The organism is Streptomyces sp. NPDC048349 (genome assembly GCF_040651925.1).
GTDB lineage: Bacteria > Actinomycetota > Actinomycetes > Streptomycetales > Streptomycetaceae > Streptomyces.
Window position 1 is genome coordinate 112,899 of the sequence record NZ_JBEZLA010000001.1, and the last position, 56,074, is coordinate 168,972.

The following is a 56,074-nucleotide window of genomic DNA, read 5'->3' on the forward strand; positions in this document are numbered from 1 at the left end:
ACGGGTGATCATGGCGGCGTGACCACACGCATCCTGATAGCCGATGACCAAGAGGACATCCGCAGCGGTTTCCGGCTGATCCTCGACTCACAGCCGGACATGACCGTGGTGGGGGAGGCGGCGGACGGGGAGAGGGCGGTGGCGCTGGCCCGGGAGCTGCGACCCGACGTGGTGCTGGCGGACATCCGGATGCCGCGCCTGGACGGGCTGGAGGTGACCCGGCTGCTGGCACCGCAGACGAGGGTCGTGGTGGTGACCACCTTCGACCTTGACGAGTACGTGCACTCCGCGCTGCGCCATGGCGCCTGCGGATTTCTGCTGAAGCGGTCGGGGCTGGCGCTGCTCATCGAAGGCGTGCGGGCGGCGATGGCGGGGGACACGCTGATCAGTCCGCAGATCACGGTGCGGCTGCTGAGCAGGATCGCCGAGGGAGGTCAGGCCGCCACTGCATCGCGGGCGCCGGTGCCGCATCCCCTGACCGACCGGGAGCTGGACATCGTAGGGCTGGTGGCGCGGGGGCTCACCAATGCCGAGATCGGTGCGGAGCTGTTCATCAGTGCGGGGACGGCCAAGACCCACCTCGCGAACGTCCAGGCGAAGCTCGGGGCTCGCAACCGGGTGGGGATCGCCGCGTGGGCGTGGGAGCACGGCGTGGCGAAAGCGGACGGCGGTTAGTCACGTTTCACGTGAAACAGGGGCCGTGTTTCACGTGAAACAACGTGCCGGGTGAGCGGCCAGGCGAGCAGGCCGACGGACAGCGCGATGGCGTGGCCCAGGTCGGTGAAGGTGCCGCCGGTGAGGAGGGGGATCCCGAAGAAGGCGACGGCGCCCGAGAGATACAGCCATCGCCAAGGGCTGGGGAGCCGGTAGGTGAGGACTCCCACGGCCGCCGCGAGTCCGTAACTGACGCCGATGTCGACGACATGGGTCATGCTGCGCGAGGCGCGGTGCTCCTCGATGGCCGTCAGGAGGACCTTCTGGCTGACCAGCGTGGCGACGATGTGGGCGGTCGTGACGATCACGAGCCAGCGCAGGGTGCCGAGCCAGCGTTCGACGGGGGCGTGGAACACCTCGAAGAGCACGGCGTAGAGGGCGAGCGAGGCCGGGTTCTCGATCCAGAAGGCGCTGCTGAGGAGCGCCCGGACGGGGTGCTTGACCAACTGGTGGATATTGCTGCTGTTGCGGTGGAGCAGGATGTGCTCGAGCCGGTCGGGGGCGATGACCACGATGATGCTGGTGATCGCGATGATCAGCAGCCAGATGTGCGTTCCGGGCGACGAGCGTATCCAGGACCGCAGGGGCCTGGACGGCTCGGGCTCGGTGTGGTCGATCATGCACCGATGATGACGCGCGAGACCGTGCCCCGCCTGGCCGGTGGGCCGGGCGGGGCACGGTGTACGGCAGTGCGCCAGGACCTACTCCTCGCCCGCCAGGGTGAGGCGGCGCAGCTTCTGGCCCGCGTAGAGGGTGGCACCGATGGTGACCACGGTGAGCAGGACGGCTGCCGTGGGCAGGCCGACGGTGGCGTCGACGTACCCCTCGCCCGCGACCTTCTCGGCCAGGGACAGGGCCCACTGCTGGACGCTGAGGGTCTTGGCGCCCGAGACCAGGCTGCCGAACAGCGATTCCCAGATCAGGGCGTAGACCAGGCCGAAGACCACCGCGTGCCGGCTGACGGTGCCCAGGAGCAGGAACAGCGCGCTGTAGGCGATCGAGGCCACGAGGGCCGCAACGGTGTAGGCGACGGCGATCTGCTGCCCGTTGCCGTTGAGGATGAAGCCGGCGATCAGGGTGGGGATCGCGGAGAACGCCATGGTGACGGCAATCGCAACGATCAGCTTGGTCATGATGATCGTCGGCCGCTTCACCGGCTTGGAGAGCAGGTAGACGATCGATCCGTCGTCGATCTCGGGGCCGATGGCGCCCGTGCCGGCGATGACACCGATCAGCGGGACCATCGTCGCCAGGGCGAAGCCGCCGAGCAGGTCGGCGGCGACCTTGTCGTCCACACCCGTGAGGGCGCGGACGGCGATCGCGATCAGGATCAGCAGGGCGGGCAGCAGGAACAGGATCAGCGCCCGGCGCCGGCCGAGCAGGGCCCGGTAGGTGAGCCGGGCAACGGTGGGGTCATACATGTGTGCCAGCTCCTTCAGGCCGCGACGAGGTAGGAGAAGACCGACTCGAGGGACTCGTCGGAAGGCGAGACCGTCAGCAGCCGGATGCCGTGCGCGCGGGCGACCCGCGGCAGCAGCTCGGTGAAGCGCCCGAAGTCGACGGCCTGGATGCGCAGGGCGCCTTCCTTCAGGTCGACCTCGATGCCGGCCGTGGACGGGTCGGCGATCAGGGCCGCGGCGAGGGCCCGGTCGTCGGAGGAGCGGACGAGGTAGCGGTGCGGGCGGTCCGTCATCAGGCGGCGGATCTTGCGGAAGTCTCCGGAGGCGGCGTGCCGGCCGGCGACGACCACCTCGATGTGGGAGGCCAGCTGCTCGACCTCCTCCAGGATGTGGGAGGAGAACAGGACGGTGCGCCCGTCGTCGCCCATCCGCCGCAGCAGGTCCATCAACTGCATGCGCTGGCGCGGGTCCATGCCGTTGAACGGTTCGTCGAGGAGCAGCACCGACGGGTCGTGGACCAGGGCGGAGGCCATCTTCACGCGCTGGCGCATGCCCTTGGAGTACGTGGAGATCTTGCGGTCCTGGGCGTACTCCATCTCGACCGTGGCCAGCGCGCGCTGGGCGTCGGCGTCGCCGAGCCCGTGCAGCTCGGCATTGGCGACGACGAACTCGCGGCCGGTGAGGAAGTCGTACATGGCCTCGCGCTCGGGCACGACGCCGATCTGCTTGTAGACCTGCTCGTTGCACCAGATCTGCGTGCCGTCGAGGGTGACGGTGCCCGTGGAGGGGGCCAGGAAGCCGCCCATCATGTTGATGAGGGTGGACTTCCCCGCGCCGTTGGGGCCGAGGAGGCCGGTGACGCCGGGACCGATGCGCATGGTCACGTCGTTGACGGCGACGACGTTCCCGAACCAGCGGGAGGTGTGGTCGATGTCGATGATGGTCACAGCCCGGCCTTCCGGTAGCGGGCCATCAGGGCGGCGTAGGAGCCGGCGATGAGGCCGAGGACGACGAGCAGGTAGACGACGCCGGTGCCGGCCGAGGGGCCTTCACCACCGGGGAAGGCGGTGGTGGCGCCGAGGAAGGCCGTCTGGACCCCGTCGATCAGGGTGATGGGGGAGAACAGGCCCATCCACTCGATGGCCCCCGTGTTCCCGGTGCTGTAGGCGATGCCCTGGACGGCGGTCACCGCGCCGTACGGGATCAGGAGCACGGCGATGATCGCCGCGACGCCGAACCCGCGGCGGGGGGTGAGCGCGGCCATGACCAGGCCGAGGCCCGCGAACAACAGCGACAGCAGCAGTACCGACACCAGTCCCTGCCCGAATCCCTTGGTCTGGTCACCGAAGTCGAACTTCGCCAGCAGCGAGCCGATCCACATGATCAGCAGCGGGGTGGCGGTGAGGATGAACAGGGCCGAGGCCATGGCCGCGAACTTGCCCACCACGTAGTCGACCCGCTCGATGGGCCGCGAGAAGTAGAGCGGGACGGTCTTGAAGCGCAGGTCCCGGGAGACCGACTGGGGTGCCTGGGCGGCGAGGTAGAGGCCGATGACCACCTGGGTGGTCAGGGCGTACGTCGTGTACTTGATCGGCAGGTCGGTGGAGCCGGGGATGTTGATGGCCACCGCGACGAGGATCAGCGCGGGAACGCACATCACCGCGAAGAGGATCATCGGCAGGACCTTGGACTTGGCGGACCGGCCGAGCCCGTAGGCGCCGCGCAGGGACTGCGAGAACAGCGACTTGCGGGCGTAGCCGCGGCCGAGCCGGGGCCCCTCGTAGGACCGGTAGCCGATGTTGTGGATCTGGGTCGAGGTGTCAGGCGCCATCGGAACCGGCTCCCTTCTGGTGGATGGACCGCGCGGGCTGGTCGTTCTCGCGGAAGACCTCCGCGATGTGGTGGCGGCGCTGCTCCATGCGGACCAGGCCGATGCCGAGGTCGGCGACGGTGTCGCGGACGAGGTCGTACGTCTCCTCGCCGGTGGCCTCCACCAGGAGGATGTGGCCGGCGCCGGGCAGGCCCTGCTCCGCGCCGGCGTGCAGGGTCAGGCCCGCCCCGGTGAGCGCCTTGCGCAGGGCGGCGGTGCCGTCCGGGTGCGCGTCGGAGTCGGTGACCTCGACCGCGAGGGTCGTGGTGATCTGGGTGAAGTCGCTGGTGGAGCTGGAGCGCAGCAGCTTGCCGCCGTCGACGACCACGACGTGGTCGCAGGTCCGCTCCAGCTCGCCGAGGAGGTGGGAGGTGACCAGGACGGAGATGCCGAAGTCGGTGTAGACGCGGCGGATCAGGCCGAGCATCTCGTCGCGGCCGACCGGGTCGAGCCCGTTGGTGGGCTCGTCGAGGAGGACCAGCTGGGGGTCGTGGACGAGGGCCTGGGCCAGCTTGACGCGCTGCTTCATGCCCGTGGAGTAGCCGCCGATGGGGCGGTAGCGCTCCTCGTAGAGCCCCACGTGGCGCAGGGTGTCGGCGGTCCGCTCACGGGCCGCGGTGGGCGGGAGCCCAGACATGCGGGCCATGTGGACGACGAACTCGGTGGCCGAGACGTCGGGTGGCAGGCAGTCGTGCTCGGGCATGTAGCCGACGCGTTCACGGATGGCGCTGCCATGCGTGGCGACGTCGAGGCCGAGCACGGCGGCGCTGCCCTCGGTGGCGGGGGACAGTCCCAGCAGGATCTTGATCAGCGTGGACTTGCCGGCTCCGTTGGCACCCACGAGGCCGGTCACACCAGGCCCGATGTCCAGGGAGAGCCGGTCGAGGGCGGTCACTCGGGGGTACCGCTTGCTCAGGCTTTCGGTCGCGATGACAGTCACGGCTTCGACGTTAGTGGCGCAGCTCCCGCGAATCGTCAGACCTTGAGCTGGATCCGGTCTCAGCCTTCAGGCGTACACGCCCTTACGGGAGGCTGATGGGGAGCGGCCGACTTTGTCCACAGGTCTGTGCACGGCCCTTGACGTGATCTCCAGTCATTGTCACATTCATCAGTGTCAACTTACGGGTACGTACGGCGACCGAGACGGGTGCTGACCATGGCAGGGGACGATTTTCGCGGGTTCAGGGAAGTGCAGCGCCTCTCCTACGAGTGCGCGGAGACCGTCGCCGCACAGCTGCGCCCCGGGATGACCGAGCGCGAGGCCGCGCGGATGCAGCGGGAGTGGCTGCGCGAGCGTGGGGTGCGCGACTGGTTCCACCTGCCGTTCGCCTGGTTCGGGGACCGCACCGCCTTCGTGAACTTCCGGATCCCGCTGCAGTTCTTCCCGACGAACCGGAAGCTGGAGCCGGGGATGCCCTTCATCCTCGACATGGCGCCGGTCTACAAGGGGTACGCGGCGGACATCGGATACTCGGGCAGCCTCGGACTCAATCCGGTGCAGGACCGGCTCATGTCCGATCTGCAGGCACACCGCACCCTGATCCTGGAGCAGGTGCGGGAGCGCCGCTCCCTGCGCGAGATCTACGAGAACGTCGAGCGGCTGATGACCCGGCAGGGGTACGCCAACCGGCACCGCGCCTACCCCTTCGGCGTGATCGCGCACAAGATCGACCGGGTCAAGGAGCGGCGCTGGTCCCCGACGGCGTTCGGGTTCGGCACCCAGTCCCTGAAGGGGCTGGCCTCCGACGCCCTGCACGGGCACCGTGAGGGATGGTCCCCGCTGTGGAGCCCCTACCACTTCTCCGACCACCCGCCGCAGCCCGGTCTGTGGGCGGTGGAGCCGCATCTGGGCTTCCGGGGCACCGGAGCGAAGTTCGAGGAGATCCTGGTCGTCACCGACTCCCGGGACCCCGAGGAGAGCGCGTACTGGCTGGACGACGATCTGCCGCACGTGCGGCGCTGGGCTGAGGAGAAGACGGCATGAGCGGCACGAACCGCATGAACGGAACGGGTACGGCAGGACCGGCGGGCGCACGCGAGCGCTGGGTGAGCACCGGCGGCGTGGAGCTGTGCGTGGCCGAACTGGGCGACACCGCCCAGCCCACCGTGATCCTGGTGCACGGCTATCCGGACAGCAAGGAAGTGTGGTCGGAGGTCGCCGAACGGCTGGCCGCACGCTTCCACGTGGTGCTCTACGACGTGCGCGGCCACGGGCGCTCGACCGCGCCGCAGCCGCTGCGGGGCGGCTTCAGCCTGGAGAAGCTGACCGACGACTTCCTGGCGGTGGCCGAGGCGGTCAGCCCGGACCGGCCGGTCCACCTGGTCGGCCACGACTGGGGCTCCGTACAGGGCTGGGAGTTCGCCACGGTCGCCCGTACCGAGGGCCGGATCGCCTCCTTCACCTCGATGTCGGGCCCCTCCCTCGACCACTTCGGGCACTGGATCAAGAAGCGGATGACCCGGCCCACCCCGCGCCGGGCGGCGCAGCTGCTGGGCCAGGGTGTGAAGTCCTGGTACGTCTACATGCTGCACACGCCCGTGCTGCCGGAGCTCGCCTGGCGCGGGCCGCTCGGCAAGCGCTGGCCGGCGCTCCTCGAGCGGCTGGAGAAGGTTCCGGCCGGCTCCTACCCGACGGCCTCCCTGCCCTCGGACGCGGCGCACGGGGCCTGGCTCTACCGCGACAACGTGCGGCCCCGCCTGCGCCGGCCCCGTCCGGACGCGTTCGCCCACGTGCCGGTGCAGCTGATCACCCCGACGGGGGACGCCTTCCTGTCCGAGCGGCTCTACGACGACCTGGAGCTGTGGGCCCCGGACCTGGTGCGCCGCACGCTGCCCGCCAAGCACTGGGTGCCCCGGACCCGGCCCGACCAGCTGGCCGCGTGGATCACCGATTTCGTTACCGCCCGGGAAGAGCCCGCCGCGCGGGCACCCGAGCAGAAGGCTCCGGGGAAGTACGCCGACCGCTTCGGCGGCCAGCTGGTCCTGGTCACCGGCGCGGCCAGCGGCATCGGCCGGGCCACCGCCTTCGCCTTCGCGGAGGCCGGAGCCCGGGTGGTGGCCGTGGACCGGGACGCCGAGGGCGCGGCGCGTACGGCGGACATGGCCCGCCTGATCGGCGCGCCCGAGGCCTGGGGCGAGTGTGCGGACGTCAGCGACGAGCAGGCCATGGAGAAACTGGCGGCGAAGGTGGCCGCGGAGTACGGGATCGTGGACGTCCTGGTCAACAACGCCGGAATCGGCCTGTCTGGGGCCTTCCTGGACACCAGCGCCGAGGACTGGAAGAAGGTCCTCGACGTCAACCTGTGGGGCGTCATCCACGGCTGCCGGATCTTCGGCAGGCAGATGGCCGAGCGCGGCCAGGGAGGGCACATCGTCAACACCGCCTCCGCCGCCGCCTACCTGCCCTCCAGAACCCTGCCCGCCTACAGCACCTCCAAGGCCGCGGTCCTGATGCTGTCGCAGTGCCTGCGCGCGGAACTCGCATCGAAGTCGATCGGTGTCTCCGCCATCTGCCCCGGCATCGTGAACACCAACATCACCACCACCTCGCGCTTCGCCGGAGTGGACGAAGCCGAGGAGAAGCGCCGTCAGGAACGCTCCTCGCGGCTGTACGGGCTGCGCAACTTCCCGCCGGAGAAGGTAGCCGACGCGATCCTTCGGGCCGTCGTCCGCAACGAGGCCGTGGTGCCGGTGACTCCCGAGTCCAAGGGGGCCCTGTGGATGTCCCGCTTCGCCCCGCGCGCCCTCAGGCGCCTCGCGAGGCTGGAGCCCAAGCTGTGACTGCCGGCTCGTACGTGATCAGCCCGCGCCGGGTGGCCTTCGACCGGAGGGCCACACCGCTGCACCGGACATCCGATGAGCCCACCGCCGACCCCGAGCCGGGCGGTCTGCTGCGCCATTCGCTCCGCGGACACAACCGGGTGGTTGCCAAGGTTCTGCTGCCCACGTGGAGAGAGCTCGGCACGGCCATATGCCGCTCCTTCCGGCGGTCGTACCATCCCTCGCAGGAGGGCTCGCTGCGCAGGGCGGTCGAGTACCCGGCGGCGTCACCCGCCGCCCGGGCCGCGGCGGGCGCGGTGGGCCGAGCCGCGATGTCGTAGGGAGCCGGGATTGTCCGATCAGGCGGTAGCCGAGTACCGGATCGAGGATCTGGCGCACCACAGCGGGGCGACGGTGCGCACGATCCGTGCGTACCAGGACCGGGGTCTGCTGCCGAAGCCGGAGCGCAGGGGCCGCTCCAACGTCTACCGGGCCACGCATCTGGCGCGGCTGCGCCAGATCGCGGACCTGCTCGACCGCGGCTACACCCTGGCCTCCATCAAGGAACTGCTGGAGGCCTGGGACGCCGGGCGCGGGCTGGGCGGCGTACTCGGCCTGGTCGCCGAAGTGCAGGGGCCGTGGACCGACGAGGAGGCGGCCCGCATCAGCCGGGAGGAGCTGAACGAGCGCTTCGGCGGCAAGCCCGACGACGCCGCGGTGGACGAGGCCTGCGAACTGGGGGTGCTGGAGCGGATCCCGGGGCGCCCGGACCAGTTCCTGGTGCCCTCGCCCCAGGAGCTGGCGGTGGCGGCCGAGCTGTACGCGGCCGGAGTACCGCTGTCGGCGATCACCGGGCACCTGCGGGAGCTGCGCGGGCAGGTGGAGCACATCGCCTCGCGGTTCCTGGAGTTCACCACCGAGCACGTCTTCGCCCGCTACCTCGGGCAGGTGCCCCCGACGGACACGGACGCGGCGGAGGCCGCGACGATGGTGCGGCGGCTGCGGCCGCTGGCTCAGCAGACCGTGGACGCGGAGCTGGCGCGGGCGATGCGGCTGTTCGCGACCCGGCACCTGCAACGGCACCTGGGAGCGGGCGGGCCCCCGCAGCCGTCGGGCCCCTCACCGGTGGCGCTCCCGGCCGGGACGGTACGGGCGGTGCAGGACCTCGTCGGTCCCGAACACGTGGCGGAGTTCGTCCGGGCCGCGACGGAGCGGGAGCTCCAGGCCCGGACGATGAACGATCTGGCGCGCCGGGCGAAGCCCGGTCGGTAGTCCACAGGGCGGATCACTCGTTTGCCGTCAAAACCAGCCCAAACGGCTGTGGACAAGTGCCGTTTTCCTGTGGGCAACAGGGGCTGTCAGCTCAGCCGATGGCCTCGTACGCGGCCTTGGCGGAGGTCGTCCCCTCCACCGGGCCGGGCCCGGCCAGGGTCTCCACCGGCAGGGGCTTCACCGACCGGGAGGTCCCGTACAGCAGCCCGGCCAGGGCCACTCCGAGGATCCCGCCGATCAGCTGGGCCGCGACGAAGCCGGGCAGCGACTGCGGGGCGATGCCGGTGAAGGAGTCGGTGAAACTGCGCCCGATGGTGCCGGCCGGGTTGGCGAAGGAGCCGGAGGAGGTGAACCAGATCGCGGCGGCGATGTACGCGGCGACGGCGGCCGGGACGAGCCTGGGGCGCCCGATGCGGCCGAGGCCCTGGATGACGAGGACGAGTCCGGCGGTGGCGACGACCTCGCCGACGAGCAGGTGGCCGCCGTCGCGCACCTGGGTGGCGAACGTGCCGGGGGTCCGGCCGAACATGGCTTCCGCGAGGACCGCCCCGCCGATGGCCCCGGCCGTCTGGGCCACGGCGTAGACCAGCGCCTCCCGGCCGTCGACCCCCTCCCCGCCGGTACGGCGGGACCACCAGGCGGTGAGGGTGACCACCGGGTTGAGGTGGGCACCGGACAGCGGCCCGAAGAGGGTGATGATCAGGCCGAGGCCGATGGCGGAGGCGGCCGAGTTGGCGATCAGGGCGACACCGGTGTCGCGGCTGAGCGCGGCGGCCTGGATCCCGGATCCGATCACGACCACCAAAAGACCGGCCGTGCCGATCAGCTCGGCAGCCGCACGGCGTGGCAGAGAGGTATGGGCTGTCATGGTTTCTCCCCCTGGGCAGAAGTGGCAGCGGAAAATGTATTCCGTATCTTGGAATAGTGGTAGAGGGTGTCCACCACCGTCGCCACCCCGAAAATCGCTGCCGGAAGGCCGCCCGACCGGGCACGCTGGGGCCATGGACGACAGACGCACCGTGAAAGTGTCCAAATACGTCTCGAAACACCTGCGGCATCAGCCGGAACGCATCGGACTGGTGCTCGACGCCCACGGCTGGGTGGAGATCGACGACCTGCTGCGCGCGGCCGCCACCCACGGTTTCGCCTTCAGCCGCGCCGAGCTCGACCACGTCGTGGCCGCCAACGACAAGCAGCGCTTCGCCGTCGACGGCACCCGGATCCGCGCCAGCCAGGGCCACACGGTGGCCGTGGACCTCGGTCTTCCGGAAGCCGATCCGCCCGCGTACCTCTACCACGGCACCGTCGCCGCCGCGCTGGACTCGATCCGCGCCGAGGGCCTGCGCCCGATGGCCCGCCACCACGTGCACCTGTCCCCCGACCGGGAGACCGCGACCCGGGTCGGCGCACGACGCGGCCGGCCCGTGGTGCTCAGCGTGGACGCAGGGGCGATGCGCGCCGCCGGGCACGTCTTCCGGATCAGCGCCAACGGGGTGTGGCTCGTGGACGCCGTACCGCCCCGGTTCCTGCGCTTCCCGTAGGACGTCGGGCCTGCCCTCCGGGCGGGAATTCGCACCGCGATTGTCGGACCATCCGCCTAATCTGTTGCCCACTCCGGGATCTGTGAGGGGGGGACCTCGCGATCGCCGAACCATCCCGTACGTACGCGAGGTGACGCCCCATGACGTCCACACCCCACACCTTCCAAGTCGATCTGCGCGGCCTGGTCGACCTGCTCTCCCACCACCTCTACTCGAGCCCCCGCGTCTACGTCCGCGAGCTCCTGCAGAACGCCGTGGACGCCGTCACCGCCCGTCAGACCCTCGACCCGCAGGCCGTGGTCCGCATCAGGCTGACCGCTTCCGGCGGCCGCGTGACCATCGAGGACAGCGGCATCGGCCTCACCGCCGCCGAGGCCCACTCGCTCCTCGCCACCATCGGCCGCAGCTCCAAGCGGGGCGGCGAGCACGGGCTGGAGGCGGCCCGTCGGGAGTTCCTCGGCCAGTTCGGGATCGGCCTGCTCGCCTGCTTCGTCGTGGCCCGCCAGATCCGCGTCGTCACCCGCTCCGCCCGCGACCCCCTGGCCGCGCCCGTCGAATGGCTGGCCACGGACGACGGTTCGTACACCGTGCGCGAACTGCCGCACGAGGCCCGCCCGGAGCCCGGTACCACCGTCGTCCTCGAGGCCCGCCCGGGCGCCGACGAATGGACCGTTCCGGCCAAGGTCGAGCAACTGGCCCGCGACTACGGCTCCCTGCTGCCCTACGACGTCACCTTCCACGACGGCGAGGGCGGCGAACCCCGTTCCGTCACCGACCGACCCGCCGTGTGGGACCGGCCCTTCGCCACCCCCGCTGCGCGGCGCGTCGCCCTCGCCGGGCACTGCGCGGAGGTCTTCGGCTTCACCCCCCTCGACAGCATCGACCTCGACCTGCCGCTCGCCGGAGTGCGCGGCGTGGCGTACGTCCTGCCCGAGCCGACCAGCCCCGCCCACCGCGCCGGACACCGCGTCCACCTCAAGGGCATGCTGCTGACCGACCGGGCCGACAACCTGCTGCCGGACTGGGCGTTCTTCGTCCGGGCCGTCCTCGACACGGACACGCTGCGGCCGACCGCCTCCCGCGAGAACCTGTACGACGACGAGACCCTGGCCGCCGTACGGGACGCCCTCGGTGCCCGCGTCCGCAGCTGGCTCGCCGAGCTCGCGGCGAGCGACCCGGAGCGGCTGGCCGCCTTCCTGAGCGTCCACCACCTCGGTGTGAAGTCCATGGCCCGGCACGACCCCGAGCTGCTCGGCCTGATGCTGCCCTGGCTGCCGTTCGAGACCAGTGACGGACCGATGAACCTGGAGCAGTTCGCGGCCGCCCACACCGAGGTCCACTTCACGCGCACCGTGGAGGAGTTCCGCCAGATCGCCCCGATCGCCGCGGCCCACGGCCTCGGCATCATCAACGCCGGCTACACCTACGACGCGGACCTGCTGGCCCTGCTGCCGTCCGTACGGCCCGGTCTGAAGGTCAGCGAGCTGGACGCCGGAGCCGTCACCGAGCGGCTCGACCCGGTGCCCACCTCCGCCGAACTGGCACTCGCCCCCTTCCTCGCCACCGCACGCACCCGCCTGCAGCCGCAGGGCTGCGACGTGGTGCTGCGCGCCTTCCAGCCCGTCTCCGTCCCCGCGCTCTACCTCGACGACCGGCAGGCACGGCAGGAGCGGGACCGGACCGCCGCACTGGAGAGCGCCGACTCCCTGTGGACCGGCATCCTGGGCGCGCTGCGCGGCTCCGCGCCCCGCGCCCGCCTCGTCCTCAACCACAACAACCCGCTCGTCCGCCGGATCTCCGCGCTCCCCGACCAGGCGCTGACGGGCACCGCCGTCGAATCGCTCTACGGGCAGGCCCTCCTTATGTCCCAGCGGCCGCTGCGTCCCGCCGACTCCACCCTGCTCAACCGGGCCTTCCTCGGGCTCCTGGAATGGGCGACCCACTCCACCGGAGACCAGGGAGACCCGAAGTGACGAGGCTGACCCGCCAGGAGATCGAGCAGGGACTCGCGGAGAACCGCGAAGCCCCGGGCGGCACCGCCCGCAACGCGCACGCCGAGGCGCTGGTCGCCGCCGCCGAGGCGAACGGCGACCGCGCGCTGTTCCGGGAGACCCTGGACAACCTGATCAACGCCTATCTGTGGAGCTCCGAGTCCTCGAAGCTGCTGGTGCCCTTCGCCCGGCTGCTGCAGGAGTACGACAAGGAACCCGGCGCCTTCTCCGAATGGGACGCGCACTCGCTGTTCTGGCAGTTCAAGTGGGTGGCCTCGGCCATTGCGGATTCCCCCGGGGTTCCCCTGGCGTCGGCCGCCGGCTGGCTGGACGAGATGGAGCGGCGCTACCGGATCGCGGGCTACAGCGAGCGGCCCGTACGGGAAGCCGAGCTGTGGCTGGCCGACGCGAGCGGCGACGACGAGCGGGCGGAGCAGGCTTTCGAGCGCTGGCTGGCGGCCGAGCGCGACGACATGAGCGACTGCCGCGCCTGCGAGCTCAACGGCCAGGGCCAGTACGCCGTCCTGCGCGGCCACGACGACCGGGCCCTGGAGATCTGGGCGCCGGTACTGGCGGGTGAGAACTCCTGCGCCGAGGAGCCGCACCGGATCCTGGCCACCTCGCTGCTGCCGCTGCTGCGGCTCGGCCGGTCCGACGAGGCCCGCTCGCACCATCTGCGCGGCTACCGCCTGGCCCGCGGCAAGGAGAGCCTGCTGCCGTCGGTCGCCAAGCACATCGAGTTCTGCGCGCTGACCGGGAACGAATCGCGCGGCCTGGAGATCCTGGCCGAGCACGCCTCCCACGTCGGTCCGCTCGCCAATGCCGACGACCAGCTGGCCTTCCACGGCGGCATCCTCGTCCTGCTGCGGCGGCTCGTCGAGCTGGGACACGGGCAGAGCCCGGCCGTCCCGTACGCCGGCACGCCCCACACCGTCTCCGAGCTGTACGCGGTGCTGCACTCGGGCGCGCTCGGCATCGCCCTGCAGTTCGACGCCCGCAACGGGACCACCCGGGTCTCGGACCGGTTCCTGGCGCGGATCGGTCGGGAGCCCGTGGTCGGCCACCTCCCGCTCGGGGTGCGCAGTGCGCCGCTCGGGCAGCCCCTCGACGCCGCCGCTCCCGCCGCTCCCTCGCCGTCGGCCCCGGCGCCCGCCGGGTTCGCCGAGCTGGTGGAGCGTGCCCGACGGGCGCGTGACCTGGGGCATCCGGGCGCCGATGCGCTGTGGGACGAGGTGGCGGTACGAGCATCCGCGGAGCCGGACGCCGACCCGCTGGTCGCGGCCGACCTGGCCGACCACCGGGCACTGGCCGCGGCGAAGCGGGGTGCGGTGGAGGCGCCCGAGCTGCTGACGGCGGTGCGCGAGGGCTACCGGGCGCTCGGCCGGCCCGAGCGCGCGGCGCTGGCCGACCTGCGGCTGGCGAGCGTGGCCGCGCAGTCGGGCGCCGCACCCGCGGAGATCAGGAGGCTGCTCGCGGCGGCCCTGCGGGCGGCGCAGTCGCTGGATCCCACGGAGCCGCTGCGCGCCCGTCGGCTCGCGCTCGCCGAACTGACGGCGATCCGCGTGGAGTCGTACCTGCGCTCGCTCGAGACCCCGGGGGATGCGCCGCACGCGCACGGTCACGTCGAGCTGGCGGCCGAGCTGACCGCGTTCATCGTCGACCACGAGGCCGACGCGGCGGATCTCGCGGCGGAGGCCGAGGAGATGCTGGGACGGATCGCGCTGTCCCAGGGCGACCCGGAGCGGGCCGTCACCTTGCTGGCGGCTGCCGCGGTACGGGCGGTCGCGGCGGGCCGGTCGTGGCAGGCGGTGGACGCGCTGGTGCTCCGGGCCGGGGTACTGCTGCGGCTGGACCGGCCCGAGGAGGCCGAGCAGGCGGCGCGCTCCGCACTGGAGCACGCCGCCGAGGTGACCGACGCCGATGCGCAGGGCGTCGTACGGCTGACGCTCGCGGACATCCTGCTGCGGCGGGGGGAGGCGGCGCAGGCCGCGGAGCACGCGCTGACGGGAGCCCACTGGTTCGATCAGGCCGGGCTCACCGCCGACGGCGGGGCGCAGGTCCGGCTGGTCCTCGCCCGGGCGTATGCGCAGGACGGGCGGACCGCCGAGGCGGCGGAGGTGCTGCAGTCCGCCCTGCCCGATCTGCTCGAGCACGGCGAGGAGCAGGTCGTTTCCGCCCGGGAGTTCCTGGGGGATCTGCTGCGCCGGCTGAACGAGCTCCGGCCGGCGGCGGAACAGTTCCTGCTGGCGGCGGAGACGGCCAAGGGATGGGAGGATCCGCGGCCGCAGGCCCGCCTCGCCCAGTCGGCGGCCGACACCCTGTCCGACGCGGGGCTGACCACGGAGGCGGTCGCAGCCTACGAGCGGGCCCTCGAACTGCACCGTCTGACCGGGGAGGAGCCGGTCGCCGAGGTGCGTGTGCTGCGCTCCCTGGCCTGGCTGGGGCTGCGCGCGGCCGTCACCGACCCGGCCGTTTCGCGGGCCCGGACCTTGATGGACGAGGCGACCGGCGTCCTGGAGGCCGCCTTGGCGGAGGATCCCGGGGCTGCGCACCTGCGGGCCGAGCTGGCCCAGACCTGGCACCAACTGGCCCAGGTCCTCGATCGGCACGTCACCGCACAGACGGAACACTTCGACGAGGACGAGGACGAGGAGGAGGACAAGGGCGAGCAGGAGGGCGAGCGCGGGGGCGAAGGCGAGGGGGCGCCGGAACCGCTGGGCGAGGCGGAGATCGAGGCGCTGCGTCTTGAGGAGATCGACCTCTGGGACCGGGCTGCCTCCGCCTACGCGGAGCTCGGCCCGGACCACCTGCGGGACCGGTTGCAGTGCGTGAACAATGCTGCGTGGACGGAGCAGGAACGGGGCCAGGCGGATGCGGGAGCCGCACGGGTCGCCGCACTGATCGACGAGGTCAAGGCGATGCCCGAGAGCGAGGTGCCCGACTGGCTCCTGCCGGCCGCCGAGCGCCTGTACGCGCAGCTCACCGCCTGAACCGGGCTCGGCCGGTCGTCGCCGCCCCCGCCGAGGGGTGGCGGCGACGACCGCCGGAGCGGGGCATCAGCCGTTCAGCTGGGCCTGCGCCTCCAGGGCGATCTTCTCGAAGACGGACTCGTCCGCGGCGAAGTCGGAGTCCGGGATCGGCGCGTGGATCACGAGCTCGGTGAAGCCCAGCTCGAGGTGACGGCCCGCGAAGTCGACGAACGCGTCCACGGACTCGAGCACCGTGTTCCGCTCGGGCGTGAAGCCGGTCAGGAGGATCTTCTCCATCGGCCCGAACTCGCGCCCGGCCTCCGCGAAGGCCTTCTCCAGCCGTCCGACCTGCCCGCGCAGGGCCTCCAGCGACTGCTCGGGCGTGCCGTCCTCGAAGAGCTTCGGGTCACCCGTGGTCACCCAGGCCTGCCCGTGCCGGGCGGCGAGCCGCAGGCCGCGCGGGCCCGTGGCGGCCACCGCGAACGGCAGGCGCGGCCGCTGCACACAGCCGGGGAAGTTGCGGGCTTCCTCCGCGGAGTAGAAGGCGCCCTGCGAACTCACCGCGCCCTCGGTCAGCAGCGTGTCCAGCAACGGGACGAACTCGGCGAACCGGTCGGCCCGCTCGCGCGGGCTCCACGGCTCCTGGCCCAGCGCCGTCGCGTCGAAGCCGTTGCCGCCCGCGCCGATACCGAGGGTGACGCGGCCGCCGGAGACGTCGTCCAAGGTAATGAGCTCCTTGGCGAGGGTCACGGGGTGGCGGAAGTTCGGCGAGGTGACCAGCGTCCCCAGACGCACCCGATCGGTGGCCCCGGCCGCCGCGGTCAGGGTGGGCACGGCTCCGAACCACGGCCCGTCGCGGAAGCTCCGCCAGGACAGGTGGTCATAGGTGTAGGCGGTGTGGAACCCCAGCTGATCTGCCCGGACCCACTGATCGCGGCCCCCTTCGTGCCATCGCCGTACCGGGAGGATCACCGTGCTCAGACGCAAACTCATGCGTTCGAGACTACGTCGGTTCCGATGTTTCACGTGAAACACGAGCGGCCCCCGGGACGGGGCGACCCGTGTTTCACGTGAAACACGGGCGGACCGGAGACGAGACGACCCACCGTGGTCCGGCCGGTCGCGGGTGATGGGCGAAGATGGGGCGGTGACCTCGGCTCCCCAGTGCCCGGACGGGCCCCTCCCCACTCCCCGGCTCATCGCCACCGACCTCGACGGCACCCTGCTGCGCGACGACAAGTCCGTCTCGCTGCGCACCGTGGCCGCACTCGCCGCCGCCGAGGAGGCCGGCATCGAGGTCTTCTTCGTCACAGGACGGCCCGCGCGCTGGATGGATGTGGTCAGCGACCACGTCCACGGCCACGGCCTCGCGATCTGCGCGAACGGCGCGGCCGTCGTGGATCTGCACGCCGGGCGGGAATTCGTCCAGGTCAGAGCCCTTCCCCGAGCTGCTGCCCGAACCGTGGTGGACGCCCTGCGGAACGCGGCACCCGGCACCTCCTTCGCGGTCGAGCTGACCACCGGCATCAACTACGAGCCGGCGTACCCGCCCTTCTTCAAGGACCCCGGCGCCCATGTCGCGGTCGCCGAGAAGCTGCTCGCGCAGGACATGGACGAGAGCGCCGCCCCCGTACTCAAGCTGCTCGCGCACCACCCCGAACTGGCCCCGGACGAGTTCCTCGCCCTGGCCCGCTCGGCGGCCGGAGAGTACGCCTCGATCACCCGCTCCAGTCCGACCGCCCTGCTGGAGATCAGCGGACAGGGAGTCTCCAAGGCGAGCACGCTGGCGCTGTGCTGCGCGGAGCGGGGCATTTCCCCCGCCGAGGTCGTCGCCTTCGGGGACATGCCCAACGACGTGGAGATGCTCAGCTGGGCGGGCACCTCCTACGCGATGGGCAACGCCCACCCGGATGTGATCGCGGCCGCCTCCGGCCGTACGACCGCCAACAACGAGGACGGGGTCGCCGTCGTCATCGAGCGCATCCTGGCCGACCTGATCGCCCAGCGGCAGCACAAGCGCCCCGCGGGGCAGGCACCCCAGGACCCTCAGGACCGGAGCGACCCGCAGGACCGGAGCGACCCGCAGGCCTGGCGCGGTCCGCACGACCGGAGCGGCTCGCGGGACTGGAGCGGCTCGCGCGACTAGATCGGCTCGCGGGACTACAGCGGGGCCTCCCACACCAGGGTGGTCCCGCCGCCGTCCTCGCCGATACCGGGGCCGTACGAGCTCGTGCCCCCCAGGGACTCGGCCCGCCGGCGCAGATTGCGCAGCCCGCTGCGCCGCCCGCCCTCGGGGATGCCCACGCCGTCGTCGGCGACCTCCAGCCGGACGCCGGGGCGCCCGTCCGCCAGCGTGACGGTGGAGTCCAGGACCACCTCGATCCGGGAGGCGACGGCGTGGCGGAAGGCGTTGGACAGGGCCTCGCGCAGGGCGGCGATCAGGTTCTTGCCCACCAGTTCGCCGACGACCGCGTCGATCGGGCCGAGGAAGCGGTGCGCGGGCTTGAAGCCCAGCGGTACGGCAGCCATGTTGATCTCCCTCAGCACCCGGGTCCGCAGCCCTGAGGGAGCCTCGGCTGGGCCCTGCTGGAGCGCGAAGATCGCCGTACGGATCTCCTGGATCGTCACGTCCAGCTCGTCCACGGCCTTGCCGACCCCGTCGCGGACCTCGGGCACGATGGACCGGCGCTGGGCGCCCACCAGCATCATCCCGGTGGCGAACAGCCGCTGGATGACCAGGTCGTGCAGGTCCCGGGCGATCCGGTCGCGGTCCTCGAACACGGCGAGGCGTTCCCGGTCGCGCTGCGCCTCGGCCATCATCAGCGCGAGCGCGGCCTGCGAGGCGAACTGCGTGGCCAGGGTCCGCTCGGCCTCGCTGAACGGCCGGGTACCGCGTGCCCTCGGCGTGACCAGGGCCCCCAGCACCCGGCCGCCACTGTGCAGCGGCAGCATCATGCAGGGGCCGTACTGGCTGGTCATCTCGCTGGCCATGCGCGGGTCGGACGCCGCGTCGTCCACGAAGACCGGCTCGCCCTGGAGAAGCCTGTGCACGACCGGGCTCTCGGCCGGGATCACCACACCGAGCGAGGTGGCCGGGTTCTCGGCCGAGACGGCGACGATCTCCATCCCGCCTTCCTCGGCCGGCAGCATGACGATCCCTGCGGAGGAGTCGGCCAGGCGGCGGGCCTGCTCGGCCACCACCGTGAGGGCGTCGTCCGCGTCCCCGCCGGACAGCAGGGCCGTGGTGACGGCCACCGAGCCGTCGATCCAGCGCTCCCGCTGGGTGGCGGCCTCGTACAGCCGGGCGTTGCCGATGGCGATGCCCGCCTCGGTGGCCAGCACGCGGACCATGTGGACGTCGTAGTCGTTGAACGGGCCGCCGCCGTTCTTCTCGGCGAGGTACAGGTTCCCGAAGATCTCCCCCTGGACCCGGATCGGGACACCGAGGAACGTCTTCATGGTCGGGTGGTGCGCGGGGAAGCCCGCCGAGCGCGGATCCTTCGTCAGGTCCTCGAGCCGGACGGTGTCGGAGTGCGAGATCAGCGCCCCCAGCAGGCCCCGTTTCCCGTCCGGACGGTGACCGATCTTCTTGGCCAGCTCGGAGCTGACCCCGAACGTGACGAAGTCCGAAAGTCCGCGGCCCTCCATGTCGACGACGCCGATCGCCGCGTAGCGGGCGTCCGCGAGCTCGGCCGCGGTCTCACAGATCCGGTCGAGCGTGGAGTGCAGTTCAAGCCCGGTACCGACCGACCTCATGGCCTCCAGCAGCTGCGGGACGCGGGCCGTGAGCTCGGTGGACAGGCCCTGCAGACTCCGGGTGGCCTGGGTGGCGGCCTCCAGCGGGTCCGGTGTTCCCGGTGATGCGTCCGGCGGTTCCTTGGACTCCTGCACTGACATGCCCTTGAGACTAGTTAGTCCCGTTTAGCGGGGAAAGTCGGCACGGACAAGGCCGGCCGCGGTCGCGTCGGCCTCCCTCTCCCGCTCCAGCAGCCGCCGCAGCGGACCCTCGGCAGCGGCCAGCTCGGCGTACGCCCCGCGCTGGACGACCTCTCCGCCGTCGAGCACGAGCACCTCGTCGACCGCCTCCAGCCCGGCCAGCCGGTGCGTGATCAGCACGGTGGTACGGCCCTCGGTGGCCGCCAGCAGATCCGCCGTCAGCGCGTCCGCCGTGGCCAGGTCCAGGTGCTCGGCCGGCTCGTCCAGGACCAGCACGGGGAAGTCCGCGAGCAGCGCCCGGGCCAGCGTCAGGCGCTGGCGCTGGCCGCCGGAGATCCGCTCGCCGTGCTCGCCGACCAGGGTGTCGAGGCCGTCCGGGAGTCCGTCGGCCCATTCCAGGAGCCTCGCCGCGGCCAGCGCCTCCCGCAGCTCCTGCTCGCTCGCGCCGGTCCGCGCCAGCCGCAGGTTCTCCCGTACCGAGCTGTCGAAGAGGTGCGCGTCCTGGGCACAGAGCCCCACGAGCGCGCGGACGTCGTCGCCGTCGAGGGCGCACGCGTCGGTCCCGCCCACGGTGTACGTGCCGTCGCGCGGGTCCAGGAAGCGCAGCAGGACCTGCGCGAGGGTGGTCTTGCCGGAGCCCGAGGGGCCCACGACGGCGATGCGCCGGCCGGCTTCCAGGGCCAGGTCCACACCCCGCAGGGCGTCCCGCTCCTGTCCGGGGTGGCGTGCGGTGAGCCCCGTCAGCCGCAGCGGGAAGGGCGAGCCGGGCGCCTCTGCGGGCCGCTGCGGCTCGGCGACCGGAGCCGGGGCGTCGATGACCTCGTAGACCCGCTCCGCGCTGCGGCGCACCCGCTGGCGGTACTGGACGGCGAGCGGAAGACCGTTGACCGCCTCGAAGGCGGCGAGCGGTGTCAGTACGGCGACCGCCATGGCCACCCCGGAGAGCCGTCCGTCGTGTACCGCTGTCGCGGCCGCGGCCGCCGCGGCCACCACGGTCAGCCCGCACACCAGGGCGGCCAGCCCGCCGCCCAGCCCGGCGGCGGCCGCGCCGCGCGCGGCGATCCGCGTCAGCGCGCCGTCGCTCGCGCGGGCCCGGTCCTTGCGGTCCTCCAGCGCCCCGGCGACGGTCAGTTCCGCGGTGCCGGTGAGCAGATCGGCCACCCGCGTGGCGAGTTCACCCCGGGCGGGCGCCAGCCGGCGCTCCGCACGTCGCGCGCAGGCCCCGCTGACGAGCGGAACGCCCACGCCGGCGGCGAGCAGTCCGACGGCGAGGGCGGCTCCTGCCTCCGGCAGCAGCCAGGTGGTGAAGGCGACCGAGCCGGTGCCGACGAGCACCGCGGTCCCGACCGGCAGCAGCCAGCGCAGCCAGTAGTCCTGCAGTGCGTCGGCGTCGGCCACCAGCCGGGTCAGAAGGTCCCCGCGCCGGTGCTCGCGCAACCCGGCAGGGGCGATGCGCTCCAGCCTCCGGTACACGGTGACCCGCAGGTCGGCGAGCATCCTCAGCACGGCGTCGTGCGAGACGAGGCGCTCGGCGTACCGGAAGACCGCGCGGCCCATTCCGAAGGCGCGAGTGGCGGTCACGGCCACCATCAGATAGAGCACGGGAGGCTGCTCGGAGGCCCGCGAGATCAGCCAGCCGGACACGGCCATCAACCCGACGCTGCACCCCACGGCCAGCGCCCCGAGCAGCAGGCCGAGCCGGAAACGGCCCTGCCATGCCCTGGCCACGTCCCGTACCCGGCGCAGCGGATCGCTCCCGCCCGAGTCCGTCCCGCCCCCCGTGCGCGTCCGCTCGGGTGCGGCGCCGAGCATCCACTCCCCGGCGTCGGCCGAGGACGGGACGGGAGTCCCGGGCCGGGCGGCGGTGGGCCGGGGGAGCGGCGCGCGGGCCGTTCCCGCCCCGGCGATCGGGACCACGCGGTCGGCGATGGCGAGCAGCGCCGGCCGGTGCACGACCAGCAGGACGGTCCGGCCGACGGCCAGCCGCCGGACCGCGTCCACCACCGCTGCCTCGGTCTCGCCGTCCAGCGCCGCGGTCGGCTCGTCCAGCAGCAGCACGGGCCGGTCCGCCAGGAACGCCCGGGCGAGCGCCAGCCGCTGCCGCTGCCCCGCGGACAGTCCCACACCGCCCTCACCGAGGGGGGTGTCCACCCCGAGCGGCAGTGCTGCCACGAACTCCCACGCCCCCGCGTCCCGCAGGGCGCGGGTCACATCCGCCTCGCAGGCGTCCGGGCGGGCCAGCCGTACGTTCTCCCCGATCGTCCCGGCGAACAGGTGCGGGCGCTGCGGCACCCACGCCACCCGCTCCCGCCACTGCTCCTGCGACAGCTCGGAAAGATCGGTTCCCGCGATCCGAACCCGTCCCGCACTCGGGGCCACGAACCCCAACAGCACCTGGAGCAGGGTGGACTTCCCCACCCCGCTCGGGCCGGTCAGAGCCACGCACTCCCCCGGTCCGACGGTCAGCGAGACGGGTCCGGGCGAGTCCTCAGTGCGGCCTTCGTGGCGCACGGCCACCCCGTCGATCTCGATGCGCAGGGGAGTGCCGGTCGGGAGGGCGGCTCCGCCGGCCGGCCGCGGGACGGGGGTCTCGAGGACTTCGAAGATCTCCTCGGCGGCCGCGAGCCCCTCGGCGGCCGCATGGTACTGCGCGCCGACCTGCCGCAACGGCAGGTACGCCTCGGGCGCCAGGATCAGGATGACCAGTCCCGTATAGAGGTCCAGCTCGCCGTGGACCAGCCGCATGCCGATGGTCACCGCCACCAGCGCCACGGACAGGGTCGCGAGGAGTTCCAGCGCGAAGGAGGACAGGAAGGCGATGCGCAGGGTCCGCATCGTCGCGCGCCGGTAGTCGTCGGTGATCTTTCGGATCGACTCCGCCTGGGCCTTGGCCCGTCCGAACACCTTCAGGGTGGGAAGTCCGGCCACCACGTCGAGGAAGTGCCCCGACAGCCGCGACAGCAGCCGCCACTGGCGGTCCATCCGGGACTGGGTGGCCATGCCGATGAGGATCATGAACAGCGGGATCAGCGGCAGGGTGACGACGATGATGGCCGCCGACACCCAGTCCTCGGTGACGATCCGGGCGAGCACCGCCACCGGAACGACCACCGCGAGCCCCAGCTGGGGAAGGTAGCGGGAGAAGTAGTCGTCGAGCGCGTCGACGCCCCGGGTGGCCAGGGCGACCAGGGAACCGGTCCGTTGGCCGCCCAGCCAGCCGGGCCCCAGGTCCGCGGCCCGGTCCAGCAGCCGGCCCCGCAGCTCCGACTTGACCGCCGCGCCGGCCCGGTGCGCGGCCAGCTCCGTCAGCCAGGTGGTCAGGCCGCGGCCGAGCGCCACCGCCGCGAGCAGCAGCAGCGGCGTGCGGAGCGCGGCCCCGCCCAGACCTTCCTCGAAGGCGCCGACCACGATCTCGGCGATCAGCATCGCCTGACCGACGACCAGCCCCGCCCCGGCGAGGCCCAGGGCCACCACCGCGGCCAGGAAAAGGCGTGTGGAGCGGGCGTACCGAAGCAGGCGCGGGTCGATCGGTTTCACGTGAAACATCCCCCAGGCAGGGTCAGCCGGTCGGGCAGGAGGGTCGGGTGGCGGGGCCACCACACGTCGGTCGGTGCTCAGTGCGCGTCGACGATGTGCTGCGTCCCGATCCGCTTGCGGAACACCCAGTACGTCCATCCCTGGTAGAGCAGGACCAGCGGCGTGGCCACTCCCGCACACCAGGTCATGATCTTCAGGGTGTACGGGCTGGACGAGGCGTTGGTGACCGTGAGGCTCCAGGCGTCGTCCAGCGAGGACGGCATGACGTTCGGGAACAGCGTGAGGAAGAGCATCGCGACGGCCGCCGCGATGGTGACCCCGGACAGGGCGAACGCCCAGCCCTCGCGGCCCGCCCGGGTGGAGCCGAGGGCCCCGACCAGCGCGAGCACCGCGACGGCCATCGCGATCAGGCTCTTGGCATCGCCGCGCGTGAACTGGGTCCAGGTCAGGAAGACGAGGGCCAGTACCGCGGTGGCCGCGCCCAGCCGGTTCGCGAGCATCCGCGAGCGCTCCCGGATCTCGCCGACCGTCTTGAGCGAGGTGAAGACCGCGCCGTGGAAGGTGAACAGGGTGAGGGTGACCAGGCCGCCGAGGAGCGCGTAGCCGTTGAGGAGGTCGAGGAGGGTGCCCACGTACTCCTTGTTCTCATCGATCTTCACACCGCGGACGATGTTGGCGAAGGCCACGCCCCACAGGAAGGCGGGAATCAGCGAGGTCCAGAAGATCGCGTGCTCCCAGTTGGTCTGCCACTTGTCCTCGGGGCGCTTGTGCCGGTACTCGAATGCCACCCCCCGGACGATCAGGCAGACCAGGATGAGCAGCAGCGGCAGGTAGAACCCGGAGAAGAGGGTGGCGTACCAGTCGGGGAACGCGGCGAAGGTCGCCCCGCCCGCGGTGAGCAGCCAGACCTCGTTGCCGTCCCAGACGGGCCCGATCGTGTTGATCAGGACCCGCTTCTCCGTACGGTCGCGGGCGAGCAGCTTGGTCAGTACGCCGACTCCGAAGTCGAAGCCCTCCAGGAAGAAGTAGCCGATCCACAGAACGGCGATGAGCACGAACCAGACGTCGTGGAGTTGCATCGTTGGACTCCTCAGCCTCAGTACGAGAAGGCCATCGGCCGGTCGGGGTTCTTGTCGTCCCCGCCGATCTTGGTGGGCGGGTTGAGGTCGGCCTCGGTGAGCTCGGGGGGTCCGAGCTTGACGTATTTCACGAGCAGCTTGACCTCGATGACGGCGAGCACCGCGTACAGCAGCGTGAAGCCGATCATGGACGTGAGCACCTCGCCCTGGGAGACACCCGGCGAGACCGCATCACGGGTGCGCAGGACTCCGTAGACCACCCAGGGCTGACGGCCCATCTCGGTGAAGATCCAGCCCCAGGAGCTGGCGATGAGCGGGAAGCCCATGGTCCAGAGCGCGACGATCCAGTAGAGCCGTCCCCACTTGGGGCTCAGCGCCCGCTTGAAGAGGACCAGGTTCGGCACCTCGTCCTGCGAGGTCCGCAGACCCGGCGGCAGCATGAACTTCTTGCGGGTCAGCCACAGCCCCAGCACGCCGATGCCGAGCGAGGCCATGCCGAAGCCGATCATCCAGCGGAAGCCCCAGTAGGCGACGGGGATGTTGGGCCGGTAGTCGCCGGGCCCGAACCTCTCCTGCTCGGCCTTGTTGACGTCGTTGATGCCCGGGACGAAGGAGGTGAAGTCGTCGTTGGCCAGGAAGGACAGCAGGCCCGGGATCTCTATGGCGACCTTGTTGTGGCCCTTGTCCACATCGCCGTAGGCGAAGATCGAGAACGGAGCCGGCGCCTCGCCGTCCCACAGCGCCTCGGCGGCGGCCATCTTCATCGGCTGCTGCTTGAACATGACCTTGCCGAGCAGGTCACCGCTGACGGCGGTGCCCATCCCCGCGATGATCAGCGTGATCAGGCCGAGCCGCAGCGAGGTCCGCATCACGGGGATGTGCTTCTTGCGCGCCAGGTGGAAGGCGGCGATGCCGACCATGAACGCGCCGCCGACCAGGAAGGCCGCCGTGATGGTGTGGAAGAACTGGGTGAGCGCGGTGTTCTGGGTGAGCACCTGCCAGAAATCGGTGAGCTCGGCCCGGCCGCGCTCCTCGTTGATGCGGTACCCGACCGGGTGCTGCATCCAGGAATTGGCCGCCAGGATGAAGTAGGCGGACAGGACGGTGCCGAGGGACACCATCCAGATGCAGGCCAGGTGGATCTTCTTCGGCAGCTTGTCCCAGCCGAAGATCCACAGACCGATGAAGGTCGACTCGAAGAAGAAGGCGATCAGCGCTTCGAAGGCCAGCGGGGCCCCGAAGACGTCACCGACGAATCGCGAGTAGTCGGACCAGTTCATACCGAACTGGAACTCCTGGACGATGCCGGTGACGACACCCATCGCGATATTGATCAAGAAGAGCTTTCCCCAGAACTTCGTGGCCCTGAGGTACTTCTCCTTCTCGGTGCGCACCCAGGCGGTCTGCAGGCCGGCCGTGAGCGCGGCGAGCGAGATCGTCAGGGGGACGAAGAGGAAGTGATAGACGGTGGTAATGCCGAACTGCCATCGCGCCAGGGTCTCGGGCGCCAAAGCCAGGTCCACGTCGTCGTCTCCTTCGGTTCGCCGTGGTCGCTGCCGCAGTCTGCCTGTTGTGTCCCACTCAATTCAGGAGGAAGCAGGACGCGCTTGTGAACGCGTTCACATTCACAAGCATTATGGCGCACCGACTTTCGGACTGCTCAGGCGGGGTCCCTCTAGCCAACAGATTCAACAGATTGTTGAATGCGGCTCATGAAGATACGCATCTCCTGGCCTGCGGGTCAGCTCACCGCAACCCTCGACGAGACCCCGACCAGCAAGGCGCTGGCCGAGGCCCTTCCGATCTCCGCCTCCGCGAACACCTGGGGCGAGGAGGTCTACTTCGACACCGGCGTCTCCGTCGCCCTGGAGCACGACGCCCGGCAGGTCGTCGAGCCCGGCACGGTCGCCTTCTGGACCGAGGGCGACGCGCTCGCCCTGCCCTACGGGCCCACTCCCATCTCACGCGGAGGCGAGAGCCGCCTGGCGAGCCCGTGCAACGTGCTCGGCTCGTTCGACGGCGACCCCCGCCTGCTGTCCACCGTCCGCGACGGCGATCCCGTCCGCGTGGAACTGGCCTGACCAGGCCTACAGCTCCTTGAAGAAGGCCTCCGCCGTGTGCAGGAAGAGGTCGTTCGCCTCGGTCTCACCGATCGTGACCCGCAGGCCCTCGCCCGCGAAGGGCCGGACCACCACACCGGCCTTCTCGCAGGCCGCCGCGAAGTCCGCGGTCCGCTCCCCCAGCCGCATCCACACGAAGTTCGCCTGCGTGTCCGGCACGGTCCAGCCCTGCGCGAGGAGCGTCTCGTGGACCCGCTTGCGCTCGCACACCAGCGCCCCGACACGGCCCATCAGCTCGTCCTCGGCGCGCAGCGAGGCCACCGCGGCGTCCTGGGCGAGCTGGCTGACGCCGAAGGGGACCGCCGTCTTGCGCAGCGCCGCGGCCACCGGCTCGTGCGCCACCGCGAAACCGACGCGCAGGCCGGCGAGCCCGTACGCCTTGGAGAACGTGCGCAGCACACAGACGTTCGGGCGGTCGCGGTAGAGCTCGATGCCGTCCGGTACGTCGGCGTCACGCACGAACTCGCGGTAGGCCTCGTCCAGCACCACCAGGACGTCCGAGGGCACCCGGTCCAGGAAGCGCTCCAGCTCGGCACGCCGCACGGCGGTGCCGGTGGGGTTGTTGGGGTTGCAGACGAAGATCAGCCGGGTCCGCTCGGTGATCGCCTCCGCCATCGCGTCGAGGTCGTGCACGTCGCCCTCGGTCAGCGGCACCTGTACCGAGGTCGCACCCGAGATCTGCGTGATGATCGGGTACGCCTCGAAGGAACGCCAGGCGTAGATGACCTCGTCACCCGGTCCGGCCGTCGACTGGATCAGCGACTGGGCCACGCCGACGGAGCCGGTGCCGGTGGCGACGTGCTCGACCGGCACCCCGAACCGCTCCGCGATCTCGTTCACCAGGCCGGTGCAGGCCATGTCCGGGTACCGGTTGAAGTTCCCGGCCGCCGCGACCGCGCTCTCGAGCACCCCGGTCAGCGGCGGGTACGGGTTCTCGTTCGAGGACAGCTTGTACGCGACGGCCCCGCCCGCGGCAGCCGGCTTGCCCGGCTTGTACGTGGGAATGCCGTCCAGCTCGGCGCGCAGCTTCGGGCTCTTCTCGCTCACCGCAGGTCCTCCTCGACCATCCCGTCCGACGTCGCCGTCGACTCAATACTGCTCACCTTATGAGGATTCCGCTCTCCCGAGAATGGGGGCGCCTGGAATGCGGGGGAGCGCGCGCATATATGCGCGCGCTGGTGGCCTGCGCCGTGGCGCGCGTCCCTCGTGCAGGTGAGTTGAGACCGGCCCGAGACCACCCCGTTTTGGCATGCCCGTGGCCGCCGACAAGCTCCACCACAGAGCACATAGGCCAAATGCCTTCAGTTCCAAGGTCATTGGGGGTGGCGAACCATGCAGAAACGAGCCTGTCAACGCGTGCATATGCACACGGACCACCCACCCCCCCGAGCCCTACTATCGGCTCGCCATGACAGCAGCAGGGAAGCATCAGGTGAGCCGGACCGAGACCACCCGGCGGGCCGCCGGCCGACAGGGCCGGGCAGGCATCAGGGACGTGGCCGCCGCGGCGGGCGTCTCCATCACAACCGTCTCCGACGCGCTCAATGGCAAGGGACGGCTGCCGGACGCCACCCGCCGCCACGTTCGCGAGGTGGCCGACCGGCTGGGCTACCGCCCCTCCGCCGCCGCCCGCACCCTCCGTACCGGCAAGTCGGGCCTCATCGGCCTGACCGTGACGACGTACGGGGATGAACCTTTCACCTTCACCGAATTCGCCTACTTCGCCGAGATGGCCAGAGCCGCCACCTCCGCCGCGCTCGCCCGCGGCTACGCCCTCGTCATCCTCCCCGCCACCTCCCGACACGACGTGTGGTCCAACGTCGCCCTCGACGGCACCGTCGTCATCGACCCCTCCGACCACGATCCCGTCGTCACCGAACTGGTCCGCCAGGGCCTACCCGTGGTCTCCGACGGCCGCCCGGCAGGCTCGCTCCCCGTCACCGCCTGGGTCGACAACGACCACGAGGCCGCCGTACTGGGCCTGCTCGACCACCTCGCCGCCGCCGGCGCCCGCAGGATCGGGCTGCTGACCGGCACCACCACCGACACCTACACCCGGCTCTCCACCACCGCCTACCTCAACTGGTGCGAGCGCGTCGGCCAGGACCCGGTCTACGAGTCCTACCCCGCCCACGACCCCTGCGCGGGCGCCGTGGCCGCCGACCGGCTCCTCGCCCGACCCGACCGGCCCGACGCCGTGTACGGGCTCTTCGACCCCAACGGCACCGACCTGCTCGCCGCCGCCCGGCGCTACGGGCTGCGCGTCCCGGAGGACCTGTTGCTCGTGTGCTGCAGCGAGTCCACCGTGTACGCCAACACCGAGCCGCCCATCACCACCCTCTCCCTCAAACCGCGCCGCATCGGCACCGCCGTCGTGCAGCTGCTCATCGACGCGATCGAGGGAGTGGACACCGGGCGCCCCGTCGAACAGGTCGTCCCGACCGAGCTCATCATCCGTACCTCGTCGCAGCGCAGGCAGCCCCGGACGACCGTCAGCCCGCCGCGCTCCCCGGCACAGGACTGACCCGCCCCACCGCTCTACGGGCGGGCCCACCGGCCCCGCCCAGGATTTCCGGAACGCAGATATCGGCAGAAAACGGTAGGAACGATCGGCTCCGGTGAGGATTCACCACCCCTGGTGCGTCACACAGCGCGAGCCGCATTCCTATGATGGGCGCACGACATCACGGACCCTCCTCCCTGGAGGTCAGGAGGGTCCGCAGGTGTACGGCAGCGCGACGGTGGTGGAGGGGTCGATGACTCAGGGGGCCGGTCAGGGACCCGCGATGCGGACGGAAACGCTGCGGGACTTCCGGGTGCCGGTCACCGAACCCGCTCCGTACGCCGTATCCACCGGGCTGCCCGATGAGGCCCCCGTCTACGGCGAGTACCCGGCGTACTACGAGAACGGCGGCCGGAGCGTGCCCCCGCAGCCGGACTACACGCCGCAGACGGCCCCGCAGCCCGCCGCGCCAAGCGTCCCGCAGCAGCCCGCCGCACCGCCCGTCCCGCAGCACGAGGCGTACGGAGCACCCGAGGCGTACGAAGCGCACGAGGTGCACGACGCCACCGAGCCGGAACCCGAGGACGACGACCTCGGGGGCTACACCCCCACCCACCGCGACCTGCCCGTCATCGGGCGCGGCGCGCTCGGCGGCCCCGGCGACACCGTGCAGGTCCAGTACGTGCCCCAGGACCCCGCGGCCGGCGGTCCCGGACCGCTCTACGTCGTCGGCGACGTCCACGGCTACCTCGACGAGCTCGTCACCGAACTCCACGCCCAGGGCCTCATCGACGCGGAGCGCCGCTGGTCCGCCGGCAACGCCCGGCTCTGGTTCCTCGGAGACTTCACCGACCGGGGCCCCGACGGCATCGGCGTGATCGACCTCGTCATGCGGCTGTCCGCCGAGGCGGCGGCCGCCGGCGGCTACTGCAAGGCCCTCATGGGCAACCACGAGCTGCTGCTCATCGGCGCCAAGCGGTTCGGCGACACCCCCGTCTCCTCCGGCGCCGGCACCGCCACCTTCCAGGCCGCATGGCTGCTCAACGGCGGCCAGCGCACCGACATGGAGCGCCTGCAGGACGTCCACCTGCAGTGGATGTCCCGCCTGGACGCGGCCGTCCTGGAGGAAGGGCACCTGCTCCTGCACTCCGACACCACGGCCTACCTGGACTACGGCGACTCGATCGAGGACGTCAACGACACCATCCACGAGCTGCTCAACCGCAACGACGCCGACATCACCTGGGACCTCTTCCGCAAGTTCACCAAGCGGTTCGCCTTCCGCGACGAGGAGACCGGCCCCGGCGCGGTACGCGAACTGCTCGGGACGTACGGGGGCAGCCGCGTCGTGCACGGGCACAGCCCCATCCCCTACCTGCTCGGCGAAGTGGGCACCGAAGACGGTGACGGGTCCCGTGGACCGGAGGCCGTGGACGGCCCCCACGTGTACGCGGACGGACTCGCCATCGCGATGGACGGCGGCGTCACGATGGCGGGCAAGCTGCTGGTCGTGCAACTCCCCTTGAGCAACTGAGGCTTGTCACACAAGGGGTATTTCTGGAAAGCCCCTGTCAACCTGCGGTGTAGGGCCTCTACCATCGCTCTATCCGTAGCAGGCTCTCCTCCGTTTGTGCCGGCGCCCGGGTCTACGCGGGCAAACCGGCCTCCACGGAGCATCGGGGGATGCACATGACCAGCGCTCCGCACCTGCTGACCGAAGACCGGCCGGAGTTCGACCGACTCCTCGACGAGGCGCTGCGCACCGCACACGAACGGCCCGAGCTCGCCGCCCTCGGCGAACGTCTGAACGCCGAACAGCTGCGCACGATGGCCCTGGGGGCCAGCGCCCTGCTGACAGCAGCGGCCGCCACCGAGTACGACCACTACGTGAAGGTCCGCGAGGAACGGCGCGACGAGGTCCTCTCTGCTCCCGGGACGGCCGGGGAGGACACCGACGAACAGGACGGCGCGGGGCTCGGCGCCGTGATCGCGGTGCTCGCACCGGTCCTGGCGGGCGCGGCCATGCTGATCTTCCTGCTGGTGGGCTACATCCTGAAGATGATCGAACCCGAGCCGGCCTTCGCCGAGACCATGCTGACGGCGGGCTCGTTCTTCGGCGCGCTCACCGTCGCCTCCCTGGTCTTCGCGGTGATCGGCCTGCTGGTGACGGCCGTGCGCAACCGGTCGACCGAGGTGGCCGCGGACGGACCCGAGGCGATACCGGACGAGGTCGCACTGGCCCGCGAGGCATGGCGGCGCGCCCTGCTGGAGCGCGGGATCATGCCGTTCCTGCGTGACGCACTGGCCGACCCGAGCGCGGGGGCCGGTTTCCCGGCCCCCCGCAGACGCGGCAGCCGGATACCCCATCTGGGGTACACGGCTCCCGACTTCACCAGCCCGGGATCCCCCTCCGAAAGTCCCCGGCCCGGCTACACCCCGCCGGACTTCTCCAGTCCGGACTTCGGCGGCCCGGAACGCGAGCCGCAGTAGGCCTCGCCGACGGCAGGCGATGTTTCACGTGAAACAACGGCGCTGTTCCCCGGCCCGACGAACGGCCGGGGAGCGGCGCCCTCGTCCGTGCGTGGCGCGTCAGTCGGCCAGCGGCAGGTAGACGCGGTTGCCCGAGGCCGCGAACTCGGCGGACTTCTCGGCCATGCCCGCCTGGATCTCCTCGGCCTTCAGGTCGCCGCCGTGTTCACGGCGGATGTCCTGGGAGATCTTCATCGAGCAGAACTTCGGACCGCACATGGAGCAGAAGTGCGCGGTCTTGGCCGGCTCGGCGGGCAGGGTCTCGTCGTGGAACTCACGAGCGGTGTCCGGGTCGAGCGCCAGGTTGAACTGGTCCTCCCAGCGGAACTCGAAGCGGGCGTCCGACAGCGCGTCGTCCCACTCCTGGGCTCCGGGGTGCCCCTTCGCCAGGTCCGCGGCGTGCGCGGCGATCTTGTACGTGATGACGCCGGTCTTGACGTCGTCGCGGTTGGGCAGGCCCAGGTGCTCCTTGGGCGTGACGTAGCAGAGCATCGCGGTGCCCCACCAGGCGATCATCGCGGCGCCGATGCCCGAGGTGATGTGGTCGTACGCGGGCGCGACGTCCGTGGTCAGCGGGCCGAGCGTGTAGAACGGCGCCTCCTCGCAGATCTCCTGCTGGAGGTCGATGTTCTCCTTGATCTTGTGCATCGGGACGTGGCCCGGGCCCTCGATCATCGTCTGGACGTTGTGGCGCTTGGCGATCGTGTTGAGCTCGCCCAGCGTCTTCAGCTCCGCGAACTGCGCCGCGTCGTTGGCGTCCGCGATGGAGCCGGGGCGCAGGCCGTCGCCCAGCGAGTACGTGACGTCGTACGTCGCGAGGATCTCGCAGAGCTCCTCGAAGTTCGTGTAGAGGAAGTTCTCCTTGTGGTGCGCCAGGCACCACGCGGCCATGATCGATCCGCCGCGCGAGACGATGCCGGTCTTGCGGCGGGCCGTCAGCGGCACGTAGGGCAGCAGCACGCCAGCGTGGACCGTCATGTAGTCGACGCCCTGCTCGGCCTGCTCGATGACCGTGTCCTTGTAGATCTCCCAGGTCAGGTCCTCGGCACGGCCGTCGACCTTCTCCAGCGCCTGGTAGAGCGGGACGGTGCCGATCGGGACGGGGGAGTTGCGCAGCACCCACTCGCGCGTGGTGTGGATGTTGCGGCCCGTCGAGAGGTCCATGACCGTGTCGGCACCCCACTTGGTCGCCCAGGTCATCTTGTCGACCTCTTCCTCGATGGAGGAGGTGACCGCGGAGTTGCCGATGTTGGCGTTGACCTTCACCAGGAATCGCTTACCGATGATCATCGGCTCGATCTCGGGGTGGTTCACGTTCGCCGGAAGCACCGCACGACCTGCGGCGATCTCCTCGCGGACGACCTCGGGGGAGACGTTCTCGCGGATCGCGACGTACTCCATCTCCGGGGTGATCTCGCCCCGGCGGGCGTACGCGAGCTGCGTGACGGCGGCGCCGCCACGGCCCCGGCGGGGCTGGCGGGGGCGGCCCGGGAAAACGGCGTCGAGGTTCTTGAGCCCGCCCCGGGGCGAGGTGTGCTTGATGCCGTCGTCCTCGGGGCGCACGGGGCGTCCCGCGTACTCCTCGGTGTCCCCGCGGCCGATGATCCAGTTCTCGCGCAGCGGTGCGAGACCTCGGCGCACGTCGGTCTCGATCTGGGGGTCGGTGTACGGCCCGGACGTGTCGTAGAGCGTCACGTCCTTGCCGTTGGTGAGGTGGACCTGGCGGACCGGCACCCGGATGTCGGGGCGGGAGCCCCCCACGTAGCCCTTGTGCCAGCCCGGCTGGCGCTCGGTCTGACCGTCGTTGTCCTGGCTGACGGCAGGCGTGCGTGCGTCCTGAATGGTCATGAGACCTATCTCCCTACGCCGGCATTACCCGGTAACAGGTTCGGCGGTCGACGCAGCCTCTTCCCGTACGCATCCGTGATGCTCGTACGGTGATCAGCGCCCTCTCAGCCCGGTGCTCCGAGCTCCCGCGTTGTGCAAAGGTGCCCCCACGCTAGCGTCATCTAGGGCGTGCTGAACAGTGGGCCCCCTCATCTCTTGCGATGATCTGCCAGTGACGACCTCGCCGCAGCCCCCCACCGAGCCCACGGATCCCACTGGCCGCAGTGACCACACGGGCCACTCACACGCAGGCGCCGGGCACTCGGGTTCCGGCCATGCCGCCGGTCATGGCCACAGCCACGGCCACGGGCCGGCGGCGCCGGTCTCGAAGCACCTGCGCAAGGTCATCGCGGCCGTGTTGATCCCCTTCGCCGCCGCCGTCTTCATCGGCATGGCGGTGCTCTGGCCGGGCGGCGCCCCCGCGCACGAGCGCACGGGCGTCGGCTTCGACCGGCAGACCCAGCAGGGCACGGTCGTCTCGCTCGAGAACGTCGACTGCAAATCGGTGAACGCCTCGCAGGTCCCGCCCACCGGCGACACCTCCACTCCCGAGGGCCGCGAGGCCCAGGCCGCGCAGACCGGCGCGTGCAAGAAGGCCACCGTGAAGGTCGGCACCGGGCCGGACCAGGGCCGCACCTTCATCGAGATCGTCCAGCCGGGCGCACCACGACAGTTGACGGACGGCCAGGAGGTGGTGGTCGCCTACGCACCGGACGCCCCGCGGGACCTCCAGTACTCGGTGATCGACGTGAACCGCAAGTTCCCCATGGCACTGCTGGCGGGCATCTTCGCCGTCGCGGTCGTCGTGGTCGGCCGGATGCGCGGGCTGTTCGCGCTGATCGCGCTGGTCGTCAGCTTCGGCGTGCTGACCCTCTTCATCCTCCCGGCCATCCTGCAAGGGTCGAATCCGCTGCTCGTCGCCGTCATCGGGGCGAGCGCCATCATGCTGATCGCCCTCTACATGTGCCACGGGCTGACCGCCCGCACCTCGGTCGCCGTCCTCGGCACACTCGTCTCACTGCTGTTGATCGGGCTGCTGGGCTCGCTGTTCATCGGCTGGGCGTTCCTCAGCGGCAACACCGACGACAACACGGGCTTGATCCACGGGCTCTACCCGGACATCGACATGAGCGGTTTGCTGCTCGCGGGCGTGATCATCGGATCGCTGGGCGTACTCGACGACGTGACGGTCACCCAGACCTCGGCGGTCTGGGAACTCCACCAGGCCGACCCCTCGATGGGGCCGCGCGCCCTGTACCGGGCGGCCATCCGCATCGGTCGCGACCACATCGCGTCGGTGGTCAACACCCTGGTGCTGGCGTACGCGGGCGCCGCCCTCCCCCTGCTCCTGCTGTTCTCGATCGCGAACAGCAGCATGGGTGCGGTGGCGAACAGCGAGCTGGTGGCGGAGGAGATCGTACGGACCCTCGTGGGCTCGATCGGTCTCGTGGCCTCGGTGCCCGTGACGACGGCGCTGGCCGCGCTGGTCGTCTCGGCCGACCGGCCGGGGACCCCGGACGGCGGAGCGGGCTCGGGGCCGGTCCGCAGTGGCCGGGGCCGTCGGCGCAAGCGCTGAACGTGGTGCCTGGTCAGCCCGCGTTCTGCTCGTTCTGCCGGGATTCGGCGAGGATCTTGCCGAGCGCTTCGTCGAGGTTCTCCTCGAAGTCGCCCAGGTTGCGCTCCTGCCCGAGCGGAACGAGCCGGTCGGTGCGGTCGAGGAACGCGACGAGAGGCGCCGCGCCGGCGCGGAACAGGGCCCGGTCGCCGCCGACCTGTAGGCGGATGTGGACATCGGACAGTTCTTCGGGATCGGTGGGGGCGATGTGCACATCGCCGTCACCGCACGGCTTGTTGATGCCGTCGAGAAGGAGCTCCCGGCCGAACGCCCAGGTCACGGGCGCATCTCCGGGAAGGTGGAAGGTCAGGCGGACTGCGTAGGGGTCACGTGCGTCGTACCGGAGTTCCACCGGAATCCTGAACGAGAGCTCCTCGGAAACGAGGAAGCTCATCATGACCTCTGCCTGTACCGACTCGCGCATTGCCTACCCCGCTGTAGTGGAAGTGGCCAGGAATGGTCCCCCAAGGCCCTCTTGACAAGAGTGGTGGAAGCGCCAGCAGATCACAAGGAGTGAGTTTTCAGATACTGATAGAGAAGGAGAGGGTGCTCAACAGCGCGCCTACTTCACTGCGTAGTCGATCGACTGCATAGAGCAACCGCGCTTCTTGGTGCAGGGGCATAGAAATGGCCATGGTCGCGGCGGCATCGCCCGCGGTAATGGGAATGGCCGCACATACCGTGCCCAGGGCATATTCCTGGCGTTCGGTCACAGGCTGCATTCGCTCCAGGGATCCGATCCGCTGCTCCAAGGACCGCTGGTCCGCCACGGTGTACGGGGTGATGGCCTCGACCGGGTGCCGGGCGTAGTAGTCCTTGCGCGTCTTCTCGTCGAGCTGGCCGAGCAGGCACTGCCCGATGGCGTGCGCGTGGCCGGTCTCCCGGAAGTCGGCCCACTCCTCGCAGGCCGGGTTGGCCGGGGTGTCCGAGACGCCCACGAGCTCGATCTCACCCTCGCGGAACACTGCGAAGTAGACGGGGGCCCCGACGGCGTCGCGGAAGTGCGCGAGCGAGTCGACGATCATGCTGCGACGTTTCTGCTGGAGTCCCCCACCGGCCAGCCGCCCGGCCGCGTCGCCCAGGACGAAGACTCCGCCCTCCCTGCGCAGATAGCCCTCGTGCGTCAGGGTGCGCAGCAGGTGGTACGCGGTGGGGAGCGGGAGCCCGGCCTCACGCGCCAGCTGTTTCGCCGGGGCCCCCGTGCTGTGCGAACCGACCGCTTCTAGCAGCCTCAGCGCCCGCTGCACCGAACCGATCAGCGTCGGCACGGCGTTGTGAACCGAAGACAAAGCTCACCCCCAGGCGTGGCGGCGGGCTGTGGGGGCCCGCCCTGCGGGGGCCGCCCCCGCGTGTGCCGTGACTCCTGGGGGTCGTGCGCAGCACCTACATGAGACAACCGCCGTTCAGAGCGGAAGTACCGGCTTTCGGTGCCCAGGGAGCGGCACAGATTGCCACTCTATCCGCCGGTTCCCGCAGTGTGGGCGGTTTCGCGCACCATGTTCCCTCGCCTGGCCCAACCCGGAACTGGCAGGTCCGGTCTACCACTCACCGGAAGAGGACTTGGCCCCGTTGCCGCTGAACTTCTTCACCATGAAGATCAGTCCGCCGACGAGGGCGACGAAGAGGAGCAGCTTGAAGACGAACGAGATCAACGCGCCGAGAATGCTCGTGATCACACCGCCGAAGACGAACAGCGCCAGAAGCGGGACCGCAACCCACTTGACCCACCAGGGCATGCCTGCGAATAGCTCTCGGATGCCGTCCATGTCCTCGACCCCTTACTCGTCTTCCTCGTCCGTGACTTCCTGCTGACGATGCTAGGAGGCGGCGGTCCCGGGCGGGCGCCCGGGAGCCCCCGCAGTCCCCTGATCCGCCCCCTAGGGGGATCGGGGCCGCGACCCTCATCCAGCGGGGCGCTCAGCCCTCGGGCGGGGAGAACACGACCATCACCCGCAGGTCCTCGCTGATGTGGTGGAACTTGTGCGGGACCCCCGCCGGGACGTAGACGACACTGCCGCGCGCCACCGTCGTCGTCTCCTCCCCGACCGTGATCGAGGCCCGGCCGCTCACGACGAAGTACACCTCGTCCTGGCGGTGCGGCTGCTGCGGGTCGCTGTGTCCGGCATCGAGCGCGTACAGCCCGACCGACATGTTCCGCTCGCGGACGAACTGCAGATAGGCGCCGTCGTTGGCGGCCCGCTCCGCCTCGAGCTCGTCAAGCCGGAAGGCTTTCATCGTTGTTGTGCCCCTTGTACTCGATCGTTCCCTCGCATCCGCTGATCTGCGGATGTCCCACCGGGATCTTCTCTGCCACGATCAGACACATGACGAATTTCGTAGTCAAGACGCTCGCCAACGCAGCGGCCCTGGCCGTCGCCATCTGGCTGCTCGCCGGCATCACCCTCGACGACGGGAGCAGCCTGGGCCGCAGGACGCTCACCCTGCTGCTCGTCGCCCTGGTGTTCGGCCTGGTCAACTTCATCGTCAAGCCCGTGGTGAAGCTGCTCTCGCTGCCGTTGTTCATCCTCACCCTCGGCCTGTTCACCCTGGTCGTGAACGCCCTGATGCTGCTGCTGACCTCGTGGCTGGCCAAGCAGCTCGACCTCAGCTTCCACGTCGACGGCTTCTGGACCGCGGTCGTGGGCGGCCTGATCATCTCCGTCGTCTCCTGGGCCGTGAACATGGTCCTGCCCGACAAGAACTGAACGGGCTCCCCATGTACCGCGTGTGCTTCGTCTGCACGGGCAACATATGCCGCTCGCCCATGGCCGAGGCCGTCTTCCGCGCGCACGTCGCGGGGGCCGGGCTCAGCGACGTGGTCGAGGTCGACAGCGCCGGAACGGGCGGCTGGCACGAGGGCGACGGCGCCGACCCCCGCACGGTCCGCCTCCTGGAGGCCGCCGGATACCGGCAGGACCACCGGGCCCGGCAGTTCCGCGCCTCCTGGTTCGACCGCCTCGACCTCGTCATCGCCCTCGACGCCGGCCACCTGCGGGACCTGCGGGCGCTCGCCCCCACGCCGCAGGACGCCGCCAAGGTCCGGCTGCTGCGGTCCTACGACCCCTCGGCCCCGGCCGCCGGCGCCGACGTACCCGATCCCTACTACGGCTCCCTCGACGGTTTCGAGGAGTGCCTGCAGCTGGTGGAAGCGGCGAGCCCCGGTCTTCTGGACGCCGTACGCGAGGCCGTGAAGGAGCACATCGCATGAACGAGGACGCGTACGGGTCCGCCCGTCTCGGCGACGGCACGCGCGCCGTCCGGGCCGGGCTGCCCGACCCCGTCAAGAACGAGCCGCCGCTGCCCGGTCCGGTCTTCGCCGCCCACTTCCACCTCCCCGGCGACGTCGAGGGCCCGTACACCTACGGCCGCGACACCAATCCGACCTGGACCCTGCTGGAGCGGGCGGTCGGAGAGCTGGAGGCCCCCGGCCAGGAAGTGCACACCATCGCCTTCGCCTCCGGCATGGCCGCGGTCTCCGCCGTCCTGCTCTCGCAGGCGCGCACCGGGGACACGGTGGTCCTGCCCGACGACGGCTACCAGGCGCTGCCCCTGCTGCGGACGCAGCTCGAGGCCTACGGAATCCACGTCCGTACCGCCCCGACCGGGGACGACGCCCAGCTGGCCGTGCTCGACGGCGCCCGGATGCTGTGGATCGAGACCCCTTCCAACCCCGGGCTCGACGTGTGCGACGTACGCCGGCTCGTGGAAGCGGCGCACGCCGGCGGGACCCTGGTCGCCGTCGACAACACCCTCGCCACCCCGCTCGGCCAGCGGCCGCTCGAGCTCGGCGCGGACTTCTCGGTCGCCAGCGGCACCAAGGGCCTGACCGGACACGGCGACCTGCTGCTCGGCTACGTCGTGTGCCTCGACGCGGAACTCGCCGCCCGGGTCCGGCAGTGGCGCAAGATCGTCGGGGCGATCCCGGGTCCCATGGAGGCCTGGCTCGCCCACCGCTCCCTGGCCACCATCCAGCTGCGCGCCAGGCGCCAGTGGGCCAACGCCCTGGCCGTCGCCGAGGCGCTGGGCGACCGCGGCGAGGTCACCGGGGTGCGCTATCCGGGCCTTGCCTCGGACCCGTCGCACAAGACGGCTGCCCGCCAGATGCGCGGCTTCGGTTCGGTGGTCTCCTTCACGCTGCCTGATCGCGCCCACGCCGAACGCTTCATGTCGGCCCTCCACTTGGTCGAGGACGCGACGAGCTTCGGCGGAGTACGGTCCACCGCCGAGCGGCGCGGGCGGTGGGGCGGCGACGCCGTGCCGGAGGGGTTCATCCGCTTCTCGGCCGGTGCGGAGGACACCGAGGACCTCGTCGCGGACGTACTGCGCGCCCTCGACCGCGCGCTGCCGGCGGCCGACGGCGGCTGAACGGGGCGTGGAGCGGCGGTCCGAGCCTCCCCCCTCGTGGCTCGGACCGCCCTCGGGTTCTGTCGGCGAAGAACCACGTGACAAGGCTAGTTGACTCTGCGTCAGAGTCCAATCACGGTAACGACAGCGGGCTATCGGCATATTTATAGTTGAAGGCCCCCACCGAGAGGTGCCGCGATGGACCTGGCCCTGCTGCGCACCTTCGTCGCCGTGCACCGGGCAGGTTCCTTCACCCGGGCCGCCGCCCTCCTGGGGCTGTCACAGCCCGCCGTCACCTCGCAGATCCGCACCCTGGAACGCCAGCTGGGCCGCCCGCTCTTCCACCGCCGGGCCCGCGGTGTCACCCCGACCGCCGTGGGCGACGAGCTCGCCCACAAGGCCGCCCCGCACCTCGACGCGCTGCTGCGGATCACCGAGGCCGAGCGGGAGGCGGCCGGCGCGCTGCGCACCCTGCACGTCGCCGGGCCCCCCGAGTTCCTGTGTCTGCGCGTGCTGCCCGCCCTCGCGCCGCTGGTCGGCCAGGGCCACACGCTGCGCGCCGCGCTCCAGACCGGCGCCGAGGAGACCCTCGACGGGCTCGCCGCCGGTCACCACGACCTCGTCGTGACCACCGCCCACCCCCGGGGCGGACTCTTCACCGCCACCGCGCTGTGGGACGAGGAGCACGTCCTGGTCGCCGCGCCGTACTGGGCCGCCCTCATCGGCACCGACCAGCTGCGCGAGGCCGGTCCCGCCGCTCTCGCGGGCATCCCGTTCGTCGAGGTCCACGAGAGCCTGCCCCTCGTCACCCGCTACTGGGCCGCCGTCTTCGACGCCCGGCCGGAGGCCGGTGACGCCGCGGCCACGGTGGTCGTCCCCGATCTGCGCGCCGTACTGGAATGCGTGCGGGCCGGTGCCGGATTCGCCGTCCTGCCCCGCTACCTGTGCCAGGACGCCCTCGACAGCGGCCGGATCGTGGCCCTGGCGGAGCCCCCGGTGCCACCGCTGCGCACCTGGTTCCTCGTCGTCCGGGCCGGCAGCCTCGCTCTCGCCCATCTCGCCCGTGCGCACGAACGGCTCCTGCACGCCGCCGCACGCTGGTGAGCCCCGCTTTCCGGCCCCTGGCGCGTTTCAGAAGGTGTGCCGTGGGCCACTCTTCTCCCATGACCGAACGTCCCGTGGTCAAACGCACCGCCCGCGCGATCCTGCTCGACGGTGACGACCTGATCCTCATCAAGCGCACCAAGCCCGGCGTCGATCCGTACTGGCTCACCCCCGGCGGCGGGGTGGAGCCCTCGGACGCCACCGTCGTCGACGCCCTCCACCGGGAGGTCCACGAGGAACTCGGCGCGAAGATCACCGATGTGGTGCCCTGCTTCGTCGACACCGTCGAGCACATCGCCGACGGGGGAGTGACCGGCGTGAAGGTGCAGCACTTCTTCGTCTGCCACCTCGAATCGATGGACCCCAGCCAACGGCACGGCCCCGAGATGGACCACCCCGAGGGCGAGTACGAGATCGTCCGCGTCCCCTTCAGCCGGGTGGGGATCGCCGCCGTGCACCTCGTCCCGCTGTCCCTGCGGCACTACCTCGACGGCAACATCGAGGGCGTACGCGCCATGCACGCACCCGACCTGGGCTGAACCCCGACCGGGAGGGGCGGGCCCGGCCGGTTCAGCCGGCCACGCCCGCCAGCTCCTCCACCGCGTCGTGGCGGATCCGGTCGTCGGGGATCCCGATCCGCTTGAGCTCGTCGATCCCGCTGCGGATCATCGCCGGCGGCCCGGATATGAACGCGTCGTACGAACTCCACGGCCCGTGCTCGCCGACCGCCTGCGGCAGCTGCCCGGCGAGCCAGTCGCCGACCACCGGCCGCACCGACAGCCAGGGGTGCGAGCGCTGCAGCCCCAGCAGGGTGTCCTTGTCGTACAGGTCGTAGTCGCTGCGGGCCCCGAAGAACACCTCCACCGGACGCCGCTCCCCGTGCTCGGCCACGTCCTCGATCAGCGCCTTGATCGGGGCGATTCCGGTGCCTCCGCCCAAGCACAGCATCCCGTTGTCCGTCGTGTGGTCCACCACCATCGACCCGGCCGGCGGCCCCAGGCGCAGGACGTCGCCCGGCCGGGCGTGGCGCACCAGCGCGTTGGAGACCCAGCCCGCGGGCACGGCCTTGACGTGGAAGGACAGCAGTCCGTCGGCGCGCGGCGCCGAGGCGAAGGAGTAGTGCCGCCACACCCGGGGCCACCACGGGGTCTCCAGGCTGGTGTACTGGCCGGCCAGGAAGGCGTACGGCTGGTCGGGCCGCACGGTCAGCACGGCGATGTCCGAGGTGCGCAGTTCGTGGGAGACCACTTCCGCCTGCCACCACGCCGGGCTCTTGACCTCGTCCTCCGCCGCCGCGTCGATCATGATCTGGGAGATGGCGGTGTACGCCCGTACCCACGCGGCCTCGGCCTCCGGCCCCCAGGTCGCCTCCGCGTACCGGGCCAGCGCACCGATGAGGGCCTCGCCCACCACCGGGTAATGGCCCGCCAGCGTGCCGTACTTCCGGTGCCCGGTGCCCAGCCGGCGCAGATAGGGCGTGAGCACCTGCGGGTTGTCGATGTGCTCGGCCGCGGTCAGCAGAGCCTTCAGCAGCCGGTCCCGCTGGACGTCCATGGCGGCCGGGAACATGCCGCGCACTTCCGGATGCCCGGTGAACACCAGGGCGTAGAAGTACGAGGTCACCTTGTCGGCGACGGGTGCGATGTCCGCGAGGGTCCGGCGGATGAGCACGGCGTCCGGCGAGGGCTCGGCCGCACCGCCCTCGGTGGGTATCCGGCCCGTCCCCCCTCTGGCCGATCTGGTGGGCGGAGCGTCCATGTGGTGCCTCGCTTCAAGCATCTCGGTCGGTCTGCACTCGCCACGGTCTGTGAATCCGTGGTTCCGGGTTTTACAGCCTGCCAGCCTGCCCGGAGACCTGCGGGGAAATGCGGGAAATCCGCGTTTCGGACCCACCTTCCTCTTAAGATGCCGCAACTCCCGGGCGTGGCAGACCGACGAGCTGGTATACCTCCCGAAGGTCCCGGCCTTCGTAGACGTGCGTGGCGCGCTCCGCCAGATACGGCCGCGCGTTGACCGCCACCGAGACCGGCACCGCCTCGAAGAGCACCGCGTCGGTCAGCGAGTCGCCGTAAGCGACGCAGTCGGCGCGGCTCACCCCGAACTGCTCGCACAGCCGGTCCGCCACCGTGACCTTGCCCTCGGGCGTCAGGATCCCGGAGACCTCCATGGGCCCGGCGAACGGCACCTTCGGGAACACCGAGCCGTGTGCGGCGTGCGCGCCCCACTCCAGCAGCAGTTCCACGAAGAAGGAAGGCGACAGGGAGATCACCGCGCAGTAGTCGCCGCGCTCCCTGATCTCCCGCCACACCTCCTGGATGCCCGCCAGCCACGGGGAGCCGTCGAACGCCGCCCGGACGTGCTCGGGCGTCAGCGCCGACCACAGGGCATGAACGGCCACGGAGAACTGCTGCGGGCCGATCTCCCGCGCGCTGAAGGACCGCTCCAACTCGGTGATCTCGGCGCTCAGTCCGAGCTGTCGGGAGATCTCGACCGGCGCCGCGGAGCCGAACATCAGGGTGCCGTCGAGGTCGAAGAGGTGCAGGGTGGCCATAGCCATCGAGGCTAAACCGTCCCCTTCGCGTACAGCCGATGTTTCACGTGAAACATCGGCACGTTTCACGTGAAACATTCCTCGCCCAAATCCTCTGGACGGCCCCCGACTCCATGATCCAGTCTGAGTCGGTGACACCTCCACACCTGACCGAGCTGCCGATCCGAGCGCTGACCGCGGACGATCTCCGCCACTGCGCCGACTTGTCCGAAGACCGCGGCTGGCCCCGCGAGGACCACAAATGGGGACTGCTGCTCGCCGCCGGAAGCGGCTACGGTGTCGACGCCCCGGACGGGCAGGGGCTGGCCGCCGCCTGCGTGGTCACCCGCTACGGCGGCACGCGCGCCGAACCGGAGCTCGCCGCCATCGGCATGGTCCTCGTCGCCGACCGCTACGCCCGCCGGGGCCTGGGCCGCCGCCTGATGACACACGTCTGCGACGACGTCCTCAAGGGGATCCCGCTCACCCTGCACGCCACGCCCTACGGCCGCCCGCTCTACGAGGACCTGGGCTTCGAGACCACCGGCCGCGCCGAGATGCTGAAGGGCGTCTTCCGCCCCAATCCCGCGGCCGAGCCCTCCGGCGGCACCACCGTCCGGCCCGCCACCGCCGAGGATCTCCCGCGGATCCTCCAGCTGGACACCGAGGTCTTCGGCACCGACCGGACCCACATCATCACCAGGCTTCCCGCCTTCACCGACCGGCTGCTCGTCGCCCAGGACCGTGCCGGCGCCCTCACCGGCTACGCCGCGATCTGGCCCAACATGGAGACCCATGTCATCGGCCCGCTGATCGCCCGCGACACCGCCGGAGCCCAGGCACTCGTCACCGCCCTCGCCGCGACCACCGACCGGCCGCTGCGCACCGACGTCGACGTACGCCACGAGGAGCTCGTCTCCTGGCTCAAGGACCGCGGCCTCGGCTCCGTGGCCTTCAACGCCGTCATGACCCGTGACATCCCGGGCCTGCCCGGCGACTGGACCCGCCGCTGGGCACCGCTCACCGTGGCCGCGGGCTGAGAGAGGACACCCCCTGTGACCGACACCCCCGAACCGGCCATCCGTCCCGCCGCCGAGGCCGATCTGCCCGCCATCGTCGCCATGCTGGCCGACGACCCCCTCGGTGCCACCCGGGAATCCCCGGAGGACCTCACCCCGTACCTGGCGGCTTTCAAGCGCCTGGCCGAGGACCCGAACCAACACCTCGTCGTCGCCGTCCGCGGGGACCGCGTCGTGGGCACGCTCCAGCTGACGATCGTCCCGGGGCTCTCCCGCAAGGGGTCCACCCGCTCCATCATCGAGGGCGTCCGCGTCCACGCCGACGAACGCGGCAGCGGCCTGGGCACCCGCTTCATCGAGTGGGCAATCGAGAAGTCCCGTACCGAGAACTGCCGGCTCGTCCAGCTGACCTCGGACGCAACCCGCACCGACGCCCACCGCTTCTACGAGCGGCTCGGCTTCGCCGCCTCCCACGTCGGGTTCAAACTGCAGCTCTGACGGGCCGGATCCGCAGGCCGGGGCGCTGTGCCGGCGGCCCGGCCTACGATCGGGAGGATGAGCCCCAGCCTGCCCCTCGTCACCACCGCCGAGCGCCGCCACCGCCTCGGCCGACGCCACCGCCTGGCTCCCTCGGCCCGCGCCGCCACGGTCTCCGAAGCCGCCGACGCAGTCGTCGCCCTGCACGCCACCGACGCCGCGACCCTCTTCCTCTCCGTCCGCGCCCGGCTCGCCGAGGGCGGCCCGTCCACCGTCGAGCAGGCGCTCTACGAGGAGGTGAGCCTCGTCCGGCTGCTGAGCATGCGCAACACGCTCTTCGCCGTCTCGACGGGCCTCGCGCCGTACGTCGACTCCTCCACCGCCCGCGCCATCGCCGTCAAGGAGCGCCGCGCCCTCCTCAAGCACCTCGACGAGGACGGCCAGGGCCTGGACGCCGCCTGGCTGGCCCGGGCCGAGACCGCGGCACTCGACGCCCTCGACAGCGGCGGGCCCTGCACCGGCAGCCAGCTGTCCGCCGCCGTACCGGCCCTGCGCCAGAAGATCACCGTCGGCAGGGGCAAGAAGTACGCGGCGGAGACGGGGGTCGCCACCCGGGTCATCCGCCTGCTGGCCGCCGACGGCCGGATCCGCCGCGACCGGCCGCGCGGCTCGTGGACCTCCAGCCAGTTCCGCTGGGTCCACACCGAGCCCTGGCCCGCCCTGCCCGCCACCGAGGCCCGCGCCGAGATCGCCCGCCGCTGGCTCCACGCGTACGGGCCGGCCACCGAGGCCGACCTCAAGTGGTGGACCGGCTGGACCCTCGGCGACGTCCGCAAGGCCCTCGCGGCCGTGGGTCCCGAGCAGGTGCGCCTGGAGAACGGGACCACCGCCCTCGTCAGCCCCGGGGACACGGCACCCGAACCGGCTCCCGAACCCTGGGCCGCCCTGGTCCCCGGCCTCGACCCCAGCGGCATGGGCTGGGCCGACCGCGGCTTCCACCTCGACCCGGCCCACCGGCCCGCCCTCTTCGACTACGCCGGCAACATCGGCCCCACGGTGTGGTGGAACGGCGAGATCGTCGGCGGCTGGGCCCAGCGCGGCGACGGCGAGATCGTCTGGCGGCTGCTGGCGGACCCCGGCCGCGCCGCCGAGGAGGCGATCACCGCCGAGGCCGCACGCCTTGCCGCATGGGTCGGGGACGCCCGCGTCACCCCGCGCTTCCGCACCCCGCTGGAGCGCGAACTCACCGCCTGAGCCGGACCGTCAGCCGATGCCCCGCCAGCCCTGCGGGTCCACCCCGCCGGGCACCGGGGCCCCGGCCTCGTACGGCTCGCGCGTGAACACGAAGGACGCCAGGTCCAGGTGGCTCACCGTGCCGTCGGCGCGGCGCACGGCACGCAGCGTCTCTCCCGCGTAGTACCCGGACAGGCCCGTCCAGGTTCCGTCCGGCTCCGCCCGGAACCGCGCGGAACGCCCGGTCGTGCCCACCGGGGCCAACTCCAGGGATCCGTCCGCCTTCAGCCGCACCACCTGGGCCGACGTCCCCCAGTACCAGGGCCCGGACACCTCCAGTGGCACCTGGTCGGCCTCCTTGAACGGCCGCCAGGGCTGCGGGAACCGCGGCTCGGCCTCCGCGACCACCGCCACCAGATCGGCGGCCACCGCCGAGACGGGCAGCCCCGAGGTGCAGTTCGCCAGCACCACCGCCGCCACGTCGTCCGCCTCGCTCAGCCACAGTCCCGCGACGAACCCGGGCAGCGATCCGGTGTGTCCCGCGAGCCGGCGCCCGTCCTGGGCCATCAGCTGCATCCCCAGCCCGTAGCCGAAGTCGGCGAAGCCCGGCTCCGGCGGCGCCGCCGACGTGCGCATCTCCCGTACCGAATCCGCACCCAGCACCCGCTCGTCGCCCCGCAGCAGGAAGTCCGCGAAGCGCGCCAAGTCCCGTGTCGTGGACCACAGCTGACCGGCCGGAGCCATCAGACCCAGGTCCTCCAGCGGCTCGGGCATCATCAGGTCCGCCCACGGGTGCACCGCCCAGCCGCCCGCGTGCGGGGCCTGCGGCGACCCGCTCGTGCGGTCCAGCCCGAGCGGCTCCAGCACCTCCGCCCGCAGCACCTCTTCCCACGGCTTCCCGCGCAGCGCCTCGATCAGCGAACCCAGCAGCGTGTACCCGGGGTTGGAATAGTGGTGCCTGCGCCCCGGCGAGTGCCGCAGCGGCTCGTCCCCCAGCACGTCGGCGAGCTCGGGCCGCAGCGCACCGGGCGTGCGCTCCCACCACTCGCCCGGGGTCTCCGCGGCCAGACCACCGGTGTGGGCCAGCAGTTGGGCGATGGTCGCCTCACCCGCGCCGGTACCCGGCAGGTGCTTCTCCAGCGGATCTGCCAGCCCCAGCAGGCCCTCGTCCCGCAGCCGCATCACCAGAACGGCGGTGAAGGTCTTGGTGATCGAGCCGATCCGGTACTGGACGTTCCCGTCCGGGCCGTGCCCCTCCACCGAGGTCCGGGAACCCTCCCAGACCACTTCTCCGCCCCGCACCACGGCCGCCACCACGGATGGAGCCCGTCCTTCGCTCTGGGCCACGGCGATCCTGTGCCTCAGCGCGCGCCGGGTCGCAGGGAGAAGTTCACGGTCTTCAGAGAGCTCATCCATGATCGGATGCTATGTGTTCGCCATGTCCACGAACCGCGAATAATGGCCCTGGAAGGCGACCGTGATCGTCGCCGTGGGGCCGTTGCGGTGCTTCGCGACGATCAGGTCCGCCTCGCCCGCGCGGGGGGACTCCTTCTCGTACGCGTCCTCGCGGTGCAGCAGGATCACCATGTCGGCGTCCTGCTCGATCGAGCCCGACTCACGCAGGTCGGAGACCATCGGCTTCTTGTCGGTGCGCTGCTCCGGACCACGGTTCAGCTGGGACAGCGCGATCACCGGGACCTCGAGCTCCTTCGCGAGCAGCTTGAGGTTTCGGGACATGTCCGAGACCTCCTGCTGGCGGCTCTCGGGACGGCGCGAGCCACCCGACTGCATCAGCTGGAGGTAGTCGATGACCACGAGGGAGAGGTCGTTGCGCTGCTTGAGCCGGCGGCACTTGGCGCGGATCTCCATCATCGACAGGTTGGGCGAATCGTCGATGTAGAGCGGGGCCGCGGACACGTCCGGCATCCGCCGGGCGAGGCGGGTCCAGTCGTCGTCCGTCATCGTGCCCGAGCGCATGTGGTGCAGGGCCACCCGGGCTTCGGCCGACAGGAGGCGCATCGCGATCTCGTTGCGCCCCATTTCGAGGGAGAAGATCACGCTGGGCAGGTTGCTCTTGATGGAGCAGGCGCGCGCGAAGTCCAGCGCGAGCGTGGACTTGCCCATGGCGGGACGGGCCGCGATGACGATCATCTGGCCGGGGTGCAGGCCGTTGGTCAGGGAGTCGAGGTCCGTGAAGCCGGTCGGCACGCCGGACATCTGGCCGCTGCGCGAGCCGATCGCCTCGATCTCGTCGAGGGCGCCCTCCATGATGTCGCCCAGCGGCAGGTAGTCCTCGGAGGTCCGCTGCTCGGTGACCGCGTAGATCTCGGCCTGGGCGCTGTTGACGATCTCGTCGACGTCCCCGTCGGCCGCGTAGCCCATCTGTGTGATCTTCGTACCGGCCGCGACCAGGCGGCGCAGGACGGCACGCTCGTGGACGATCTCCGCGTAGTACTCGGCGTTCGCCGCCGTCGGGACCGACTGGACCAGGGTGTGCAGGTACGAGGCCCCGCCCACCTTGCTGATCTCGCCGCGCCGGGTCAGCTCGGCGCCGACCGTGATCGGGTCGGCCGGCTCTCCCTTGGCGTACAGGTCGAGGATGGCCTGGTAGATCGTCTCGTGCGAGGGCCGGTAGAAGTCGTGGCCCTTGAGGACCTCGACGACGTCGGCGATCGCGTCCTTGGACAGCAGCATGCCGCCGAGGACCGACTGCTCGGCGTCGAGGTCCTGCGGGGGGACGCGCTCGAAGCCGCCGCCCGCGCCGCCGCCGTCCCAGGAGCCGCCCTCGCGGCCCCGGTCGTGCTGCTCGTCCCCGCGGCTGCGGCCCTCGCCGTTGCGCCGGGGGCGGGGGGGCAGACGGTCTCCCGGACCGCTGTCGGCCCAGGGGTCGTCCATGGGCTCGGGCAAGCTCACCGGGCCGCCTCCTCCCGTCCGCAACGCGGACCTCGCCGTGCCACTCTTTCTAGGGCACGGCTCTGACATGTGGGGCACCCGTAGCCGCCTGTCGGCGAGTCGGGCAACGCACCACGGTAGGGCCGGCAGCGGCGTCAGCCAATCTTGTTATCCACAGGCTGTGTGGATGAGATGTGGACGACGGCGCCAATGCTGTGGGTAAGTACCCGGAAGCTGTGCACGGACCGGGGGACGACGCTGTGGACAAAATCACCTGACCCACCCCCTCACCTCGTCTGACCTGGGATTTTCCTCTCCAGCGACGCTGCTGCGGAAAAATCTTGGCCCCAGCTCCGAGATCGCCTCCAATGGGTGGGGAAGGACGCGCAAGTCAGGGCGTTAGTAAGGATTCAAAGCTGGTTGCATCTATTACCTGTGGAAGATTAGATTGAGCGCATGACACAGGCCCCCGCTGCATCGAAGGCCGCCCTGCGACGGCACGACCGCGAGATCTTCGCGCTCGCCGTCCCGGCCTTCGGCGCCCTCGTCGCCGAGCCCCTCTTCGTCATGGCCGACAGTGCCATCGTCGGGCACCTCGGGACGCCCCAGCTGGCCGGCCTCGGCATCGCGGCGGCCCTGCTCACCACCGCCGTGAGCGTCTTCGTCTTCCTCGCCTACGCCACCACCGCCGCCGTCTCCCGCAGGGTCGGAGCGGGCGACCTGCAGGCCGCCATCCGGCAGGGCATGGACGGCATCTGGCTCGCCCTGCTCCTCGGCGCCGCCGTCATCGCCGTGGTTCTGCCCGCTGCCCCCTGGCTGGTCTCCGTCTTCGGCGCATCCGACACCGTCGCCCCGTACGCCATCACCTACCTGCGGATCTCCGCCCTCGGTATCCCGGCCATGCTCATGGTCCTCGCCGCCACCGGTGTGCTGCGCGGCCTCCAGGACACCCGTACGCCGCTCTACGTCGCCGTCGCGGGTTTCGCCCTCAACGCGGGCCTGAACGCCCTCCTCGTCTACGGTGCGGACCTCGGCATCGCCGGCTCCGCCTGGGGCACGGTCATCGCCCAGTGCGCCATGGCCGCCGCATACCTCGTCGTGGTCGTACGCGGGGCACGGCGGCACCACGCCTCCCTGCGTCCCGACCTCGCGGGGATCCGGGCCTGTGCACAGGCGGGCGCACCCCTGCTGGTCCGGACCCTGTCCCTGCGCGCCATCCTGATGATCGCGACCGCCGTGGCCGCCCGCCTCGGTGACGCCGACATCGCCGCCCACCAGATCCTGCTCTCCCTGTGGAGCCTGCTCGCCTTCGCCCTGGACGCCATCGCGATCGCCGGACAGGCGATCATCGGCCGCTATCTGGGCGCGGGCGACACCGGCGGCGCCAAGGCCGTCTGCCGCCGCATGGTGCAGTGGGGGATCGCCTCCGGCGTCGTGCTCGGCCTGCTGGTCGTTCTGGCCCGCCCGGTGTTCATTCCGCTGTTCACCAGCGATCCGGCGGTCGAGGACGCCTTGCTGCCCGCCCTGCTCGTCGTCGCGCTCTCCCAGCCCGTCTCCGGCATCGTCTTCGTCCTCGACGGGGTCCTGATGGGCGCGGGCGACGGCCGCTACCTGGCCCGGGCCATGCTGGTGACGCTCGCCGTGTTCACCCCGGCGGCTCTCCTGGTGCCCGCGGTGGGAGGCGGCCTGACGACGCTCTGGTGGGCCATGACGCTGATGATGCTGGTCCGGATGGTCACGCTCCAGCTGCGCGCCCGCTCGGGGCGGTGGCTGGTCGCGGGAGCCACCCGCTAAGCCGGTGTTTCACGTGAAACATCGCCCCCTCGATGTTTCACGTGAAACACCTCCCCTGCCGCCGGAACCGGCAACGACGAAGGGCCGCACCCCAGCGGGGTGCGGCCCTTCGTGTGCGCTGCCCTTAGGCGGCGACGACCTCGATGCCCACGTTCGCGGCCACGTCGGCGTGCAGACGCACGGAGACCTGGTACGAACCGAGGGTCTTGATCGGGGAGCCCAGCTCGACGCGGCGCTTGTCGACCTTCGGGCCGCCCGAGGACTCGATCGCCGTGGCGATGTCGGCCGGGGTCACGGAACCGAAGAGACGACCGGCGTCACCCGCGCGGGTGGCCAGACGGACCTTCACGCCCTCGAGCTTGGCCTTGACCTCGTTGGCCTGCTCGATGGTCGCGATCTCGTGGATCTTGCGGGCGCGACGGATCTGCGCCACGTCCTTCTCGCCACCCTTGGTCCAGCGGATCGCGAAACCACGCGGGACCAGGTAGTTGCGAGCGTAACCGTCCTTGACGTCGACGACATCGCCGGCGGCACCGAGGCCAGAAACCTCGTGGGTCAGGATGATCTTCATTAGTCGGTCACCCTTTCCTTATCGCGCGGTGGACGTGTAGGGCAGCAGCGCCATCTCACGGCTGTTCTTCACGGCCGTGGCGACGTCACGCTGGTGCTGCGTGCAGTTGCCGGTAACGCGGCGGGCACGGATCTTGCCGCGGTCGGAAATGAACTTCCGCAGCATGTTCGTGTCCTTGTAGTCCACGTAAGCGGTCTTGTCCTTGCAGAACGCGCAGACCTTCTTCTTAGGCTTGCGCACAGGCGGCTTCGCCATTGTGTCTCTCCTGTGTGATCAAGAAGTGTGGATGCGAGCTGCCCTAGAAGGGCGGCTCGTCCGAGTAGCCACCGCCGGAGCCGCCGGAGCTTCCGCCCCAGCCGCCCCCGCCGCCGCCCTGCTGCTGGCCGCCGGCCGGCGCGCTGGACGCCCACGGGTCGTCGGAGGGAGCTCCGCCGCCCTGCGGGGCGCCGCCGCTGGGGGCTCCGCCCCAGCCACCGCCGCCGCCCTGCTGCTGACCGCCACCGCCGCCGTATCCACCCTGGCCACCGCGGCCGGTGGTCTTGGCGACCTTGGCCGTGGCGTTCTTCAGGCTGGGGCCGACTTCCTCGACGTCCAGCTCGTAGACCGTGCGCTTGACACCCTCACGGTCCTCGTACGACCGCTGCCTCAGCCGGCCCTGCACGATGACGCGCATGCCCCGCTGGAGGGACTCGGCGACGTTCTCCGCCGCCTGCCGCCACACCGAGCAGGTCAGGAACAGGCTCTCGCCGTCCTTCCACTCATTGGTCTGGCGGTCGAAGGTGCGGGGGGTGGACGCGACACGGAACTTCGCGACCGCCGCACCCGAGGGGGTGAAGCGCAGCTCGGGGTCGTCGACGAGATTGCCGACGACCGTGATGACGGTCTCGCCTGCCATGGATGAACCTCTCGGCGGGGATTGCTGCTGGGCTGCTGTGCTACTCGATCCCGATTACCGCTGAACCGGAGTTCAGTGGGTCTCGGGGCGAAGGACCTTGGTCCGGAGAACCGACTCGTTCAGGTTCATCTGTCGGTCAAGCTCCTTGACGACCGCAGGCTCGGCCTGGAGGTCGATGACCGAGTAGATGCCCTCGGGCTTCTTCTTGATCTCGTAAGCGAGACGACGACGGCCCCAGGTGTCGACCTTCTCGACCTTTCCGTTGCCCTCACGGACGACGGAGAGGAAGTTCTCGATCAGCGGGGAGACAGCGCGCTCCTCGAGATCGGGGTCGAGGATGACCATCACTTCGTAGTGACGCATGTGGAACCCACCTCCTTTGGACTCAGCGGCCACGGTCGTTCCGTGGCAGGAGGGTCGTGATGCGTGCGCACGGTGTCCGAGAGCAGACACCGCGCAGCTGTACAGACTACCTGCTCGACTCCTTCCGGTTGAAATCCGGCGCCAGGGGGACACAATCTGTATCCATCGGGTGTGCTCGGTGCTATGCCCCCGGCCCCGCCGGAGGCCGCCCCGCGCACCGCTCTGCTTCAGCCAGGAGGTGCCTTCCGATGGCACAGGCCATGCGACCCCAGTCCTCACCGCCCCCGATCTCGCTCTTCTCGACCGACGGCAAGCCCCACCCGCTGCAGGACACCCTGATGGCGGTCACCCTGGTCCTCGGCGCCGTGGCGTTCATCACGGCGTTCTTCCACCACCTGCACCTGCTCAGCTCGTGGGCCGGGCTGATCGGGATCCTCACCGGTGCGTACGGACAGTTCATCTCCGTCACGACACGCGAGCGCTTCGCACTGATCATCGGCCTTGGCGCAGCGGGCTTCGGCTTCTTCCTCGGCATGGCGCACGGCGGCCTGTTCGGCGGCTGGCTGGGCTGACCGGGGTACCTCCGCGGCAGGGCGCCGCCCGGACGCGCCCGCGGCCTGCGGCCCGTCCCCCAGATGGGTGGCGCCCCTGTCGCAGTAGGCTTCGCGCCATAGCCAGCGAAGCCGCCGGAGGAGACACCCCGCATGAGCCTGTCCCTGAGCACCATCAGCCGAGAGCAGCATCTGGCCTACCTCCAGAGCCTGCCTTCGGCTAGCCACTGCCAGGTCCCGGCATGGGCCGACGTCAAGAACGAGTGGCGTTCGGAGAACCTCGGCTGGTTCGACAAGTCCGGCGAACTCGTCGGTGTGGCTCTGGTGTTGTACCGCCAGCTGCCCAAGGTGAAGCGGTACCTGGCCTACCTGCCCGAGGGCCCGGTCATCAACTGGTACGCCCCGAACCTGGAGGAGTGGATCCAGCCGATGCTGGCCCACCTCAAGAACCAGGGCGCCTTCACCGTGAAGATGGGCCCGCCCGTCGTCATCCGCCGCTGGAACTCCGCCGCCATCAAGGCGGGCATCCAGGACCCCGACGTCAAGCGCCTGCGGGACGTGGAGGCCTCGGTCATCGAGCCGCGCGCCTTCGAGGTGTCGGACAAGCTGCGCCGCATGGGCTGGCAGCAGGCCGAGGACGGCGGCGCCGGTTTCGGCGACGTCCAGCCCCGCTACGTCTTCCAGGTGCCGCTGGCCAACCGCTCGCTGGACGATGTCCTCAAGGGCTTCAACCAGCTGTGGCGCCGCAACATCAAGAAGGCCGAGAAGGCCGGCGTCGAGGTCGTCCAGGGCGGCTACGAGGACCTGCCGACCTGGCAGCACCTGTACGAGATCACCGCCGAGCGCGACAAGTTCCGCCCGCGCCCGCTCAGTTACTTCCAGCGCCAGTGGACGGCCCTCAACTCCGAGGACCCCAACCGGATGCGGCTGTACATCGCCAAGCACGAGGGGGAGCCGCTGGCCGCCGCCACGATGCTCACCGTCGGCCAGCACGTCTGGTACTCGTACGGCGCCTCCGCCAACCACAAGCGCGAGGTGCGCCCGTCCAACGCGATGCAGTGGCGCATGCTGCGCGATTCCTACGCGCTGGGCGCGAGCGTCTACGACCTGCGCGGCATCTCTGACACGCTGGACGAGAACGACCACCTGTTCGGTCTGATCCAGTTCAAGGTCGGCACGGGCGGCGAGGCCGTCGAGTACGTCGGCGAGTGGGACTTCCCGCTCAACAAGGTGCTGCACAAGGCGCTCGACATCTACATGTCGCGTCGCTGATCCCACCCCCACCCACCCACGCACCGCTGCACCCGCAGCTTTTCAGGAGAGGTTCCGGACGGGCATGGCGCTCACGCTCTACGTCGACACCGCGCGCTGGCGTGCGCACCAGAAGCAGATCCAGGACCAGTTCCCCGGGATGATCCCGGTCTGCAAGGGCAACGGGTACGGCTTCGGCCACGAGCGCCTGTGCGAGGAGGCGACCCGGATGGGCGCCGACGTCCTGGCCGTCGGGACGACGTACGAGGCCGCCAGCATCAAGGACTGGTTCGGCGGCGACCTGCTCGTCCTCACCCCGTTCCGGCGGGGCGAGGACCCGGTGCCGCTGCCCGACCGGGTCATCCGCTCGGTGTCCTCGCTGGACGGGGTCCGCGGTCTGGTCGGGGCCCGGGTGGTCATCGAGTGCATGAGCTCGATGCGCCGCCACGGCATCTCCGAGCAGGACCTGGGACAGCTGCACGCGGCGATCGAGGACGTCCGGCTGGAGGGCTTCGCCCTGCACCTGCCGCTGGACCGCCCGGACGGCTCGGACGCCGTCGAGGAGGTCATCGGCTGGATGGACCGGCTGCGCGCGGCCCGGCTGCCGCTGCACACCATGTTCGTCAGCCACCTGCGGGCGGAGGAACTGGCCCGCCTCCAGCAGCAGTTCCCGCAGACCCGCTTCCGTGCGCGGATCGGCACCCGGCTGTGGCTGGGTGACCACGACGCGACCGAGTACCGCGGCGCGGTCCTCGACGTCACGCGCGTGGCCAAGGGCGACCGCTTCGGCTACCGCCAGCAGAAGGCTGCCTCCGACGGCTGGCTGGTCGTCGTGGCAGGCGGGACCTCGCACGGGGTGGGCCTGGAGGCCCCCAAGGCCCTCCACGGCGTGATGCCGCGCGCCAAGGGCGTCGCCCGGGCGGGCCTGGCCACCGTCAACCGCAACCTGTCGCCCTTCGTCTGGGCGGGCAAGCAGCGCTGGTTCGCCGAGCCCCCGCACATGCAGGTGTCGATCCTCTTCGTGCCGTCGGACGCGCCAGAGCCGAAGGTCGGCGACGAGCTGGTGGCGCACCTGCGCCACACCACCACGCAGTTCGACCGGGTGCTCGACGCCTGACGCCGCCCGCCGGCCGGTCCGCGACCGGCCGGCGCGCCCGGGTCATTCCTTGGCGGCCATGCCCCAGTCGACCCGCTGTCCCTCCGAGGGCGTCGCGTACTGCGGCGCCCTCGCTGCGTCCGACAGCACGAACACGTCCTCGGCCCCGTCCAGGACGCCGCCGGAGGGGTCGTCCGATCCGTCCCGGCGCACGACGTCCCGCTCGGGCATCCGGATGTCGCGGACGATGACCGCGCACAGGTAGAGGGTGCCCAGCAGATGGGCGGCGATCGCCAGCTGGTAGCCCTCCGTGGGCAGGCCCTGGTGCTTGTCCCCGCTGCCCGTGTAGGCCAGGTAGAACCAGATCCCGAGGAAGTACACGACCTCGGTGGCCTGCCAGATCAGGAAGTCCCGCCAGCGCGGCCGGGCCAGCGCCGCGAGCGGGATGAGCCAGAGCACGTACTGCGGCGAGTAGACCTTGTTGCACAGGATGAAGGCGGCGACGACCAGGAAGGCCAGCTGGGCGAAGCGGGGCCGGCGCGGGGCGGTCAGCGTGAGCAGGGCGATGGCTCCGCAGAGCACGAGGGTCAGCCCGGTCGCGTAGGTGTTGGCGCCGTCCAGGGGGTTGCCCGAGCGCTGGGAGATCAGCAGCCACACGGAGCCGAAGTCGATGGGCCGTTCCTGGCTGAAGGTGTAGAACTTCGTCCAGCCCTCCCAGGCGTAGACCATGACGGGCAGGTTCACCACGAGCCAGGATCCGGCCGCGCCGAGGGCGGCGGCGCCGAAGGCCCGCCACTTCCCGGCCCGCCAGCAGAGCACGAACAGCACGCCGAGCAACAGGACCGGGTAGAGCTTCGCCGCGGTGGCCAGGCCGATGAAGACGCCGAAGAGCACGGCCCGGCCGCGGGACCACATGAGCATCCCGGCCGCGGTCAGGGCGATGGCCAGCAGGTCCCAGTTGATCGTCGCGGTGAGCGCGAAGGCCGGGGCGAGGGCGAAGAGCAGGGCGTCCCAGGGGCGGCGGCGGTGGGTCCGTGCCACGCACACGGCGATGACGGCCGCGCAGGCCATCAGCATGCCCGCGTTGACCATCCAGTACATCTGCTCGCGGTGCTGCATGGAGCCGGTGCCGGGGGTGAGCCAGGAGGCGACCTCCATGAAGAGCCCGGTGAGCACGGGGTACTCCAGGTACTCCATGTCGCCGGGGATCCGGTCGAAGTACGGGGTCAGGT

Annotated in this window: 52 protein-coding genes, 1 pseudogene and 1 riboswitch (2 of these 54 only partly in view); of the genes and pseudogenes, 27 read left to right on the forward strand and 26 right to left on the reverse strand. The window is 71.0% G+C overall.

The annotated features are described in order from the left end of the window. Both AB0D44_RS00590 and AB0D44_RS00595 read left to right on the forward strand, forming a co-directional pair. Window positions 1-8, forward strand: the 3' portion of a protein-coding gene (locus AB0D44_RS00590; protein ID WP_362582296.1) for a histidine kinase. Its footprint begins 979 nt before the window's first position; 8 of the gene's 987 nt are visible here — the last part of the coding sequence; the start codon falls outside the window, past its left edge; it ends in the stop codon at window positions 6-8. 10 nt (window positions 9-18) lie between these two features. Beyond that, on the forward strand, window positions 19-675 hold the full coding sequence (locus AB0D44_RS00595; RefSeq protein ID WP_362582298.1) for a response regulator transcription factor: 657 nt from the start codon (window positions 19-21) through the stop codon (window positions 673-675). Here the strand turns inward: AB0D44_RS00595 and AB0D44_RS00600 are convergent. From AB0D44_RS00600 to AB0D44_RS00620, 5 genes are all read right to left on the reverse strand, one after another. Next, the gene (locus AB0D44_RS00600; protein ID WP_362582300.1) at window positions 672-1,334 is read right to left on the reverse strand and encodes a rhomboid-like protein; all 663 of its coding nucleotides are present in this window, start codon (window positions 1,332-1,334) and stop codon (window positions 672-674) included. The two genes, AB0D44_RS00595 and AB0D44_RS00600, sit on opposite strands and share 4 nt — an antisense overlap. Before the next feature lie 81 nt (window positions 1,335-1,415). After that, a complete protein-coding gene (locus AB0D44_RS00605) occupies window positions 1,416-2,135 on the reverse strand; it encodes an ABC transporter permease (RefSeq protein WP_362582303.1) in 720 nt (239 codons plus the stop codon). A 14-nt stretch (window positions 2,136-2,149) separates the two neighbouring features. After that, window positions 2,150-3,061 (reverse strand): ABC transporter ATP-binding protein, encoded by a 912-nt coding sequence (locus AB0D44_RS00610; protein ID WP_069921115.1) that lies wholly within the window; start codon window positions 3,059-3,061, stop codon window positions 2,150-2,152. Continuing rightward, window positions 3,058-3,945 (reverse strand): ABC transporter permease subunit, encoded by an 888-nt coding sequence (locus AB0D44_RS00615; RefSeq protein WP_362582306.1) that lies wholly within the window; start codon window positions 3,943-3,945, stop codon window positions 3,058-3,060. The genes AB0D44_RS00610 and AB0D44_RS00615 overlap by 4 nt, the downstream gene beginning before the upstream one ends. Beyond that, window positions 3,935-4,924: an ABC transporter ATP-binding protein gene (locus tag AB0D44_RS00620; protein WP_362582309.1), complete on the reverse strand. Its 990-nt coding sequence runs from the start codon at window positions 4,922-4,924 to the stop codon at window positions 3,935-3,937. The genes AB0D44_RS00615 and AB0D44_RS00620 overlap by 11 nt, the downstream gene beginning before the upstream one ends. A 216-nt stretch (window positions 4,925-5,140) precedes the next feature. On the opposite strand from AB0D44_RS00620, the gene AB0D44_RS00625 reads away from it, so the two are divergent. The 4 genes and pseudogenes from AB0D44_RS00625 (at window position 5,141) to AB0D44_RS00640 (ending at window position 9,015) form a co-directional block, all read left to right on the forward strand. Continuing rightward, window positions 5,141-5,968 (forward strand): M24 family metallopeptidase, encoded by an 828-nt coding sequence (locus tag AB0D44_RS00625; RefSeq protein ID WP_362582312.1) that lies wholly within the window; start codon window positions 5,141-5,143, stop codon window positions 5,966-5,968. After that, a complete protein-coding gene (locus tag AB0D44_RS00630; protein WP_362582315.1) occupies window positions 5,965-7,764 on the forward strand; it encodes an SDR family oxidoreductase in 1,800 nt (599 codons plus the stop codon). Before AB0D44_RS00625 ends, AB0D44_RS00630 begins: the two co-directional genes overlap by 4 nt. An 89-nt stretch (window positions 7,765-7,853) precedes the next feature. After that, window positions 7,854-8,084, forward strand: a pseudogene (locus AB0D44_RS00635) (metal-dependent hydrolase); the annotation flags it as partial. Between the two features lie 10 nt (window positions 8,085-8,094). Next, window positions 8,095-9,015: a MerR family transcriptional regulator gene (locus AB0D44_RS00640; RefSeq protein ID WP_362582317.1), complete on the forward strand. Its 921-nt coding sequence runs from the start codon at window positions 8,095-8,097 to the stop codon at window positions 9,013-9,015. A 91-nt stretch (window positions 9,016-9,106) separates the two neighbouring features. Here the strand turns inward: AB0D44_RS00640 and AB0D44_RS00645 are convergent, their stop codons facing one another. Beyond that, on the reverse strand, window positions 9,107-9,883 hold the full coding sequence (locus tag AB0D44_RS00645; RefSeq protein WP_362582320.1) for an aquaporin: 777 nt from the start codon (window positions 9,881-9,883) through the stop codon (window positions 9,107-9,109). 133 nt (window positions 9,884-10,016) lie between these two features. On the opposite strand from AB0D44_RS00645, the gene AB0D44_RS00650 reads away from it, so the two are divergent. The 3 genes from AB0D44_RS00650 to AB0D44_RS00660 all read left to right on the forward strand — a co-directional run bounded on the left by AB0D44_RS00650 (window position 10,017) and on the right by AB0D44_RS00660 (window position 15,537). Continuing rightward, window positions 10,017-10,556: an RNA 2'-phosphotransferase gene (locus AB0D44_RS00650; protein ID WP_362582323.1), complete on the forward strand. Its 540-nt coding sequence runs from the start codon at window positions 10,017-10,019 to the stop codon at window positions 10,554-10,556. Between the two features lie 140 nt (window positions 10,557-10,696). Continuing rightward, window positions 10,697-12,529, forward strand: a complete 1,833-nt coding sequence (locus tag AB0D44_RS00655; RefSeq protein ID WP_362582326.1) for an HSP90 family protein — start codon at window positions 10,697-10,699, stop codon at window positions 12,527-12,529. Further along, a complete protein-coding gene (locus AB0D44_RS00660; protein ID WP_362582329.1) occupies window positions 12,526-15,537 on the forward strand; it encodes a tetratricopeptide repeat protein in 3,012 nt (1,003 codons plus the stop codon). The genes AB0D44_RS00655 and AB0D44_RS00660 overlap by 4 nt, the downstream gene beginning before the upstream one ends. Window positions 15,538-15,603: 66 nt before the next feature. On the opposite strand, the gene AB0D44_RS00665 is transcribed toward AB0D44_RS00660, so the two are convergent. Continuing rightward, a complete protein-coding gene (locus tag AB0D44_RS00665) occupies window positions 15,604-16,509 on the reverse strand; it encodes an LLM class flavin-dependent oxidoreductase (protein ID WP_362582332.1) in 906 nt (301 codons plus the stop codon). Between the two features lie 136 nt (window positions 16,510-16,645). Here AB0D44_RS00665 and AB0D44_RS00670 point away from each other — a divergent pair, with 136 nt between their 5' ends. Further along, window positions 16,646-17,662, forward strand: coding sequence for a Cof-type HAD-IIB family hydrolase (locus tag AB0D44_RS00670; RefSeq protein ID WP_362582335.1), 1,017 nt, complete (start codon window positions 16,646-16,648; stop codon window positions 17,660-17,662). Window positions 17,663-17,676: 14 nt separating this feature from the next. Here the strand turns inward: AB0D44_RS00670 and AB0D44_RS00675 are convergent, their stop codons facing one another. The 4 genes from AB0D44_RS00675 to AB0D44_RS00690 all read right to left on the reverse strand — a co-directional run bounded on the left by AB0D44_RS00675 (window position 17,677) and on the right by AB0D44_RS00690 (window position 25,591). Further along, entirely contained in the window at window positions 17,677-19,413 is a 1,737-nt protein-coding gene (locus AB0D44_RS00675; protein WP_362582338.1) for a GAF domain-containing protein, read from the reverse strand. A 24-nt stretch (window positions 19,414-19,437) separates the two neighbouring features. Beyond that, complete coding sequence (gene cydD, locus AB0D44_RS00680; protein WP_362582341.1) at window positions 19,438-22,989, reverse strand: thiol reductant ABC exporter subunit CydD; 3,552 nt, start codon at window positions 22,987-22,989, stop codon at window positions 19,438-19,440. A 77-nt stretch (window positions 22,990-23,066) separates the two neighbouring features. Beyond that, window positions 23,067-24,068, reverse strand: coding sequence for a cytochrome d ubiquinol oxidase subunit II (gene cydB / locus AB0D44_RS00685; protein WP_362582344.1), 1,002 nt, complete (start codon window positions 24,066-24,068; stop codon window positions 23,067-23,069). Between the two features lie 17 nt (window positions 24,069-24,085). Continuing rightward, entirely contained in the window at window positions 24,086-25,591 is a 1,506-nt protein-coding gene (locus tag AB0D44_RS00690) for a cytochrome ubiquinol oxidase subunit I (RefSeq protein ID WP_362582347.1), read from the reverse strand. Between the two features lie 189 nt (window positions 25,592-25,780). On the opposite strand from AB0D44_RS00690, the gene AB0D44_RS00695 reads away from it, so the two are divergent. Then, window positions 25,781-26,149: a cyclophilin-like fold protein gene (locus AB0D44_RS00695; protein ID WP_362582349.1), complete on the forward strand. Its 369-nt coding sequence runs from the start codon at window positions 25,781-25,783 to the stop codon at window positions 26,147-26,149. Between the two features lie 6 nt (window positions 26,150-26,155). Here the strand turns inward: AB0D44_RS00695 and hisC are convergent, their stop codons facing one another. Next, window positions 26,156-27,235, reverse strand: a complete 1,080-nt coding sequence (hisC, locus tag AB0D44_RS00700) for a histidinol-phosphate transaminase (protein WP_362582352.1) — start codon at window positions 27,233-27,235, stop codon at window positions 26,156-26,158. A 361-nt stretch (window positions 27,236-27,596) separates the two neighbouring features. On the opposite strand from hisC, the gene AB0D44_RS00705 reads away from it, so the two are divergent. The 3 genes from AB0D44_RS00705 to AB0D44_RS00715 all read left to right on the forward strand — a co-directional run bounded on the left by AB0D44_RS00705 (window position 27,597) and on the right by AB0D44_RS00715 (window position 31,181). Then, window positions 27,597-28,712 carry a LacI family DNA-binding transcriptional regulator gene (locus AB0D44_RS00705; protein ID WP_030028209.1) on the forward strand — a complete coding sequence of 372 codons (1,116 nt, stop codon included), beginning with the start codon at window positions 27,597-27,599 and terminating at the stop codon, window positions 28,710-28,712. A 232-nt stretch (window positions 28,713-28,944) separates the two neighbouring features. Beyond that, window positions 28,945-30,225: a metallophosphoesterase gene (locus AB0D44_RS00710; protein ID WP_362582355.1), complete on the forward strand. Its 1,281-nt coding sequence runs from the start codon at window positions 28,945-28,947 to the stop codon at window positions 30,223-30,225. A gap of 149 nt (window positions 30,226-30,374) precedes the next feature. Then, window positions 30,375-31,181, forward strand: coding sequence for a hypothetical protein (locus AB0D44_RS00715; RefSeq protein WP_362582358.1), 807 nt, complete (start codon window positions 30,375-30,377; stop codon window positions 31,179-31,181). A 99-nt stretch (window positions 31,182-31,280) separates the two neighbouring features. Here the strand turns inward: AB0D44_RS00715 and thiC are convergent, their stop codons facing one another. Then, entirely contained in the window at window positions 31,281-33,068 is a 1,788-nt protein-coding gene (thiC, locus tag AB0D44_RS00720; protein ID WP_362582361.1) for a phosphomethylpyrimidine synthase ThiC, read from the reverse strand. After that, window positions 33,062-33,207, reverse strand: a riboswitch (TPP riboswitch). Its footprint overlaps the gene before it by 7 nt. Before the next feature lie 39 nt (window positions 33,208-33,246). Here thiC and AB0D44_RS00725 point away from each other — a divergent pair. Then, a complete protein-coding gene (locus tag AB0D44_RS00725) occupies window positions 33,247-34,683 on the forward strand; it encodes a YibE/F family protein (RefSeq protein ID WP_362582363.1) in 1,437 nt (478 codons plus the stop codon). Between the two features lie 13 nt (window positions 34,684-34,696). On the opposite strand, the gene AB0D44_RS00730 is transcribed toward AB0D44_RS00725, so the two are convergent. From AB0D44_RS00730 to AB0D44_RS00745, 4 genes are all read right to left on the reverse strand, one after another. Beyond that, window positions 34,697-35,146, reverse strand: a complete 450-nt coding sequence (locus tag AB0D44_RS00730; protein WP_362582366.1) for an SsgA family sporulation/cell division regulator — start codon at window positions 35,144-35,146, stop codon at window positions 34,697-34,699. 97 nt (window positions 35,147-35,243) lie between these two features. Continuing rightward, window positions 35,244-36,011, reverse strand: coding sequence for a helix-turn-helix domain-containing protein (locus AB0D44_RS00735; protein WP_362582368.1), 768 nt, complete (start codon window positions 36,009-36,011; stop codon window positions 35,244-35,246). 249 nt (window positions 36,012-36,260) lie between these two features. Beyond that, window positions 36,261-36,488: a DUF5326 family protein gene (locus AB0D44_RS00740; RefSeq protein ID WP_362582371.1), complete on the reverse strand. Its 228-nt coding sequence runs from the start codon at window positions 36,486-36,488 to the stop codon at window positions 36,261-36,263. 151 nt (window positions 36,489-36,639) lie between these two features. Next, the gene (locus AB0D44_RS00745) at window positions 36,640-36,957 is read right to left on the reverse strand and encodes a cupin domain-containing protein (protein ID WP_362582374.1); all 318 of its coding nucleotides are present in this window, start codon (window positions 36,955-36,957) and stop codon (window positions 36,640-36,642) included. Window positions 36,958-37,046: 89 nt separating this feature from the next. On the opposite strand from AB0D44_RS00745, the gene AB0D44_RS00750 reads away from it, so the two are divergent. From AB0D44_RS00750 to AB0D44_RS00770, 5 genes are all read left to right on the forward strand, one after another. Next, complete coding sequence (locus AB0D44_RS00750; RefSeq protein ID WP_362582376.1) at window positions 37,047-37,427, forward strand: phage holin family protein; 381 nt, start codon at window positions 37,047-37,049, stop codon at window positions 37,425-37,427. Between the two features lie 11 nt (window positions 37,428-37,438). Continuing rightward, window positions 37,439-37,930: a low molecular weight protein-tyrosine-phosphatase gene (locus AB0D44_RS00755; RefSeq protein WP_362582378.1), complete on the forward strand. Its 492-nt coding sequence runs from the start codon at window positions 37,439-37,441 to the stop codon at window positions 37,928-37,930. Next, window positions 37,927-39,087: a cystathionine gamma-lyase gene (locus AB0D44_RS00760; RefSeq protein WP_362582381.1), complete on the forward strand. Its 1,161-nt coding sequence runs from the start codon at window positions 37,927-37,929 to the stop codon at window positions 39,085-39,087. The genes AB0D44_RS00755 and AB0D44_RS00760 overlap by 4 nt, the downstream gene beginning before the upstream one ends. A 177-nt stretch (window positions 39,088-39,264) precedes the next feature. After that, on the forward strand, window positions 39,265-40,170 hold the full coding sequence (locus AB0D44_RS00765) for a LysR family transcriptional regulator (RefSeq protein ID WP_362582384.1): 906 nt from the start codon (window positions 39,265-39,267) through the stop codon (window positions 40,168-40,170). Between the two features lie 59 nt (window positions 40,171-40,229). Next, window positions 40,230-40,709 (forward strand): NUDIX hydrolase, encoded by a 480-nt coding sequence (locus tag AB0D44_RS00770; protein ID WP_362582387.1) that lies wholly within the window; start codon window positions 40,230-40,232, stop codon window positions 40,707-40,709. Window positions 40,710-40,740: 31 nt separating this feature from the next. Here AB0D44_RS00770 and AB0D44_RS00775 read toward each other — a convergent pair whose 3' ends face one another. After that, window positions 40,741-41,928, reverse strand: coding sequence for a globin domain-containing protein (locus tag AB0D44_RS00775; RefSeq protein ID WP_362582390.1), 1,188 nt, complete (start codon window positions 41,926-41,928; stop codon window positions 40,741-40,743). 142 nt (window positions 41,929-42,070) lie between these two features. Beyond that, window positions 42,071-42,721 (reverse strand): haloacid dehalogenase-like hydrolase, encoded by a 651-nt coding sequence (locus AB0D44_RS00780; protein ID WP_362582392.1) that lies wholly within the window; start codon window positions 42,719-42,721, stop codon window positions 42,071-42,073. A 131-nt stretch (window positions 42,722-42,852) separates the two neighbouring features. Here AB0D44_RS00780 and AB0D44_RS00785 point away from each other — a divergent pair, with 131 nt between their 5' ends. The 3 genes from AB0D44_RS00785 to AB0D44_RS00795 are packed head-to-tail and all read left to right on the forward strand — an operon-like array spanning window position 42,853 to window position 45,450. After that, window positions 42,853-43,740, forward strand: coding sequence for a GNAT family N-acetyltransferase (locus AB0D44_RS00785; protein ID WP_362582395.1), 888 nt, complete (start codon window positions 42,853-42,855; stop codon window positions 43,738-43,740). A 15-nt stretch (window positions 43,741-43,755) separates the two neighbouring features. Beyond that, on the forward strand, window positions 43,756-44,217 hold the full coding sequence (locus AB0D44_RS00790; RefSeq protein ID WP_362582398.1) for a GNAT family N-acetyltransferase: 462 nt from the start codon (window positions 43,756-43,758) through the stop codon (window positions 44,215-44,217). A 57-nt stretch (window positions 44,218-44,274) separates the two neighbouring features. After that, a complete protein-coding gene (locus AB0D44_RS00795; RefSeq protein WP_362582400.1) occupies window positions 44,275-45,450 on the forward strand; it encodes a winged helix DNA-binding domain-containing protein in 1,176 nt (391 codons plus the stop codon). Window positions 45,451-45,459: 9 nt separating this feature from the next. Here the strand turns inward: AB0D44_RS00795 and AB0D44_RS00800 are convergent, their stop codons facing one another. After that, window positions 45,460-46,845: a serine hydrolase domain-containing protein gene (locus AB0D44_RS00800; RefSeq protein ID WP_362582403.1), complete on the reverse strand. Its 1,386-nt coding sequence runs from the start codon at window positions 46,843-46,845 to the stop codon at window positions 45,460-45,462. Between the two features lie 9 nt (window positions 46,846-46,854). Next, the gene (gene dnaB / locus AB0D44_RS00805; protein ID WP_362582840.1) at window positions 46,855-48,324 is read right to left on the reverse strand and encodes a replicative DNA helicase; all 1,470 of its coding nucleotides are present in this window, start codon (window positions 48,322-48,324) and stop codon (window positions 46,855-46,857) included. Window positions 48,325-48,777: 453 nt separating this feature from the next. On the opposite strand from dnaB, the gene AB0D44_RS00810 reads away from it, so the two are divergent. Then, complete coding sequence (locus tag AB0D44_RS00810) at window positions 48,778-50,115, forward strand: MATE family efflux transporter (protein ID WP_362582406.1); 1,338 nt, start codon at window positions 48,778-48,780, stop codon at window positions 50,113-50,115. A gap of 124 nt (window positions 50,116-50,239) precedes the next feature. Here AB0D44_RS00810 and rplI read toward each other — a convergent pair whose 3' ends face one another. From rplI to rpsF, 4 genes are all read right to left on the reverse strand, one after another. Next, window positions 50,240-50,686: a 50S ribosomal protein L9 gene (gene rplI, locus AB0D44_RS00815; protein ID WP_030008386.1), complete on the reverse strand. Its 447-nt coding sequence runs from the start codon at window positions 50,684-50,686 to the stop codon at window positions 50,240-50,242. Window positions 50,687-50,704: 18 nt separating this feature from the next. Beyond that, window positions 50,705-50,941 carry a 30S ribosomal protein S18 gene (gene rpsR / locus AB0D44_RS00820; protein ID WP_005315025.1) on the reverse strand — a complete coding sequence of 79 codons (237 nt, stop codon included), beginning with the start codon at window positions 50,939-50,941 and terminating at the stop codon, window positions 50,705-50,707. A gap of 43 nt (window positions 50,942-50,984) precedes the next feature. Next, complete coding sequence (locus AB0D44_RS00825; RefSeq protein WP_362582409.1) at window positions 50,985-51,581, reverse strand: single-stranded DNA-binding protein; 597 nt, start codon at window positions 51,579-51,581, stop codon at window positions 50,985-50,987. Window positions 51,582-51,653: 72 nt separating this feature from the next. Then, entirely contained in the window at window positions 51,654-51,944 is a 291-nt protein-coding gene (gene rpsF, locus AB0D44_RS00830; protein ID WP_004950685.1) for a 30S ribosomal protein S6, read from the reverse strand. Between the two features lie 248 nt (window positions 51,945-52,192). Between rpsF and AB0D44_RS00835 the strand changes: the two genes are divergently transcribed. From AB0D44_RS00835 to AB0D44_RS00845, 3 genes are all read left to right on the forward strand, one after another. Continuing rightward, a complete protein-coding gene (locus tag AB0D44_RS00835) occupies window positions 52,193-52,516 on the forward strand; it encodes a hypothetical protein (protein ID WP_362582412.1) in 324 nt (107 codons plus the stop codon). Between the two features lie 132 nt (window positions 52,517-52,648). Then, complete coding sequence (locus AB0D44_RS00840) at window positions 52,649-53,767, forward strand: peptidoglycan bridge formation glycyltransferase FemA/FemB family protein (protein ID WP_361750171.1); 1,119 nt, start codon at window positions 52,649-52,651, stop codon at window positions 53,765-53,767. A 64-nt stretch (window positions 53,768-53,831) separates the two neighbouring features. Then, window positions 53,832-54,863, forward strand: coding sequence for an alanine racemase (locus tag AB0D44_RS00845; RefSeq protein ID WP_362582414.1), 1,032 nt, complete (start codon window positions 53,832-53,834; stop codon window positions 54,861-54,863). 42 nt (window positions 54,864-54,905) lie between these two features. Here the strand turns inward: AB0D44_RS00845 and AB0D44_RS00850 are convergent, their stop codons facing one another. Then, window positions 54,906-56,074 carry the 3' portion of a glycosyltransferase 87 family protein gene (locus AB0D44_RS00850; RefSeq protein WP_362582417.1) on the reverse strand. It continues 292 nt past the right edge of the window, so the window shows 1,169 of its 1,461 coding nt (coding positions 293-1,461); its start codon lies off the right edge, out of view — the gene reads right to left on this strand; its stop codon occupies window positions 54,906-54,908.

Coding starts and splice junctions, on each gene's coding strand:
- AB0D44_RS00600 (WP_362582300.1), bottom strand. CDS start 1,334: ATGATCGACCACACCGAGCCCGAGCCGTCCAGGCCCCTGCGGTCCTGG.
- AB0D44_RS00605 (WP_362582303.1), bottom strand. CDS start 2,135: ATGTATGACCCCACCGTTGCCCGGCTCACCTACCGGGCCCTGCTCGGC.
- AB0D44_RS00615 (WP_362582306.1), bottom strand. CDS start 3,945: ATGGCGCCTGACACCTCGACCCAGATCCACAACATCGGCTACCGGTCC.
- AB0D44_RS00625 (WP_362582312.1), top strand. CDS start 5,141: ATGGCAGGGGACGATTTTCGCGGGTTCAGGGAAGTGCAGCGCCTCTCC.
- AB0D44_RS00630 (WP_362582315.1), top strand. CDS start 5,965: ATGAGCGGCACGAACCGCATGAACGGAACGGGTACGGCAGGACCGGCG.
- AB0D44_RS00645 (WP_362582320.1), bottom strand. CDS start 9,883: ATGACAGCCCATACCTCTCTGCCACGCCGTGCGGCTGCCGAGCTGATC.
- AB0D44_RS00650 (WP_362582323.1), top strand. CDS start 10,017: ATGGACGACAGACGCACCGTGAAAGTGTCCAAATACGTCTCGAAACAC.
- AB0D44_RS00655 (WP_362582326.1), top strand. CDS start 10,697: ATGACGTCCACACCCCACACCTTCCAAGTCGATCTGCGCGGCCTGGTC.
- AB0D44_RS00665 (WP_362582332.1), bottom strand. CDS start 16,509: ATGAGTTTGCGTCTGAGCACGGTGATCCTCCCGGTACGGCGATGGCAC.
- AB0D44_RS00670 (WP_362582335.1), top strand. CDS start 16,646: ATGGGCGAAGATGGGGCGGTGACCTCGGCTCCCCAGTGCCCGGACGGG.
- AB0D44_RS00675 (WP_362582338.1), bottom strand. CDS start 19,413: ATGTCAGTGCAGGAGTCCAAGGAACCGCCGGACGCATCACCGGGAACA.
- cydB (WP_362582344.1), bottom strand. CDS start 24,068: ATGCAACTCCACGACGTCTGGTTCGTGCTCATCGCCGTTCTGTGGATC.
- AB0D44_RS00695 (WP_362582349.1), top strand. CDS start 25,781: ATGAAGATACGCATCTCCTGGCCTGCGGGTCAGCTCACCGCAACCCTC.
- AB0D44_RS00705 (WP_030028209.1), top strand. CDS start 27,597: ATGACAGCAGCAGGGAAGCATCAGGTGAGCCGGACCGAGACCACCCGG.
- AB0D44_RS00710 (WP_362582355.1), top strand. CDS start 28,945: ATGACTCAGGGGGCCGGTCAGGGACCCGCGATGCGGACGGAAACGCTG.
- AB0D44_RS00715 (WP_362582358.1), top strand. CDS start 30,375: ATGCACATGACCAGCGCTCCGCACCTGCTGACCGAAGACCGGCCGGAG.
- thiC (WP_362582361.1), bottom strand. CDS start 33,068: ATGACCATTCAGGACGCACGCACGCCTGCCGTCAGCCAGGACAACGAC.
- AB0D44_RS00730 (WP_362582366.1), bottom strand. CDS start 35,146: ATGCGCGAGTCGGTACAGGCAGAGGTCATGATGAGCTTCCTCGTTTCC.
- AB0D44_RS00740 (WP_362582371.1), bottom strand. CDS start 36,488: ATGGACGGCATCCGAGAGCTATTCGCAGGCATGCCCTGGTGGGTCAAG.
- AB0D44_RS00745 (WP_362582374.1), bottom strand. CDS start 36,957: ATGAAAGCCTTCCGGCTTGACGAGCTCGAGGCGGAGCGGGCCGCCAAC.
- AB0D44_RS00750 (WP_362582376.1), top strand. CDS start 37,047: ATGACGAATTTCGTAGTCAAGACGCTCGCCAACGCAGCGGCCCTGGCC.
- AB0D44_RS00755 (WP_362582378.1), top strand. CDS start 37,439: ATGTACCGCGTGTGCTTCGTCTGCACGGGCAACATATGCCGCTCGCCC.
- AB0D44_RS00760 (WP_362582381.1), top strand. CDS start 37,927: ATGAACGAGGACGCGTACGGGTCCGCCCGTCTCGGCGACGGCACGCGC.
- AB0D44_RS00765 (WP_362582384.1), top strand. CDS start 39,265: ATGGACCTGGCCCTGCTGCGCACCTTCGTCGCCGTGCACCGGGCAGGT.
- AB0D44_RS00770 (WP_362582387.1), top strand. CDS start 40,230: ATGACCGAACGTCCCGTGGTCAAACGCACCGCCCGCGCGATCCTGCTC.
- AB0D44_RS00775 (WP_362582390.1), bottom strand. CDS start 41,928: ATGGACGCTCCGCCCACCAGATCGGCCAGAGGGGGGACGGGCCGGATA.
- AB0D44_RS00780 (WP_362582392.1), bottom strand. CDS start 42,721: ATGGCCACCCTGCACCTCTTCGACCTCGACGGCACCCTGATGTTCGGC.
- AB0D44_RS00795 (WP_362582400.1), top strand. CDS start 44,275: ATGAGCCCCAGCCTGCCCCTCGTCACCACCGCCGAGCGCCGCCACCGC.
- AB0D44_RS00800 (WP_362582403.1), bottom strand. CDS start 46,845: ATGGATGAGCTCTCTGAAGACCGTGAACTTCTCCCTGCGACCCGGCGC.
- dnaB (WP_362582840.1), bottom strand. CDS start 48,324: ATGGACGACCCCTGGGCCGACAGCGGTCCGGGAGACCGTCTGCCCCCC.
- AB0D44_RS00810 (WP_362582406.1), top strand. CDS start 48,778: ATGACACAGGCCCCCGCTGCATCGAAGGCCGCCCTGCGACGGCACGAC.
- rplI (WP_030008386.1), bottom strand. CDS start 50,686: ATGAAGATCATCCTGACCCACGAGGTTTCTGGCCTCGGTGCCGCCGGC.
- rpsR (WP_005315025.1), bottom strand. CDS start 50,941: ATGGCGAAGCCGCCTGTGCGCAAGCCTAAGAAGAAGGTCTGCGCGTTC.
- AB0D44_RS00825 (WP_362582409.1), bottom strand. CDS start 51,581: ATGGCAGGCGAGACCGTCATCACGGTCGTCGGCAATCTCGTCGACGAC.
- rpsF (WP_004950685.1), bottom strand. CDS start 51,944: ATGCGTCACTACGAAGTGATGGTCATCCTCGACCCCGATCTCGAGGAG.
- AB0D44_RS00835 (WP_362582412.1), top strand. CDS start 52,193: ATGGCACAGGCCATGCGACCCCAGTCCTCACCGCCCCCGATCTCGCTC.
- AB0D44_RS00840 (WP_361750171.1), top strand. CDS start 52,649: ATGAGCCTGTCCCTGAGCACCATCAGCCGAGAGCAGCATCTGGCCTAC.
- AB0D44_RS00845 (WP_362582414.1), top strand. CDS start 53,832: ATGGCGCTCACGCTCTACGTCGACACCGCGCGCTGGCGTGCGCACCAG.